This window comes from Luteolibacter sp. (assembly GCF_039920825.1).
Lineage (GTDB): Bacteria > Verrucomicrobiota > Verrucomicrobiia > Verrucomicrobiales > Akkermansiaceae > Luteolibacter.
In genome coordinates this window covers 56,389-114,059 of record NZ_JBDSCX010000028.1, presented here as the reverse complement: position 1 = coordinate 114,059, position 57,671 = coordinate 56,389, and the positions used below count along the sequence as shown (strand labels likewise).

Sequence of the window (57,671 nt, the reverse complement as noted above, 5' to 3'; positions counted from 1 at the left end):
AAAGCCGTCACGGTTGTCTCCGTGAACGGGAAACGTCCCGCCAACGATCCTCAATACAAAAAAGCGTCCTTCATCGACCTCACCATCACCTCCAAGCAGTTCAAGGCCCCAAAGGGTATTTCGATACCGGCCTTTTCAAAATCCGCGACGAGCGACGGGTATTTTGAATCGACCGGCGTGCTGTCAACCGCCACCGCCACGGTTCACAAGTCGCCCAAGACAAAGAAGGTCACCTCGGTGGACCTCACCTTCGTCGGTCCTGTCGTGATATTCGGCACCACCACCGCGCCGGCCCAGATCAGTTATACGCTGGTCCCCAAATAGAGCCAGCGCCGGGCGATGCCTGTGAACCATGAAAAGGAGAACCCCATGGTTCTCCTTTTTTATTTTTGATGACAGCGGGCAGGCCTTTACAGCGTGTCTGAAAATACGCATCGGCGAGGATCGAATTGCCTTCGGCCATGCAGCCTGCGCTTCGCGGATGACTTTGTGCCGCCACAAGCGGCCTCCGCATTCCGGGCGTCCTACCCGACTGGATAGAAATGGCTTCGCGGGAAATTAGTGCGCAATGTTTTCAAAAGCCGGCGGGTTACGGTAGCCGCGAAGCAGGCTGCGGTATCATCCGACGATTCCAGCCAGCCCGGCGGCGCAGCGGATGGACTATCCGCCAAGCCCCCTTTGCCAGATTTCCTCAGAAAACCATGAAAACAAAACCCAACTGGTTGTTATCCGTCCTTCCCGCGATCGGCCTATCGGCCGCATCCGTCACCGCAACGCCGGAAAAGTCCGCGACCCCTTGCATGGACGCGCTCCACTTGTTCACCGGGCCCGATGTTCCCGCCTTTGGTCCCCACGAGGTCGAGTCCCCGGTCAACTGGAAGATGACCGAGACTCCGCCCGATCTCCCTGGCAAGGGCCTCGCGCAGCATCCGATGCTCTATGTCGGTGAGAACTACGACAAGATGTTCCTGGTCAACGAAGGCAAGGTGATCTGGAGCTACTCCACCGGAACCAGCTACGAATACGACGACGTCTGGATGCTTTCAAACGGCAACATCCTTTATAGCCGGATGGAATACATCGAGATGATCACTCCGGACAAGAAGGTGGTGTGGCACTACGACTGCAAGAAGGCTTCGGGCACCCCGGATCATACGGAAATCCACACTTGCCAACCCATCGGCCTCGACAAGGTCATGTTCGTCGAGAACGGGTTGCCGCCGAAGCTGAAAATCGTCAACATCAAGACGGGAGTCACCGAGGTCGACCATGTGATTCCCAGCCAGGAAACCTCCAATCCCAACAGCATCCACGGCCAGTATCGGCGGGCCCGCGTGACCGCCCAGGGAACCTATCTGCTTTCCGTCTTCGGCATGGGCTACGTCGTGGAACTCGACAAGGACTTCAAGGAGATCTGGAGATACGACGTAAAAATGCCGTGGGCCGCCCTCCGCTTGAAGAATGGCAATACCCTCATCACGAACGAAGGCGATCACGTGACCCTTGAGTTGAATCCGAAGAAGGAAATCGTTTGGCAATTCGATACGGTCAAGGACCTCCCCGAAGCCTACCATTTCGCTTCCGCTCCCCAGACCGTCACCCGTCTTGCCAATGGCAATACGATCTTCACTTCACGCGGCGACAAGGGCAAAGGTCCCCAGCTCGTCGAGGTGACGAAGGATAAGAAAGTCGTATGGGTGCTTCAGGATTGGAAAAACCTGGCCGGTGCCACGGCGGTGCAGATCCTGGATGATCCGGGTGTGCCCGAGGTCCCGGGAGAATCGGAACACTGAGTCGATTCAGACAGGCAATGCCCCAAGGAGTGGCGGACTCCGATTCGCCAGAGCCATGCGGAGTCAATGTCCCGAGAGAATCGCTTTTCATGATCCTCTCATGGGAGGCGATTCGGAGATCGCCGCTCCTTGTTTCTGCCATTCCTGCCGGAATACAAAGGCGACATATTCCTGCTCTATCAACGAAATCGGTCTTAACCAAGTGCCATCCGGGACAGGCCTTTCATCAGGCTGTCACGGCATGAGCCAATCACCCTCGCGCGGACTTACTCAGTGAGTTCGTCTTCGACAAATTCGGCAACTAGATCAGGCAGTTCACTGAGAGCTTCGTAAAGATCTTCTTCGATGGTGGCGAGATAGTCGGATTCGGTCTCGGTGTATTGGTCGCGGTCTTCATGGCGCGTCTGGCACCACTGGCTGGCGTTGAGCACATCGACCATCGCACTCGACCCAACCAGGTCGAAGGAATTGATGATGCGTGTATGGTCGAGCGCGCTCTGCCAGAATTCATGCAAGCCATCGCCTTCGGGATCAAGCAACTGGACGGTCTCGACCACATCCATCAGCGCCCGTTCCTGGCGCGTCAGCCCGCCTTCTGCAGATTTCTCCTCAAGCCGGTCGATCAGCAGGGTGATCTCGTCATCCCATTCGATGGGTTCATGTTCAAAAGTCATTCCGCCGGAGAACTGAAGTTGGCCGATCGCCGGGTCAAGGCACAATCGCAGTTGGATGCCCTTTAATCGCTCAATGACAAAGGGTGGCTTTATTTCCTCACCGGCGCGTGGGCGGCTTCCGCAGCTCCTTGCCGTTACTTCGGCAGACCTTTCAGCGCTTCGTCGAGTTGCTTCTGCACGTCGGCTTCGATGTCCTCAGTGGCGTCCTCGGCGTCCTTTACTTCCTTGGCGGCTTTTTTGGGCGGAGAGGGCGCGGTGTCATCGCCGCCGCTCCAATCGAGGCCTTCGGTCATGAACTTCACCACGCTGCCAGCCCCCGCCGGTTGAATCATGATGGTTAGATTCGCAGCTCCCTGCTCACGCTTGAGGATCGAATTGGTCTTTCCCTCCAAACTCCCGGCACCGTCCTTCCAGCCCTGCTGTTTCAGACTCGCTGAAATTTCCTTCGTCACCGCAGCAACCGGTTGGGGGCTGGAAAACTGAATCATCTTCACGAGCTCCTTGAATTCCACATCGGTCGCATCCTTCGGGATGGGCAGCTTGTGCGCGGAGATCACCGGGCTCGCCGGTGCCTTGGGCTCCGCCGGTTCGTCGGCATCATCCTCGCCGGCATCCTTCGCGACCGCTTTTTTGGGAGGGGCGGCGGGCGCATTGCGCAGCTTCTCCGGCAATGGCGCGGCGAAGATAAGGTCCACCTCCCACTTTTCGCCAAACGTATCCAGCTCCCCGCCCGTGCTCACGTGACCGGTCACGTTCCCACCCGCGATCTTGAACTCGGTCATCTTGATCCGGCCGAGCGAGGTGAACTCCTTCTTCTCATGCGCGCTGTGCGCGACTTCACAGCCGAAAATTGCGCCCTCGTAGTTCATGCTGAGGTTCAGCGCGCTGCCGAGTTCCCCGAACATCGCGTCGAACGAAGGCTTCTTCGATTTCGACGGATCCTTCTCCGTGAAAAGCAGCCCGATGGCGTTCTCATCGCCAAAGGGATCCCGTTCCTCCACAATCACAAACTTGAGCACCGCGCTCTTCCCGTTGCCGATGAATTTGCCGGTCACCGCCGGCTTCACCGGCGGATCAAGTTTCGTTTGTGCGGTGCCAAGCCCCGCGAAGCACAGCGCGAACACCGCCGTGGAGATTTGCCCCAATCGAAAAGAAGGAATGGTGATCATGGTTTTTCCGTATGGTTGAACCGGACCCATTAAGGGATTCGCTGCAAATTTGCGAGCTATCATTTCCAGATGAATATCGAATATCGAACGCCAAACTTGACGCTGGATAAACGGCAGCGAGCCGCTTCCCAAGCGGATGCGGGAAAATGACGTCGCTTTCCTGATCTACTGCTGATCACCCGCAAGCCCCGCCCCTCATTCAGGGGAAGCAAAATCCACCCCTTGAGGTCGTGGACGAAAGCGGTGCGTTTATGATTGGCTGCTGAAACATTGGTCACCGGAAACTATTGTAGTCCGGCGGCAATGGAAAAACCCACCCATGAAAACCCGTGATGTATCCCGTGATAGGGAATGCAAAAGAAATGCGTCCACGCGAAACGGGATGTTGCGGCTCCTCACCGCAGGAAACTCGTTTTCCCCGGCCCTCCGGCCCGCCCTAACGGCCGGCAAGTGGAAACCCATCATGCCCCATCGTGAGAACTGAAACCGATTTATTGTGCTTTAGAAAAACCCACCACCACCAACCTATGAACATCATCTTTCGCAGAGTCATCCTTCTGTTTATTGTCGTGAGCACGGCGAGCGGTTTATACGCGCAAACTTTAACAAGCATCGGGGCGGTCGCGCCAAGTCCGGGGCCTAACGACATCTCCCAACTCGCGACCAGCAACACGACCTGGCCCGACGGACTGAACTATTTCACCGACAACAACCCGATCGCCGGTCAGACCTTTACCACGGGCTCGAACCCGATGAATCTCGTGTCGCTGTCTGTTAAAACGGCGGGGTTGAATTCCGGCGGTGGTTACGGCACACCTGCGACCACCCCCACGTATTACCTGCGCATCTACTCGATCAGCGGCAGCACGGCGACCCCGCTCATTACATTCAGTTCGCCAAATCCGGGCTTCACCGATGGCGACTGGTTAAAGTGGAGCGGGATGAAGGTCCCGCTGGAGGCTAACAAGACCTACGCGTTTTCCTTCGGCATCAAGCCGAGCACCGGCGGCTGGGCTGCGCTGGCCGTGGCCGCGAACGTCTACGCTGGCGGTGAAATCGCGATGATTCCCACTGCCGGCGGCACCATCACCACCGGCGCGAGCCACAGCTTCGACGCGGCTTTCGCGCTGGGCCTGCAAGCGTTCCCGCCCGCCCTGCCCGCGACCATGCCGCTGCCGACGCCAACCTACGGGTTCAACCTCGGAAATACCTTTGAAGCGACCTGGGGCTATCCGTCTCCCACCCAGGGAGTGTTAGTTTCCGCCGCCAACGCCGGGTTCAACGCTGTCCGCATTCCGTGCGCGTGGAATTTCAACGCCGACCCGAACACCTATCAGATCAACCCCGCGTATATGGCGGAGGTCAAGCAGGCGGTGGACTGGGCCATCGCCGCGGGAATGCATGTCATGATCAACGTCCACTGGGACGGCGGCTGGATGGAAAACAACATCGGCGACACTGTCGATCCGGTGATCAACGCGAAGCTGCAATCCTACTGGACCCAGATCGCGACCACCTTTGCCGGCTACGACAACCGCCTGCTCTTTGCTGCGGCGAACGAACCGAACGTGGGCAGTCCCGCAGCGATGAACACGCTGATGGCTTACTATCAGACTTTCATCAACACGGTTCGCGGTGTCGGCGGCAACAACACCAATCGCTGGCTGGTGCTGCAAGGCGGCGGGGACACCGCGTGGTTCACCACCCTGCCACCCGACCCGACCCCCGGCCGCCTGATGGTAGAGTATCATTGCTACTCGCCTTCCCAGTTCGCGATCTTGTCGGAAGACGCATCCTGGGGCATCGCGAAGTATTTCTGGGGCCCGGCTTACCATTACTCCGGCGACCCGACCCGCAACTGCGTCGCGCCTGAAGAAGGGGCCATTGATTCGGGATTCCAACAGTTGAAGGAGCAATATATCGACAAGGGCATTCCCGTATTGATCGGCGAGTTCGGGGTAGCAGGGAAGCCCACCACCGGCGAGGCGGCGGCCTACAGCACTGCCTCCTCGCTCTACTGGCTCAAGTATGTGGTCGATTCCGCCCACTCCCACGGCCTGAGTCCATTCAATTGGAGCACGCCGAGCAGTCTGTTCGACTATGCCACCGGCGCGATCACCAACCCGGACGCTGTCTCGGTGTTGACCGGTGGAATCGCACCGCCGCCTCCGAACGGCGCCCCCTACGCGGCGTCCGGTCTCACCGCGACGACAGCCGGCACCGGCCAGGTGAACTTGTCATGGACGGCCGGTAGCGGTGCCACCACCTATAATCTCTACCGGGCGGCGGAATCCGGCTACGGGAGTTCCATCGCACCGGTCATCACCGGCCTCACCGGCACGTCCTACTCCGATACCGGCCTCAACAGCGGCACCACCTACTACTATCAGGTGGTCGCCGTGAACAGCTCCGGGCCGTCCGGTTTTTCACCCGAGGCGCACGCGACAACGCCCGGCGTCAACCCGGACCCGACGCAGTACCATTTCGAAACCGACACGCAGCGCTGGTCGGCAAGCGGCGCTCAGATCGCAGGAATCGCGACTTCAACCGCGCAGCACTTTGCGGGGAATCAATCGCTGGCGGTGAGCTTCAACGGCACCACGGCGGGAACATCGTCCGTGAATGTGAGCGACGTGAATGTGGCTCCCGGCACGACGATTACCTTCCGTGTCTGGATCCCGGGCGGCAGCGCGGTCACGGTGATCGAGCCCTATTTGAGCGACTACAACTGGGCATGGGCCTCCAGTTGGTATGGAAACCTAACGGCCAACGCCTGGAACACGCTCACCCTGACGATCCCGTCCGGCCACACCGCACCCTTGAAGCAACTTGGCCTTCGGCTTTCGACAAACGGAGCCTGGACGGGCACCTGCTATATGGATTCCGTCGCCTGGACCGTTCCGCCGGCTACGCCTCCGCCCGCGCCCGCAAGTTTGGTGGCGTCGGCAGGTAATGCGCAGGTCGGCTTGACTTGGTCGGCCTCCTCCGGCGCGACGAGTTACAACGTAAAACGCGCGACGGTGAACGGCGGTCCCTACACCACCATCACCAACGTCACCGGCACCAGTTTCACTAACACCGGCTTGGCCAACGGCACGACTTACTACTACGTCGTCAGTGCCGTGAATGCCTCCGGCGAAAGCACGAATTCCGGCCAGGCCAGCGCCACACCTGTGGCTCCGCCCGTTGCGCCACCGACTCCGGGCGGGCTCGCCGCTACGGCTGGCAACGCGCAGGTCGGACTGACTTGGAACGCCTCCAGCGGCGCGACGAGCTACAACGTGAAGCGGGCAACGGTGAACGGTGGTCCCTACAGCACCGTGACCAGCGTCACCGGCACCGGTTTCACCGACACCGGCCTGGTCAACGGCACGACTTACTACTACGTCGTCTCCGCATTGAACTCCGGTGGCGAAAGCGGCAACTCGACTCAAGCCAGCGCCACACCGCAAGCGGCCGCTCCTCCCGCACCGACCGGCTTGGCCGCCGCGGGCGGCAACACGCAAGTCGCGCTGACGTGGAATACGGCAAGTGGAGCAACCAGCTACAACGTGAAGCGCGCCACCGTGAACGGTGGTCCCTACACCACGATCACCAATATCACCGGCACCAGTTTCACTAACACCGGCCTGGCCAACGGCACGACCTATTACTACGTCGTCTCCGCATTGAACGCCGGTAGCGAAAGCGGCAATTCGGCTCAAGCCAGCGCCACACCGCAAGTATCCGCACCGCCCGCTCCTGCCGGCTTGGCCGCGACAGGCGGCAACACGCAAGTCGCGCTGACGTGGAATACGGCGAGTGGAGCAACCAGCTACAACGTCAAGCGGGCAACGGTGAACGGCGGTCCCTACACCACGATCACCAACCTCACCGGCACCAGTTTCACTAACACCGGCTTGGCCAACGGCACGACTTACTACTACGTCGTCTCCGCATTGAACGCCGGGGGTGAAAGCTCGAACTCAGCCCAAGCCAGCGCCACTCCATCCGCTCCGTCGCTACCTTCGCCATGGGCGACGGTGGACATCGGCGCGGTCGCGGCGACCGGCAGCGCGAGTGCCAGCGGCGGGACATTCACCGTGACTGGTTCCGGCGCTGACATCTGGGACTCGGCGGACGAGTTTCGCTACGTGCATCAGCCCTCCAGCGGCAATTGTGAAATGAGCGCCCAGATCACCTCTGTTCAGAATACCGATCCGTGGGCCAAGGCAGGTGTGATGATCCGCGAAAGCACGGCGGCGGGAGCGCTCTATGCGGCGGTGTTCATTACCCCGGGCAACGGAGTGACCTTCCAGCGGCGGACCGCCACGGGCGGCACAACCGTCAATACCGTGGTAACGGGTGTGACAGCCCCACGTTATGTGCGGTTGCAACGCGCGGCAAACAACTCGTTCCGCGCGTATTATTCGTCCAACGGGACAAACTGGACGCAGATCGGGTCAAACCAGACCATCAGCATGGCGAGCAGCGCGACGATGGGGCTGGCTGTAACCAGCCACGCCGACGGCACGCTCTGCACGAGCACGATCAGCAACGTCACCGCCACACCTTGAAGCACGGTATGACGGCCCATCGCAATCAAGACAACGCCAGCCCGAGTTTCCCGCGCGGGCTGGCGCTCCTGTCGCTAACAGGCGTCCTGCTGATGGGTTACATGTGCCTGCCCAAGCGCGGCGAAAGCGACACGCCAAATTCGGCGGCGGATACAGGCGCGGTCGAAACGCATCCGCAGGCAGCGCGCCGGGAACGTTCCCGGCTGCGAGGGGAGCGTGCTTCCGCGTCGCGTGAAGACCGGTGGGCCGACACGTTTGCCGCCATTGAGGCGGATGTGAAATTGAAGGCACGTGAGAAACTCCGGACTAACTCGGCGGCGGTGATTTCTATCACCGACACAGCTACCATCCTCAATAAACTTCAGAAAGCCGGATTCGGCATGCACGAATCCACCCGGGGTTTGTTGCGTCGCTGGGCGGAAGCCGATGGTTGCGCCGCAGCCGCCTGGGCAGAACAATTGCCCGCAGGTCTGCTCCGGGAGAACGCGCTTTCGTCCGTGGCCATCGAGTGGGCTAACACGGACTTGAAATCCACCGTCGAGTGGGCGCGGCAACTGCCCGATGCCGCGGAGCAACAAACGCTCCTGCTCGCCGCCGCCAACGAAGCAGTTAGGACCGATCCTGTCGAAGCGCTGCGAATCGCGGTCGAATCGCCCGCAGGGGCTGAAGGCGATGAAATCATCCGCCGCGCCGCGATGGAGTGGGCCTCGAAGGACGCCGCCGGCGCCATGGACTGGGCGGGAACGATTTCCGATGAATCGCTGCGCCACAAGGTTCAGGCCGCCGAAATGGTCGCGTGGTCGGACACAGCACCGGAAAATGCCGCCGCACGCGCGGTTGACACACTGCCCGAGGGGCGCTTGTTAGACGACACGCTCGTGTCCATTGTCCAACGCTGGGCCCAAACGGCTCCCAAAGCCGCCGCGGCGTGGGTGGAGCGCTTTCCCGATGGTTTGCTGCGCACCGCAGCCATCGAAAACCTGATGAGCCAATGGCGGAAGATCGACCCTGTCACCGCCCAACAATGGCAACCCAAGAACTTGTGACCGGGAGCGGACCTGTAATGTCCATCAGGCCCAACAGCCTCAAACGGGGAAATCGCGACTAACAAGCATCGCCAGCCTGAATCGGTTTGATCGCACGCTTCCATGGTGAATCATTTCTCCATGCGTTGTGAGGCGGCTGGAGATGGAAACCCACATGAAAAAGGGAAGCGGTCCTGCATGACAAAGAGGCAGGCATTTGTTCATGCCAGCGACTTCAAGCGCGCCTGCGAACCATCGCCAGGGTTCCCAACGAAAACAAAACGAGGGCTGTGCCGGAAGGTTCCGGAACGGCACCCGTGATGTCCACCAGAGTACCCGGCAGCAGCGGAGCGGTCGCGCGCACGCTGTGGTTGTCCGTCTCGAAGGTGGCGGTGTTAGGTTCACTGAAGCGGATCTGGTCGAAGGTAGTGCCTGCCGTGCCCACGAAGTGGACGTAGGCATAAGGCTCGTTGTTGGTGGCTTCCTGATTCGGGCCCGGCTGGCCATAGTAATCCGCCGTGTTATAGAAACTGCCGTTGATCGCCTGGATCTGGGAACCCACGGTTTTCGGCAGCATGTTGATCAGGTCGCCCGTCCTGAAGGTGAGGACGAGATTCCCACCGCTGAACAGCTCGACGATATTGCCTGCGTCTCCCGCGGAGAAATAGAAGCCGAAATACGCCACCGGTGCGGTCAGCGTAAGCGTCGTGGATTCGCCCGTGTAGATGCCCAGATAGTTGCCTTCCTGATAGCCTCCGTAGATGTTCTCGGCGATCACGTGGCTGTCACCGGAGTAGGAGCCGATGGCGGTGCTGTAGCTGCCGAGATACCCCGGGGCGGCCCCGGTGAAGGTTTCGGTAGAAACGCCGGTGATGCCACTGGTTTCCGCCGACTCGATGCCGTTAGGCGACAGATAGATATTCACCGCCGCATGGGCGGAAAAAGCGGAAGCGATGCAAAGGATGGGAATGAGGCGGACGGGACGATGGAACGTTATGGATGGATGACAGGGATGGGGCTTCAGCTACGAGCGCCCTGAGGGTACTTCAACACTTATCTGTTGATATTACGCCTTCGCGTAGCATGCAGCCACCCTCGCCGGTCCACCGATGAAAGGACCCAAAGGCGAGGCCGGGGCTGCGATCTTCGATGTCACGCCGCGGCGTAGTCCGGAGGCCGGTTCAGTCCACACATCAGAGACAATGTGAAGAAGCTGAGGCCCCTTTCTGATGTCGCAGACGGCTGGGAAGTCAGGGGGCGGGCGTGACCACCACCCGATAGAAGTTGCGGGGGCCGACACGGGTCGAGCTGAACTGGAGGGCCGGAGGATTGATGGCGCTGCCGGTGCCAACGACGGGCGACCCCTCGGGCTGCCACGCGGCAAAGAGATCGGTTTTCGACTCAAGCTGGTAAAGGTGGCCCGCATAGCTGGGGACGCTGAACGTGAGATCTGTAGCGGTGGTGCCGGTGGAAAGCACGCGGATGGCCGAGCGGTCGAGGATGATGCCGGAATTGACGACGGTGGGCGGCAGGGTGCCGGACCAGTTGATGATGTCGATGACGCCGGTGTTGGTGAAGGTGCCCGCCACGTTCAGGACGGCATCGCCGGTGAGGCGGAGGATGCCGTGGTTGGTGGCGTTGCCGGTGATGTTGGTGGTTCCGGCATTGAAGGTCAGCGTGCCGTCATTCAGGAGGTTCTCGTAGGTGACGGTTTGGTTGGGCGCGACCAAGGTTTCGCTGCTGGCGACGATCAAGTCATTGCCGATGACCAGACTGCCGGAGGTGGAACCTTCATAGTCCGTATCGTCGATGGTGGCCACGACGGTGTAGGAACCCACTGCCGTCGGGGCGTTGAGTGAGCCGTCATAAGTGATCGAGACCGCCAGGTTGGCGGGAACGGTGGTGACAGTAGCAGCCTTCGGTGTGCCGTCGTAGCCGGCGGAAAGTCCACCCAGCGTGACGGAAGCCGTGGCCTTGGCGATGACCAGTAATCCGCTGGCGGAGCCGCTATGGTTAGAGTCGGTGATGGTGGCGACAACGGGGTAGCTACCCGCATGAAACGGCACGACGGCTGAACCGTCGTAAGTGATCGAGCAGGCAAGACCGACAGGCGAGGTGATGACCGATGCCGCTTTCGGCGATCCATCATAGACCGGGGAAAGGGATCCGAGGGTGACGCTGGCGGCGGCGGGCTGAATGATCAGCGTTTCCGAGCCCGTGCCTTGATAATTGCTGTCGCTGACGGTGGCGACAACCGTGTAGCTGCCCGCATTCGTCGGGGCTGTCGGGCTGCCATCGTAGGTGAAACCAACGGTCAGCCCTGCGGGTGAAGTGGTGGCAGTGGCGGATTTCGCGCTGCCGTCATAGGTGGCGGAAAGGTCGCCGAGCACGACGGTGGCAATGGCCTTGCCGATGATGAGCGAGCCGCTGGCGCTGCCCTGATAGTTGGTGTCGTTCACGGTCGCGGCGACCGCATAGGTGCCAGTGCTGGTCGGGGCGGTGGCGCTGCCGTTGTAGGTTAGGCCGACGGAGAGTCCAGCGGGCGAGGTAGTGGCGGTGGCGGGTTTCGCCGTGCCGTCGTAGGTCGTGGCCAGGCCGCCAAGGGTTACGCCTGCCGTTGCCTTTCCGATGGCAAGTGAACCGCTGGCGCTGCCTTGGTAGTTGGTGTCGCTAACCGTCGCGACGATCGAGTACGTGCCGGCGTTGGTTGGCGCGGTCGGTGAGCCGCCATAGGTGATGCCGACCGTGAGTCCTGCGGGAGTGGTGGTGGCGGTGGCGGATTTCAGCGAGCCGTCGTAAGTCTGAGAGAGCGCACCGAGGGTCACGGTGGCGGTGGCCTTGGCAACCACGAAGGTGCCGGAATTACTGCCGGTGTAGTTGGTCGAGTTGATGGTGCCGACGACGGTGTAGGAGCCTGCATTGGTCGGCGCGGTGGCGGAACCATTGTAGGTGAAATCGACCGTGAGGCTGGCAGGTGAAGTCGTGGCGGTGGCAATCCTGGCGCTGCCGGTGTAAGTCTGGGACAGACTGGCGAGGGTGACGGTAGCGGCGGCTTTTGCGATGACTAGCGTGCCCGTGGCGGAACCGGCGTAGTTGGTATCGCTAATGGTGCCGACGACGGTGTAGGAGCCGGCGTTGGTCGGCGCGGTGGCTGAGCCGTTGTAGGTGAAACCGGCAGTTAGTCCGGCGGGCGTAGTCGTAGCGGTGGCGGATTTCGTGCTGCCATTATAAGTTTGGGAAAGGTTGGCGAGCGTGACGATGGCCGTGGCTTTCGCGATGACCAGCGTGCCCGAGGCCGATCCGGCGTAGTTGGTATTGCTGATGGTGCCGACGACGGTGTAGGAGCCGGCGGTGGTCGGCGCGGTGGCGGAGCCGTTGTAAGTGAAGCCGACGGTGAGTCCGGCGGGTGAAGTCGTGGCGGTGGCGGACTTCGCGCTGCCGTTGTAGGTCTGGGAAAGGCTGGCAAGGGTGACAGTGGCGGTGGCCTTGGAGATCACCAGCGTGCCCGTGGCAGAACCGGTGTAGTTGGGGTCGCTGATGGTGCCGACCACGGTGTAGGAACCGGCGGTGGTTGGCGCGGTGGCGGAGCCGTTGTAGGTGAAGCTGACGGAGAGTCCTGCGGGCGAGGTGGTGGCGGTGGCGGATTTCGCGCTGCCGTTGTAGGTCTGGGACAAACTGCCGAGGGTGACGGTCGCGGGCTGCGGACTAGCCGTTAGGGAAATACTCCGGACCGTGTTGCCTGAGCCGTCAGTGGTGTTGGCGAACGTCACGGTGTCGTTGTAGGTGCCTGCGTTCAGCGAGTTGGCGGTGTTGTTGATGGAGGCAGTGACCGTGGTGTTAGCCCCCGCGTCCAGGGTGCCGCTGGTGGCGCTGAGAGTCACCCAACCCGCGGTTTTGGCCGCCGTCCAGTTCAGTGGCGTCGCACTGTTGTTCTGCAACGTGTATTGCTGCGAGGATGGCGTAAACGGCCCGGTGAACGAGCCCGAGGAACTCAAACCGCCCGCCGGAGTCACCGCCAGCGTACCGGGGGCGGACAAGGAGGAGTTCGATTCCAAGGACACCGAATCCACATACCAAAAAGCACTGGCCGTGGTGCTGTTCGTCGCGATGCTCCAGCGGATGCGCAGGGATTTCCCCGAGTATTTCGCGGCGTCCGTGAGGCTAACAACTGTCTCGCCAAACGTGGTTCCGCTGCTGGCGCTGGTGCCGGTCCAGGCCTGTTTGCCGTCAAAATCGCTCTTGTTACTGGGATTCCCCGTGGCGCTCATGGTCGCATTATAGCCGCCTGATAGGAAGGAGGCGCCGGAGCCGGAGTCGTCGATCCCAATCCACGACGCGCCGTCGTCGATGGAGAGATCCATGCGGCCGCCGTCCTTCAGACTTTCCAAATTGTAGCGATGCCAGAAGCGGATTTGCGTGATCGTCGCATCCGATGGAATGCTGATCGCGGAACTGACCAGAGTGGATGTCACCTTGGTCGTTGGAACAGGAGCGGAATAGGAATTGTTAGGAGAGTGGCTGGTCAACGCACCGGTGATGATCGCCCAAGTGGCGGTGCCCGTGGTGGACCAATCCGCAGGCAGGCTGGAGGATGCGTCGAAATTCTGGCTCAATAGAACGGAGAAGGCGGTGCCGGTGAGGTTGATATCAAAGGGGTTTTCATCCGCATCATTGCTGGCGATGTGAATGGCGGCGGTTCGCGAACCTGGGGCACTTGGGCTGAAGGTGACGGTGAAAGTGTTACTGGCACCGGCCGCGAGCGTGGTGGCGCCGAGACTGCCCACGGTGAAGTCAGCGCTGCTGGCACCATCCTTGGAGACGGAAAGACCGGTGAGATTGGCCGATCCAACATTCTTCACGGTGAAGGTGAGCGGAGAAGATGAACTGCCAACGAGCACCGAGCCGCAACTCATGCTGGCGCTGCCATCGGTCAGATTGGTGCCCACAGGTTGTTCGACAGCGATCTCAGGAGTATTGTCGGGCAGGAAACTTCCCGTGATCGTGTATTGGCCGAGCGAGCCATAAACGGTGTAGCCGGACGGAGGATTGACCAATGGGGTTCCAGCGGCGGCGGGCTTTACCACGAGGTAATACGTGCCTGCCGCCACCGATGTCGAAATGGAAGCTGTCGCCAGGGTGGCAGGGTTGCTGGATGCGACGAGCGTCTGGGTGCTGTCATAGAGTTCCATCAGGACATCAAGATCCCCGCCCCAAGTGTCGGCATCGCTGCGAAAGGGACTTGCGGAGAAGGAAATCGGTCCCGCCGCTGCGGTAAATTTGAAGTAATCGGGATCGCTGGTGGTTTCCACGATCCCCGCCTGATTGACGGGACTGCTGACCCAGACGGTGGCGGTGGCGGCGGTATCACCATGGTCGTCGGCACGGTAGGGAACTTTGGCGGAGATGATGGCCAAGTCGTCTTGGAGCTGGGTTGCATCGTAATACTCCCCCTTTGACCATTGCGAGACGTCGCGATTGTATCCGGTGCCCATGATGGGGCCCCATGAGGGAGCGGATGCCGTCGCGAGATGTCCGCCGTAATAGGCCAGTGTTGACGTGGTATCATGGGAAAGCCCCATGTTGTGGCCCATTTCATGAGCGGCGGCTTCGGCGATGATGTCTTCTCTGCCGCCGCCATTCGTGCTGGTCACCCAGGCAGGCTGATAGGTCGGGGAGTAGTTCGAATTGCCGTAGACATTGACGTAGGCGACTCCGCCCGAGCCATTGTGGGGTAAGGCCAATCCGTTGTTATCCGTTGTATCACAGATCAGCAACCAACCCACGTTGTCCTTGTTCCCGGTGTAGGTGGCCGGATCGTAGGCGACATCCGTGGTCACATCGACGTCGAAGGCCGCGTAGTCTTCCGCCACGCGCTGCCAGACCTGTCGCATCCAAGTTTGCTCCGCATCGCTGAACGTCGTGATGTCCACATCTTGGGACCAAACCTTGACGTTCCAGCTCGCCACATTTCCATAACTGGCATTGTTGTTCCATGCTGTCCCGGTGACGATTCCACCGTTGAAATCCAGATAGATGTGGCGGGCCGCGCCGGGCTTGGAGCTGTAGGCGGGAGGAGAACTGATCGAAACAGCGGCTTTCTCGACCGGTGGATCGGTGATGTTGGCCGGGGCCTCATTGATGCTCCCGGTGGTGTTGGAGCCACCGTTTTTCCCTTCAGGCTTGGCTGGACCGTGGGAGTGACCTTCAGAATGCCCCTGATCGTCCGGACAGACGATGAAGATGCCGCCGTCGTCATCCACCCGAAGATATTCTGCGGCATCAAATCCCTCGAAAGTGATTTCGTGAAGCCACGTGATCGCTTTTCCTTTCGCCTGAGGGTTGAGCGATTGAAGCTTGGTTTTCAGTTTCCCCGCAGGCAGTTCCTCGGTTTGGAACGGATGTCCTTTTCCATACACCCGATGGGCCGGGTCTTGGGCATTCGCCATCAAAATGGAGAAACTGAAACAGGCCATCATGACGATGGCGGAGTTCAATGAGGATTTTTTCATGCGGACTCTGAATATTTACGAAAGTTGAGTCGCTTGAGCGATTTGTTTCCCGACAAGAAGAAGGAGAGCCGCAGCGAAAAGGGAGAGGCCGTTCATGGAAAAGGATTAAGCGACCCAAACCAACTCCGGAACCTACAATAAATCAAGCTTCAAGACATAACCGGACAGCAGTTATAGCACTAAAAATCAAACGCTGCACGACAAAGGAACATCGAAGGGGCTGTTCCGACTAACAAGAATTGAAGGCATGAAACGAGGACATCGGCAACAAACCGACCGGGAACTTTGGTCATCTTTCACGGGTGCATTGTGACGCGTGACGGCAGTTCACAATATCACGCGATTACGTAATATCGCTGGGTCCAGAATTCTGGCAGGGTCTGACCGTCAGCAAGCAATTTGCTTTCCCCTCCACACCCCCGTGGAGGGATTCCCCCCAAACATCCCCCCATGAAAATGAGCTTATCAAGCACCCCGAGTGCTTCGGTCAAGGCTGATGCCGGCCGTCTCGCAGACTTCGTCCTGTTCACCCAGCGCGGCTGCATTCTGAACCTCTCGAAAGAGTTGAACCGCGGCAGCCTGTCGTATCCCCAATTCTTCCTGCTGACCTATCTTTCCAGCGAGGAATATCTAACTATGACGGACATCGCGGGCAAGATGGGTCACTCGACCGCAGCGGCAACCGGCTTGGTGGATCGCATCGAGAAGTTGGGCTACGTGGAGCGCGTCCATGCTTCGGAAGACCGCCGGAAGATCATGGTGCGCATCACTGCGAAGGGTGTGGAATTTGTGTCCCACATGCGGAAAGAAATCGCGACCGATCTGGCGGGCATCCTGTCCTCGATGGACGAAGAAGCCGCGGAAACCGTGGAGCACACGAAACGCGCGATTGCTACACGCGTGCTCGCGTGATCTAGCCGATGGACGAACTTGTGGCCGGGGCCATCCCCGGCTAACACGCATCGGAAGACAGGGACAGCATTTAGCATTCCCTCAGCCTGCCGACATCACTATCAGCCGGATTCAGCTCTCCTCTTCAGCGATTCTTTCGCCTTCAGAGTCGTGAGCGGCTCGGTGAATCGTGGCAGCCCTCGCAGCCCTTCGAACGCGCGGCTTGGCGGCCGCGCGGCTTTTGCTAAGGTCCGTGGATCATGCCTGCAATCCTCCCGCGTTTGACCATCCCGGCACTGCTATTTTTCATGTCCGTGAAGATGGCTACGGCGGCGGAGTGGGGGCGACCGGTGGATGGAAATGTCCAACCGGTGTGGGGCTCGCGAGGCGGTTTGCAGTTCGCCATTTCTCCCGGTGGTTTCACGGGAGGCGACGGCGGACCGCGCGGTTTGATCCGCATCGGGTATCCCACTTTGCCGGAGGGGCGCTACGATCTCATCAACTTCATCGCTCTCGAGCCGATCGTAGGAAAAGCGCGCGGCTATAGCGAACTGGAGCGAAGTCATTTCGACGGACATCAGGGGAAATGCTTTTGGACCGGATCGCCACCGGACTCGAAGGGCGTGGTCTCCGCGCCACAACCGGGCGTGATTTCATCGCCCGCGCCAGGAATCGAGGAACTAACGGTGACGCTGCGGACCGAAAAATTCGACAACGGAGCCCACGTGCGGCTGGAGTTGAGCCTGCGCAGCAATGCTCCGGATGAACTGCGGCTGGTGGTGCGCGCGGAAGAGGACAGCGCTCCCCTCACCTCCTGCATCCTCACCGCGACGATGGGGAACAAGGCCCGCAACCGGCTGTTATGGCTGCGGGATGAAACGGCATCGAGTCTGCGGATTTTCAACGGCTACGATGGCCCGGACTTCGCGCCTCAGAACGTTTTCCCCCTCGCCAAGCTAGGGCGCAATGCCGCGAATGACGTGCTGGTGGCCATGACCACGGATGAGGAAAACCCGGCCACGACCGCCGGCCAGCCGTTAGGGTGGGAATACCGGGGATCGAAGGTGACCCAATATTGGCGAAAGCCCGCAGCCGGGGTGAATGATTCGCTGCGCTGCGCGATCAACGCGCGGTTCATGTACTGGATGTCCCGTAATCCCATTCCAGGCGGGCTGGCCTATGAGAATTTCGAACTCGTCGAGAACTTCAAGGACGGCGCGGAGTTCGTTTTCGGAGTGACGAAAACCCCGGTGGGAAAATTGATCAAGCAGCCGTGATGGCCAGGCAGGGCTTCGGCGTGAAGAACCGTCCCTTCCCATTCTCTTTTGGGCTCACTGCCTACCCGCCACAATCCCGGAAAACCAAAGGGCGGATTTCCCGGATGCCGCTTCCGCGATTGCCTTTCACAGTCCCGCGCGCTAACTCCCCACCCAGCCCATGATTCTCTCCGACGCCCACCGCAACCAGTTCGAACGTGACGGATTTTGTGTCCTTGAGCGGGTGATCCCGCCGGAGGATCTCGCGATGCTGGACGATTCCTGCCAGAGCTACCTGGACGAACACACCGAACTGATGGAGCGGGTCCAGGCAAAGGTGCTGGGACTTTCCCACCAAGGCCGCCGCTATTTCCTCCCCACACGGCACGATGCGGAGGCTGCGATGGAAAAATTCCTTTTCGGAGAGCCCATGGCGGAAATCGTCGGAGGTCTGCTGGGCGGCGATGCCTATCTGTTTCTCCAACTGTTCATCGTCAAGTCGAGCCGGACCGGAATGCCCTTCGGATGGCATCAGGATTCGGGCTATCTGATGGGCCAGCCGCACGAGCCTTACATCAGCCTGTGGTGCGCGCTGGACGATGCCACCGCGGACAACGGTGCACTGCACGTGCTGCCCTGGTCCCAAACGGGCACCCGCGAGATTGCCCCGCATCACAAGGACAAGGCGAGCGGTGACCTCGTCGGCTACGCGGGCGAGGATCCCGGGATCATCGTGCCGGTGCCGCGGGGCAGCATCGTTGCGCTTTCCAGCACGCTGTTTCATCGCAGCGGCCACAATGTCACCGAGCATCCCCGCCGGGCGTTCCTCGTCTCTTATTCCCCACATCCTGTCGCCAATTCCCAAGGTGGCCTCTGGAACCAAGCCGCCCCGTTTCTCAAGAACGGTGCGAGGGTCGATGAACCGTGAGTGGACTGGCAAAGGTGGATGGCAAAGCGGCCGGCGTCTTCCTGCTTTCCATCAATCCCGGGATCGGACAGGGTCACTTTTAAACCCTTTTTACCCTCATGCGTTATTCATGCTCCATCGCCTTGGTTTCCCTGATTTCATTCGCCCACGTCCATGCGGAGGACGCTTGGAAATCCCTTTGGAACGGACGTGATCTCAGCGAGTGGTCGACGTGGCTGGGTCGGCCGGATCCCGCGTCGGATGTGCCCGGCATGCCAAAGGGAGACAACGGCAAATATGTGGACGTGCTGGGCCCGGCCCGCGATCCGCTCCGGGTGTTTACCGTAGTCGAGGTGGACGGACAGAAGGCGATCCGTGTATCGGGCGAGGTGTTCGGCGAGCTTCGCAGCCACGAATCGCTCCAGAACTACCGCCTGCGCCTTCAGTTCAAGTGGGGTCAGTTGAAATGGCCACCCCGCAACAAGCCGGAGACGGCTCGCGACAGCGGGCTGCTCTATCACGTCCACTCCGCGCCGGGTGCGGAAGACCGGACTTGGGCGCGGTCGGTCGAATTGCAAATCCAGGAACATGATGTCGGGGATCTTTATGCGATCGGCTCGGAAATTTCCGTGCGATCCACGCCGCGAAAGGACGGTGAGCACACGTTGTTCGACTACGATCCCCAGGGCGAGTTCCACGTCTTTTCCCAAGTGCCGGGGCAGGACGGGCGATGCGTGAAACAACCGGACAACGAAAAACCGAATCCCGAGTGGAACACCGTCGAGATCGTCTGCTTTGGCGAGGACAGCCTCCACATCGTGAACGGGAAGGTCGTGATGCGGCTGCATGCGCCGCGTCGGATCGACCAACCGGAACACCCGCCCGTCACGGAGGGGCCGGTCATTCTGCAGTCGGAAGGAGCGGAGATCTTCTATCGAAACGTGGAATATCTGCCGATCACCGCTCTGCCGCCCGAGTTCATGACGGCTTCGGCGGCGACTCCCTCGGAGCAGGACGCCAGTCCACCGGCGTTGATGGGCTCGATGATTTTTGACTGGACGCAACTTCCGGTGAAAAAGTCGGCCAAAGGAGAATCCCGCCAAGTGTGTCGCGCTCCCACTGCGACGCTGGACGAGTTGGAATGTCATGTGACCACCTTGAATGTTGGCGAGGAGGCGCACCGGGCGCATCAGCACCCGGATGAGGAGCTGATCATCGTGAAGGAAGGAACGGTGGAAGCGTTGGTGAACGGTGAGCTCAAGATCGTGGGCCCGGGTTCGGTGATTTTTCAGGCGGCCAACCAATTGCATCACATCCGGAATGCGGGTGATACGCCGGCGACCTATCACGTCATCAAATGGAACTCACCCGGCATGCTTAAAAAGAAGCCGTAGCCGGGCCAAGGGTTCAGTCCTAGTCTTGCACCTTCGCGCGGAGGAAGCCGGTGGTGGCGGCGCTGGCGGAGAGGTAGAACGAGCGGTTCGTCCAGCCGCTTTCCGGTGCCGCGATGCCGTTCTGCACGGTGGCGAGATTTTCCGCGGGCACCTCGGCCACCACTCCGTTCCATGAGGAAAGATCGTTCCCTCCCTGGATGTGATAGACCATTCCGTCGATGGCGGTGGAGACCAGCTCGGTGGTGCCGCTGAAGGTGGCGCCATTCCGCACCGGCAGGGTGAGGGTGAGGACCTTTTGGCCACCGATGGCTAGAATTCTGGCAGCGATCCGCGAGGTGGAGGCAGCGGAAACGGGCGAACCGTCGAAGGCGAACTCGGCCAGGTTGATGGAGCCGTCGTTGTCGGGATCGGCGGAGGAGGCCATGTTCGCGGCGGTCAGATTGTTAGCAGCAGCCCAGGCGGAGTAGGCAGCGGAACTGCTGAGTACCGAGAGTTTTCCAGAGCCGGAAAAATGGACGTCATCGATGTGGGTGGCTCCGGAACCGGTTGCGCCGTAGGTGCCGGCCGTGACCTGGATGCCGTCGAGGAACAACTGGTTCACCGTGTCCGAGGCGGTGGTGATAGACAGTTTCGCCCCACTGGCGATACTAACCGTCGAGCTGTCCGCCAGCGTGGAGGCACCGAGGATCAGGTTGCCGGCGTTGACGGTGGTATTGCCGGTGTAGGTGTTCGCTCCGCCCAGCGTCAGATCGCCCGCGCCGCTCTTTACGAGAGAGAGGATGCCTGCGCCATTGATAATGGTGCCAGCATAGGTGCGGGCGGTGGCGTTGTTGATCGTCAGCACGGCCGGCGTGGCGGCGGTGTTAGTAATAATGGCGGCGTTCGTGCTCTTGGTGACGGTGTTCACCGTCTGGTTGAAACCGTTCAGATCGAGCGTGGTGGCGGCCGAGTTCCCCAGCACCACATCCGCGGTCTTCACCAGCGAGTCGTGACTGCCGATCTTCAAACTGCCGGAGATGTGGATGGACGCATAGCTGCTGGTGGAGGCGGAGGGGATGATGAAATTTCCCGCGCGGAAACCGACCGGCACCGTGCTGGTGATGGGGCCGGAAAGCGTGAGCGTGGAAGTGGCGTCGGTGTAGAAGTGGCTGCCGTTGGTGGGGCTCGCCGTGATGTTGATCGGGCCGGACCAAGTGGCGGAGGAAGCGGTGTTGCTGACCTCCAGATCGCCGCGGCCGGAAATGCCGAGATTGACGCCGAGGTTCAGCGTGTTAGAGATTGCCACGCCGTTGGTGAGCTGAATGCGGCCCACCACAGAACCGCTGGTATTGAGGGTCACCGCGCCGGTGCCGAAGGCGGCGTTGTTCGAGGCGATGAACAGGCCCTCGGTCACGGAGGTGCCGCCGGTATAGCTGTTAGCGCTGGCGAGCGTGACCGTGTTGGCATTGGGCTTGGTGAGCGTGCCGCTGCCAGTGAGGTTCAGATTGGTGAGCGTGCCGCCGTTGAGGGTGAGCTTGCTGACATCGATCAGCGAGCCGCCTCCATCGAAGGTTCCGGTGTTGGAAGTGAGAGTGGTGGTGCCGGTGTAGGTCTGGGGCGTGGTGAAGGTGACGTTGCCGTTGATCGACAGGTTGTTCGCTCCGGTGACGACGTTAGAGCCGCTTAATGTTAGCGTGCCACCGTTCGCATTGCCGAGACGGATGGTGCCATTGTTAGGCGTGAGGGTGCCGGTGTAGGTGAGATTGCCGCTCGCTCCCAGGTAGCCGGTGTATCCGGCGGCGCTGAAGTCGAGGTTTTCCGCCAGGTTGTTGTTCGCGGTCAGCACCAGTCCACCGGTGGAAGCGGCGGCGATGCGGGTGGTGAGCAGCGTCTGGAGCGAGGTGTTGTAATCGAAGGCGACCGCGCCATTGGTGGAGGTGCTGATATTGCGACCGGCGCCGGCCAACGCGCCGGCGTTGGCATACACGAGGACGCCTCCGTTAGAGTTGGTTGCGCCGGTGTAGCTGTTCGTTCCGGAAAGGGTCCAAGTGCCGTTGCCGGTCTTGGTTAGAGCGACGGTCCCGCTGCCGTTCACGATGGCTCCCGCGAACTCACCAACGCCGCCGCCTTGGAGCGTGAACGTCTTGGCCCCCGCGGTCGTGGAGGTGAGGTCGCTGGTGAATTTCAGCAGGCCGCTGCCGCCTTGGTCGATGGTGCCGCCTCCGGTGGTACCGGCGAGATTGATCACGCGGTCGGTCGTGTCCCCGGTGCCGGCGTAGGCCAGGGTGCCACCCGTGGTTGTCTCGCCGAGTGAGATCGTGCCGTTGGCAACCGTGGTAGGAGCCCCGAGGTTGCTGCTCACCGTGCCGCCGACGATGCGGTTCAACGAGTTTACCTTGATCGATCCGTTGGCAATGGTGACCGGGCCACTCCAGGCATTCGCTCCGGTTAGGACGATCTGAGCGGTTCCCTGTTTGGTGAAACCGAAGCCATTGCCCTCGTCTCCGATCGCACCGCTGATGGTGCCGTTGAAGCCGTTGCTGGCTCCCATCGTGGTGTTCGCCTTGAGTGTGACCGCGCCGGAAACCGTGGCGTTTTCCACGCGGAGCTGGCCGAGGGATTCACCGGTGGCGCCGCCGAAGAGCTGCACCGCAGCGCCGTAGGTGAGACCGGAGGAATAGTAGAGCGTGCCGCCATTGAGCACCTTGAGGGTCGCGGACGACGAAATCGTCGAACTCTGGGCTCCGGTCGTCATCTGCAACTTGCCACCCGTGGTGGCCGGGGCGATCTCGACCGTGCCGGTGAACCCGTTGAGCGCGCCGGAGAGAGTGGTCGAGTTCGAGCCGGTGCCGGTGGCCACGGTGATTTTCCCGCTGCCGGAAATGGTCTGGCCATAATTGCTCGTGCCCGAAACGGCCAGGGTACCCGCGCTGTTCACGGTGATGGTGCCTGAGGTGGGTAAGGCCGTGACTGCGGAAACGGACAATGTGCCGCCGTCGATGCGGGTGCCGCCGCTGTAAGTGTTAGTTCCGGCGAGCACCAGCGTGCCGGTGCCGAGTTTCGCCAAGCCGGTGGAGGTGGCCGTGCCGGCATTGATGAGGTTTCCGGAGTAGGTGAACGAGCCACCGGCATTGGTGGTGTCCAAGGCGAGGACGGCTCCCGTTTTCAGACCGCCGGTTGAGGAGCCAAGCGCATCGAAGTAGGCGATGTCCGCGGCGGCGAACTCGCCGCTGCCGCCGATATTCAGGCCGAGCGCGCCGCCGGAATTCACCACGATGTTGGAGGTGGTCCAGGCGGCGGAGTTTCCTTGATAGAGGGTGGAGGTTTTTGGGAAAACGAGGGTCCCACCGCCGATGGTGGTGACGCCGGTGTAGGTGTTATCACCTGATAGAGTCCACGTGCCGCTGCTGTTTTTCGCCACGCCGGTGAGGTTCACCACGCCGGAAACCGTCATGAGCTGGCCATTTGAGCCGGTGCCGGTCGCCGCCGGACTGATCGTGACCACGCGGCTGCCGGTATTGATCGCGGTGACGGTAGTGCCCGCCGCCAGGCCGGTGCCGGAAATGGTGCTGCCGACGGTGACGCCATCCACCGAAGACAGGGAGACGGTGGTATTTCCGCTGGAGAGGCCGCTGATCATCTGGGTGGCGCCGGAAATTCCGTTAGCAATGACTCCGCTGATTTCACCGGTGCCGGTGGTGGCGCCACCCAGAGTGAGCACCTTGCCACCCACCCCGCTAACAGTGACATCCGAGGTAAACTTGAGCAATCCGGTGCCCGACTGGTTCACCGCGGGCGTGCCGGTCGTGCCCGCCAGATCCAGCACGCGGTCGGTGATTTCACCGCTCCCGATGTAGTTGAGCGCACCGCCGGTGGTGCTGAATCCGAGGGTGATGGCGCCATTTGCCACGGAGGTGGGTGCTCCCAGCGCACTCGTCGCTAACAAAGGCGTGCCACCGTTCACGCTGTTGAGCGAGTTGGCAATCAGCGTGCCGCCGTTGATCCTGGTCTGGCCGGTGTAGGAGCTCGCGCCGGAGAGCGCCCAAGTACTGCCACTGCCGGTCTTCAGGATCGAGGTGACATTCACCACGCCGGAAACATTCATCGTCTGGCCATTGGTGCCCGCGCCGTTAGCCGCCGGGCTGATGGTCACCACGCGGGTGCTGGTGTTGATGGCGGTGACGGTGGTGCCCGCGCCGATGCCGGTGCCGGAAATCGTGCTGCCCACACTCACGCCATTGACGGAAGCCAGGGTCACGCTGGTCGCGGCGCTGGAGAACGCGGCCGTGGTAATCGTGCTGCCGGAACCGCCGTCGCCAATGGCACCCGCAAGCTCGCCGGTGGTGGAACCCTGCAAGGTGATGGTCTTGCTGCCGATGCCGGTGATGGAGGGCGCGCCCGTGAATTTCACTAGGCCGCTACCACCGGCGCTCAACGTGGGACCGACGTTGGTGCTCGCTATTTCCAACACGCGGTCGGTGGTTTCGCCGGTGCCGGTGTAGTTCAGCGAGGCCGCGCTGGTACCGCTGCCCAGAACGATGGTGCCATTGGCCACGGTCGAAGGCGCACCGAGATTGCTCGCGGCGAGCAGCGGTGTGCCGCCATTGACGCTGTTGAATGACGCCAGGTTCAGCGTGCCTGCGCCGACTTTCGTCTGGCCGGTGTAGGTGTTAGCGCCTGAGAGGGTCAACGAACCGGAGTCGGTCTTGAAGAGGGTGCCGCTGCCGCTGATCATGCCGCTGAGAGCCAGTGTGTTGCCGCTGAAGGGGCGCAGCACGCCGGTGCCGCTCAGGGTGATGCCATTCGTCAGGGTCTGGGTGCCAGAAACAGCATCCACGATCCCGCCGCCGCTCAGGGTGATAGGACCACCGCCCGCCGCCGCGGCGCTGCTGAAAGAAACCAGACCGGAAGTAATGGTCATGCCGTTGGTGAGACCGGTGTTAGAGCCATTCAGAGTGAGCCTCCCGCTGACGCCGCCGCCTGTAGCGGTGAGATCGCCATTCGCCGCGATGGTCACTGAGGGCGCACCTGAGCCGGCGAGATTGCTGTTGATCGTGTTGGTGACGCCCGTATTCTGGGAGACGCTGTTGATCGAGCCGGTGACGCCGCCGAAATCGAGCGTGCCATTGCCCGCGACGTTGCCGATCACATAGTTTCCGCTGTTAAAGATCAGCCCGCCTAGCGTGACCGTTCCGCCCGGAATTCCCGAGGAAACGAGCGTGACCGTGCCCGAGGCAGAGCCGTAGACCGCGGTATCCGAGGTGGTATTTCCCCAAGCAACGCTGGTGCCGCTGTTGAGGGCGTTATCCCAATTGAGAGAGGAGGTGTCCCAGATTCCGGCACCGCCATTGGAATTGGCTCCGGTATCGGTGCCGTCCCAGTAGAACGAAGCCGCTTGGGCAGGAGAAATGATCGCAAAGGTGAGGGCAATGAAAGCAGGGAATGCATGGGTGGTCATGCTCCTGATAATAAAGGTTTCTTCATTAAGGGTACGTGAATGGCCCCGCCTCCGGGTGAAAATCACGAAAAAACGGATACCAAAGTGCCGGGTCGTTAGATTGAGAGTCCTAACCAGTCTCCCCTGCCCCGGAAAATGGATACTCTCCGGCCCGGCCTTCAGCCGATCCTACTTCGCGGCCTCGCCATAAAGGCCACCCGTTTCCTCGACCGGCAACTTCGGCTTGGATGCCTGCGGCTGATCCTCGGCAAACCAACGGTTGCCCTCGAAGCGGAAGGTCTCAGGAGCAGTGCCCTCGCCGATGTTGAGTTCGGTCGTCACTTCTGCGCGGCGGAAGGTGATTTTATTGTTAGCGATCCTGACGTTGCGGCAGGGAGCAAAGCCTTCCTCGCGGGTTTCCTGGAGGATGCGGAAGATCCATTTCGTAGGCCGCAGGATCGTATTTCCAGAAAACTCCGCGCTATCGACGCCGGTGAAGGCACAGGCACAAGTCCCGCCTTCGATGGTGTTGTCGCGGACGATGATGTCCTTCGCCTCATACTTCGCGCCGGGTGGACGGAAGTAATCGATGCCGGTGGAGCCGCCGACTTGGATCGGACGCTCTCCGGCATCCTTGAAAATGCATTTTTCTATCACGATCTTGCTAGATCCCCCTTTGAACTGCGGTCCGGTGTGCTGGGAGAAACCTTCCTTACCGGTGATGCGGCACTCGCGGATGAGGGCGTCCGAGCAGCCGACGAAGTCGATGGCCTGACCGCCCCACCCGGAAATTTCGCAGCGCTCGATGCGCAGCTCCTGCAGGCCGGAGCACTTGATCGCGTCGAAGTTGCCTTGAGGTCCGACGTCCTCGATCCGCAGGTCTTCCAGAACCACTCCCCTCACCGGCTCATCGCGTTTGCCCCCATCGTCGATGTTGAAGCCGTTTCCGGTTTGGCCCTGGCAATGGAGGTAACGGAGCCTCAAACCCTGACAGCGGGAAAACTGCCAGGCATTGGTCCCGCCTTTGAACAGCGGCGGGGATTTCGGATCGAGCGCCTCGACGGTGAGATTTGCAATGCCGCTGATAGAGTTGCCGCCCGCATACTCGCCCGGGCCGATCTTGAGCGTGTCGCCAGACTTGAGCTTGCCGAGCGCGGTGCCCAGCTCGGACGGGGACTTGACCACCAGTGTTTCGGCGGATAGCGGGGCGACAAGGAGTAGCGGCAGGAGCGAACGCATCCAAGGAATACGGGGTGAGCGAGCCGCGTGTTGCGCCGATCGATAGATGACAGAAAGACAGGCAGCCGATGAAGCCCGCGGGAGGCCTGGACGGCACGAAGATTTCCTACTGGCTATCGGCGACGACCGTGTGAATGCTGGGAGACATGAACGGACAAAGCATTTTAGGTATCATCATGATCATCGCCGGAGGCGCACTTCTGGCTTACGGCGGCTTCACCACTACCAAGCGGGAGAACATCATCGAGGCAGGGCCGCTCAAGGTGCAGGCCGATGTAAAGGAGCGCCACAGCGTGCCGCCGGTGCTTTCATGGGCCTTGCTCGGCGGTGGCGTGCTCGTCCTCGTGCTGGGCTCGAAGAAAAAGTAGTCGGTCACGGGTCCGTCGAAGGGACATATGACAGGCCGGAAGCCACTTTCAGGAAGATGGATGGAGCCACGTGACTGGCTCGCTCCTATTTCCACAATCGCTCTTTCTTCTGTGGATTTGCGGGCTCTATTACGGCTGTAAGATGACGACTCAAACGCTTCTCCACCACCCTCTCCCACGGCTACGGACGTTTGTCCTCATCGCACTCGCGGTTTGCCCGTCATGCAGCGGCCAGCCCATGCGGCGGCCCGTCCCTCCCCGAAACGCCGTAGAGTCGACGGCCCGGCCACCGGGGATCACAGCGTCGCCGGCCCAACCGCTTCCGACGGGACGTACGGATCCTCGCTATCGGCCCACGGACGGGTTTTCCGAACTTCGGGCGATAGCGGGCAAAGTGGCGAAGGCTTCCGGTCGGAGGATCCACTGGAACCTTCAAGCCGGACCCAACCCCGGGGTCCTGGTCCGGATCACTGGTAACGTGGACGATTGCACCATTTATGTTCATCCCGTCGCCGCCACCAAAGTGCCGCCGAACACGTGGGCATTCCTCTTCGGGCACGAATTCGCCCATTTCACCGAAAGCTTGGGGAGCCACTCCGCCACCAATCCGTCTAACGAATTGAAGGCCGACATCGTCGGCGCCCGCTATGCGATGGCCGCCGGCTACCGGATCGAAGCGTTTCTCGGCTGGGTTCTTACCGAACCCGACCAGCAGACCGCCTCCCATGGTTCGCTGCATCAACGCGTCCAAGCCATCGCCGCCCATTTCGGCGTGCCTCAAGCCGTCATCCAAGAGGAGACCCGACGCGCTCTACGGTATCGAGCGACCCATTAGTTCGCAGTGGTGACGGAAAATAAAGTCGTGGCGCACATGGCACCGTGTCCAACATCGAGGTCGCAAGCGGCTGCGGATTTTGGCGATCCGCAAGCTGGCTTCGAACGGTCATAACCGCAGGACGCGATTTTCCGACCGCGCGGTATGTTCCACCGCAGAGAACCGCGTCGCATATCGGTTCAAGTGGCCGCCGGACTTAGGAAAATGAGCTTTTCGTCCCGTGGAATGCTCCAGCCCGCGCAGCCGATGAATGCCTTGGCGTGCTTGTCGGATGGATAAGCTTCCCGCACTGCGCTTGGTCAAACGGCCTTTTTGCCCATCACGAGGGCAAGGATCCAGATGACGAGGAAGACGAAGAAGCAGATCTTGGCGATCCCGGCAGCGGCACCGGCAATTCCGCCGAAGCCAAGGACTGCGGCGATGATCGCAACGACAAGGAAGACGAGTGAATAGTGTAACATGATCGTGGTAAGTTAGAGGTTGGTGTTTCCCGTTGGGAGGGGGATTTTACTATCGCATGCAGCGCGCCAATTCCACAGATCCCCATTCCACGGGGTTTTTTGCCATGTGCCGAATGATCACACGGGAAAGACATGCAAAATGCGTCGCCTGGATCGTGTGAATTGCACCCTTTCGAGCAAAGTGAAATGGCTTTCTCCCCGGGTCAGTCACAATCGGGCTGGAGATTTCCGAACTTTCGTGGTGGGATGCGTATGGATGAAGAAACGCTATCGAATCCTGCGTGCGGGGGCCGTGTTGGTCAGCGTGCTGATCGCCGTCCTCGCCGGAATCATCTGGTGGGTGCAGCCGCTGAAGGACATCGGCATTGCCGATGATTTTAGCGATGTGGATCTGGAGACCGTCAGCGCCTTCGCCGAACGCTCGAACGCGGCCTATCATGAGGAAAAGATTTTCCGCCACGAATATGGCGAGCAAGTGGAGGCTGGCGAGTTTCCGAATACCGGACTTCGGGTTTACATCGACTCGAATGCCTTGGGCAAAGGGCAATGGGTGATCATTCGCGGGACCGCTAACGAGGCGAATATCCTGGGCGATCTCGATTTCGTCGGCCGTGATGAACATGAGCTGGGCATCAACGTCCATGCGGGATTTGACCGGTCATTGCAGGATTGTCTGCCGTGGATTCTGGAACGGCTGGATCCCAAACGCCCGGTTTGGGTGACCGGACACAGCTTGGGAGGAGCCGTCGCAGTCTTGCTGGTGGCGACACTCGACCACCGGGGCTTTGCGGATGTTTCAGCCATCACCTTCGGCCAACCGAAATTCACCGACGCACACGGTGCCGCGAAACTTTCCCATTTGAAGATCTTGCGGATCGTTCACGATGAGGATCCGGTTCCGATGCTGCCACCGACGATGGTGGAGGGCAAAGTCATTTCCACTTATGCCCATCTGGGACCCGAGATCATCGTCAGGTCCAGCGGGCATTTCTCCTACCTTCACGCACACGACGCCGACCGCATGAATATCGGGAATATCTGGGCCGAGATCGAGAACATCCAGCCATTCTATCATGACATGGTGAAGGGCTACCTCCCGGCCCTGAAGCTGGCCATGAAAAGCGCCCCGAAAAAGGTGCTCGTTATTAAACCACCCGCCCCGTGATGAAGGTCTGCGGGAGCGATGTGGGACAGCGATATCAATGGAGGCCTTCCTGCCATTTTCCCTGATAGATGACTCACCACCAGGTTTCCATCTGCATACCCCAGCTCCAGCCGTCGGTGCTGTCGATGTAATCCGCGCCGCCGACCTTGCCCTCCAGCCCGTCGCTCCAGGCGGCGTAGGTGACGAACGCGCGCAACACCGGACGGCTTAAAAACTTGTCTCCCAACGATACCTGCGGAGCGAGTGTTAGTTTCGTCACGCTGCCGCCGCCGGTGAACGAGGTGCCGGAAATCCAGTCCATCCCGCCCTCGAAGGCGAGGCTGAAGACCTCGTTGAAATGCCAGATCGGCCGCAGCCCTCCAGACACCCATTGCTGCTCCGGCGCGTCTTCACCATAATCGGTGTACTGATAGACCAGCGCCGTGCCCAACGAAAATTGGTCGATCGGATTGATCACCACCTGGTCGGTGAAACGGACGCGCCATGAGTCATCCGGGTCCGGACGGATGTACGTTCCAGTGCTGTCGGTGAACGTCTCAAACCCGGAGGTGAAGGTCTTGGCCGGACCATTGCCAACCTGGATGCCCGTTGTATGCAGGCTGTCGGGATCGAGGAATCCTTTGTCCGTCCGCAGCAGACTGAACGAGAAGCCCTGCGAATCGTCCGCCTGCCGACCGCTGGAATCCACTCCGGAACCCGCCTTGGCATACACCAGTCCAGCCTCACCGGTTCCTCCCAGGAATTTCCAATCGTAATAGCGCAGATCGAAACTCGACTTGCTGAATCCAGCGAGGTTGTTCGGCGTCGGTTCGCCCAAGCTCGCGTAGATCGCGCTCTCGGCACCATCGCCAATCCACGCGAGCGCGAATTTGCCGGGGCCGAAGGTGACATCCTCGATTCCCCCGCCGCCGCCGCTCATGTCCCAGTAGTAGAAATCGTTGATGTTGATGTCATGTCGCCGGTAAAAGCGGCTGCCAGCCCAGAGGCTCGCTTCCGGCATGCCGGGAATCACGTTGCCTAACGAACCCCAGATCTCGGGCGAGGCGAATTCGGTCGCCGACGCGGCACCGTAATTTGCATAGGGATTGTAGATCGACATCCGATAGACCATTTGCGCCACCGGATCGTTCTGGTCCATCGCTTTCCCGCTGCCGAACACGCCGGCCGGATAGAAGGTTTTGGAAAACGCCAGTTCGCCGTAATTTTCCGCCTCATTGCCCAAGCGGTATTTCGCCACCCCGGGCGCGCCGAACGCTGCCATCGGTCCGTCGTTGTCGGACCGGCCGTAACCCGCCCGGAAGTAGCCGTTGATGTCCATGTAGCCGTCCAGCACGTTTTCGATGCGCTCGGAAACCATGTTGTCGTCATCCGCCCGCCGCCGGAAATCCCGGGTTTCCGTGTTCTGCTCGAACCTCGCGTCCACGGCCCGCTTGATCTGTTCCTGCTGCCTCTTCGCGATCGCCTCGCGCTCGCGCGCCGCCTCCATCTCCACATCCCGCACCGGGGCTGCCGGAGTCTTGGCGGGTGCCGCCTCCAGCTCGTGGATCTTCGATTCCAGCCGGTCGATGCGTCGCTCGTAATCGTTTCGCAACGCATCGAGCTCCTTCCGCAGTGCCGCCGTGTCTTCCTCCGCCGGCGCCGCCAGCGTCTGCCCTAACACGAGGCATCCCGAAAGTAAAAATGGGTATTTCACGATCCGATAGGAGCAATCCGGGTGAGGGCGGGTCAAGGGTATTCCGATATTTGTGCCGGTTCCCAGATTTTGCGTCATTCAAATCATCGATCCGCTGGATTGCCGGATCGGGGCCGCCCCCCTTTTCAACGGGTCAGCACGATGCACAGGATCCAGAGGCAATAGACCATCGGAAACGCAGCGATGCAGATCGAGTCCAGCCGATTGGCAGTGAGCCTCCCATTCTCGGAGCGTTCGTAGATTTTCAAAGCGATCGCCGATTGAATCAGGCTCAGGAAGATCATGACCATCGATGCGGTGTTGATGCGGTCGGCCATGGTCATCCTGTCACTATCAGGCAGCTCCGAGGAGATGATGAAGGTGCTTGCGACCACCGCGAACAGAGCACCGACACCGAGGCCGAAACGCGGATCCAGGTCAACGGGCTTCACCAAAAACGCAAGGAAGCCCACCATGGCCGAGATAAAGATGGTCGAGAACAGTTTCAGGAAATAGCTGTAGCCGGCACGGCTCGCTAGGACCGCATAACCATAGCGTGAATAGATGGATTCGTTTCCAACAGGAAGGCTGATGTCGCCGTAGTTGGTATTGTAGTGATTGTCCGTGATTGAGGGTTGGCTGCCGGTGACCTTGTAGCCGAGGACTTTCAGATCCTTGTCAAAACCCGTGTTCTGGGCATCCGCCACGTAGCGCAGTCGGGTGATGTCGTTGTCCTGATCTTCGATGAAAATCGTCAGGTCGTGGCTGTCGAGCGGGAAGCGTGAAACATCCCAGAACTTGTTGATGACGGCGGTGATGCGCGCCTGAGCATAGTGCTCGTCACCGATGTCCCGCGTGGGAACGAGTTTTTTCTCCTCAATCTTGCCGTTCATCAACTCGAAGGTCTCGATCGGGTTGACCGTGTTTCCTTTCCAACGGAACCAGATGTAGAAATCGACCGTGAAGACGTTTTCCTTCAGGTTCATGGCATAGATCTGGTTCACATACGTGCCAACCGTGACTTCAGTTGGTCCGGCAGCGGCAGATGGCGGTGCGGTGCCCTGCTGGGCAGCCACGTTGAGCGCCGCCATGAGAACCATGATTACCGGCAAAAGCGGTCGCGCCAAACGACTCAGCATTTCCACCGCAGCTCTCATTCGAAGCGTCCTCCGCCGCAAGTGCAGCACCCGGTGATTCTTGATAGAAAACCGCGTTCCACGTATTGCGAATAGTTGCCCTCCAGTTTCATTGCGTAGCAGTGGCCCGCGTTTCAGGGTTCAACTTTTTTGACTGATGCAAGAACGGGGGCAAGGGTGGCCCGGCTTCTGACCGAGCTGTCACCTTCGCCGTGAGCGCAGATCATGTAGACCTTGCCCTCAACCGTGAAGAGATAGACGTCGGCACTCGCAGGATCCCCGTCATCAGCTTCCTCACCGGTGCCGGTGATCTGCTTGCCGGGGGCGGCTGCCACATTGATTGGCTTGGTCTCCGTGACCTTGAAATTGCTCACCTGCCCCTTGATCAACTCCGCCACCTGCTTGGCAGCTTCATCCACCGAGGCTTGGCTGAGAGCCCAAATCTGGACGTTCACGCCGGATCTGGGCAGATCGATGGTAATGCCGGCATCCTTGGAGGGAGATGTTTTCCACGCTTCGGCAAGTTGCAAGGTGATGGACGACTTCTTGTCAGCGGAAGGCACGGTCAAGGGTTTCGTGAGATCGGCGGCGCTGGCGATGCAGCACATTGCGGCCAATAGCGGAACAACGATGGATTTGCGCATGATATGGATTGATTGGAATTTATCGGCGGGAATATTCCCCCGCCGTTCGTGGCAAAGCTGCATGAGTCGTCATGAAGGCGCAAGTGCCAGCGGACCGGAGCATCAAGAAATCTTCCCCAAGCGCGACCTCTCATCCTTGTTCCATGGATCCACATCCACGGTTAGATCGTCACTTACCCGCCGGCGAAAACCGGCTTGAAGCCCGCTTCCGCGAGGATGCGTTTCATCTCTTCGCGTTTGTCACCTTGGATTTCGATGCACCCGTCTTTCACCGTGCCTCCGACGCCGCAGGCCTTCTGCATCAGCTTTGCGAGTTCCTGTTTCTCCGGCAGTCCGATTCCCACGAAATTTCTAGCAACCGTCACTCCCTTCCCGCCGCGATGCGCTGTCTGGCGGACGATGTCCACGCGACCCCGGTTCGTGTTCTTCTGCCCGCGTTGGGAAGTCTTTGCTGAAACGACCGGGGCAGAATTTTGCGGGTGATCAGGTCCCGCGGGCAAATTGCCGAGCCCGGCCAATGCCTCAAACGGATTCCCGGCCGGAATGGCTGCTTTGCTTTCTTTCTTGTTGCTCATGCCAGCCATCCAACCACGGACACCGCGAAGTTCACGCATTTTCGATTAAACCTCCTCATCGGTATTCTCCTGATCGTCTTCCGGAGGCCGCGACGTAGACCTTGGTCGGCCCTCATGAAAAAATCCATCCTCCTCCGTTCCGCCATCACTCTCGCATTCGTCTCCCCGTGCCTGGCGGCTCCCCCGCTCACGTGGACCACCCGCCAGCTGACCTCCGAATTCCAAGCGGAAGGAGCCGCCGCGGGCGACTTCAACAAGGACGGCGTGAGGGATGTGGTTTACGGACCGTGGTGGTTCGAAGGGCCCGGCTTCACCGAAAAGCACACGATCTATCCGGACACCCCGCTCGATCCGCGAAACTACTCGAAGAATTTCTTTGCTTACACCCCGGACCTCAATGCCGACGGCTGGCAAGACGTGCTCGTGCTCGGGTTTCCCGGCGAGGAAAGCTATTGGTTTGAAAATCCGCACGGCGCGGCCGGCGACTGGAAGCGGCACGACGTCCTCAAGGTCACCGATGCCGAATCGCCGGTGTGGACTGACCTCACCGGTGACGGCAAGCCGGAGATCGTCTGCGCCCAGGACGGCTATTTCGGTTACGCCTCGCCCGGCACGGATCCCACCCAAGAATGGCCGTTCACCCGCATTTCCGCGGAAAAGGCCTCCAGCGGTCGCTTCACCCACGGCCTCGGCGTCGGCGATGTGAACGGCGATGGCAGGCTCGATCTGTTGGAAAAAAACGGCTGGTGGGAACACCCTGCCGACCCCGCCGCCCAGCCGGTGTGGGCCTTCCACCCGTTTCCTTTCAGCGAAGCCGGTGGCGCACAGATGTTCGCCTATGATTTCGATGGCGATGGCGACAACGACATCTTCACCAGCCTCGCCGCCCACGCCTACGGCCTCGCCTGGTATGAGCAGGTCAAGGACGAGTTAGATTCCATCAGTTTCATCAAACACGAACTGATGCCCACCGATCCAAAAGCGCCATCACAAGTGCCGCTCTTCAGTGCCATCCACGCTGTCGATCTGGCAGATATTAATGGCGATGGCGTGAAGGACATCGTGACCGGCCAGCGCTATTGGGCCCACGCCCCGCGGGCCGACGGGACCGGCGGTGATGATGGCGTGCACAATCCACCGGTGCTTTACTGGTTCGAAGTGAAACGCGGTGGGAAAAGCGGTGCCGCCGAATTCATCCCCCACCTGATCAGCAACCAGTCCGGTGTCGGCACGCAAGTGATGGTGGTGGACTTGGACGGCAAGGCACCACCGGAAATTGTGGTGGGCAACAAGAAGGGCGCGTTTGTTAGTTCCGCTACCGCCGCTCCCTGAATGCATCTCTTTTTGAAATCCGCCAATTGCTGTTATCCTTCCAGCGGATCTTCAAACGGGTCCGACTTCGCCTTCACATAGGGCTTTTTCAGCGGAGGCAGGGGCGTCTTCGGACGGCTCCCCGGAGGCGGCGGAGTCATCGGGACCGTGGCGGCTGGCGACAGTGATACCGGCGGAGCGGGCACTTTGATCGGCGCTGCCACCGGGACAGGTTCGGGCATGGAGAGTTTTCCGTCACCGTCCGTTTCTCCCAAGCCCGGAAGTTTCGGTTCATTGAGTGCTACGGGTTCGGGCTTTTTGATAGGCGGCAGCGACGGCTTCGGACGGCTTGGCGGAGGTGGCGTAATCATCGGAACCGTGGCTGCAGGCGAAAGCTCTGGCGATGGATCTGCAGGTTCAATTTTTGCGGTCGCTGCGGCGGTGAAATTCGGCTTGGCGAGCTCCTTGCGAACGGGGGCGCTTGCCGTGGCGGGCAGTTCCGGTTCGGTGGGTGCGCCGAGTTCCTCATCGAACAGCCGATATTTCGGATCGACGCGGTCGATCGGGATGGTCACTGCGGGAGGCGGGCTGATTTGCGCGCCCTTTTCGGCCTTTTGTTGATAGAGTTCGTTTCTGAGTTCCTCGCCCGCGGCTGGTTCGAGGCTGGGCAGCTTGATCGGAGTCGTGTGGAGGTTGATCTTGCTCGTCAGCTCCATCGCCTCTTTCGGATCGCGCTTCATCCAAGGGAGTTCGCCGAGTTTCGGACGCCGGTTCTTGAAGTCGCCCCAGAGCGATTCCTCGTCATCGGTCCAGAGGATGAAATGCTCAAGATCCGGATTGCCGAGCGAGGGATCCGCCTCCAGCGCCGCACCGTAGAAGCGCGCGGCCTGCAGCACCATGCCGTGGTGAAGCAGGGCGTTGGCGAGGCCGAGATTCTGCACCGCTTTTCCTTTATTATGCTCGAGCAGGGCGCTCAGCAGGCGAATCGCCTTTCTCGGACTGGCTTTGGCGAGCACCCGGGCGGCAAACGCCAGTTCTACATCGATGCTCGGGATTTCATCGACTTCCCAAACCACGTCCGCGGCCTCAGGAAAGGATCCCTGATCGTAAAGGAGGTGGGCGAGTTGCTTGCGGGTATCCCAGTCGCCGGGGTTGGCTTTCAGGGTTTCACGCAGTTTCTTCTCATCGGGCTGTTTGGGTCTGGCGCTCATGGGTTTTTCGGGATTTACCCGGAAAAATCGCGCGATAACCCGCTGCTGCAAGTCCTAATGTCATTCAAGCGAGCGATCTCTTTAGCCGTTTGCCGAAACAGATTTCCGTTATTCCGAGCAAATGGCGGTGCATTTGAATGCAATGCGCCTGGCAATTATTCGCATGCGACTTTGATGGGCGGATCGACTTGCGGTTGCTCGGCGCGGCCGTCGCCCAAGCGATACTGGACGAAATCCTGGGCAAAAAACTCGTTGAACACCCACTGAAACAGAATCCGCAGTTTCTTTTCCATGCGCGGTAGTTTCATCCAGTAGATGCCCCGCCACATCAGCCAGGCGAAGAGGCCGGAAAATTTGAAGCCCATGACCTGCGCGACCCCTGCCCGATGTCCGAGGGACGCCAGCAGTCCCAGCGTTTTGAAGCGGAAGGGTTCCGTTTTTTGACCGTCGATGGTGGCGAGGATGTTTCTAGCCGCGCGAACACCCTGGCGGCTGGCGTGCTGCGCGGTGGGAGGATGGAATCCGCCGGTGTCCGGATTCGGAACCGCCGCGCAATCGCCGATCGCCCAGATTCCAGGACAACCTGCAATTGCAAAGGTTTCATCCACCAGCACCCGACCCCGTTCCTTCGGCAGCGGGAGATCGCCTAACAAAGGATGCGCGGTGGTGCCCGCCGTCCACACCAGCGTGTGCGAGCGGATGCGAGTGCCGTCAGTTAGACAGATATCACCACCTTCGAACCCGGCGACCCGCGACTCGGAACGAATCTCCACACCGCGCTCGGAAAGTTTTTGCTGCGCATAGGTGCCGAGTTCCTCACCCAGTTCCGGGAGGATCGTCTTGCCGGGATGCACCAGCACCAGCCGGATCTGTTTCCAGGACAAACTGGGAAAATGAGGGAGCGCCGCATGGATGAAATCCCGCATGCCCGCCATCGTCTCCACGCCCGCGAATCCTCCCCCGGCGACAACGAATGTTAGAAGCGGTTCCTTATCCACGGTCGAGCACTCGCTTTCAGCTTCCTCCAGATTGGAGATCATCCGGTTCCGCAGGCGCACGGCATCCGCCAACGACTTCATGGTCAGCGCCTGGCTTTCCACCCCCGGAAGCCCGAAGAACGATGTGATCGAGCCCAGCCCGAGAAGCAGATGGTCGTAGCTCAGATCATGGCCGTGATAGTGATACCCGTGGCACACCACGGCTTGCCGCTTCTCAAGATCGATCCGTGTCGCATCGCAGGAATAAAATTTCACCCGCTTCAACATCTTCCGTATGGGATTCACGATTGAGGTCGGTTCCAACTCGCCCGCTGCGACCTCGTGAAGCATCGGGGTGAACAGGAAATGGTTCTCCTTGTCGATGAGCGTGACCTCGAGATCGGGGCGGGATGCCATTGCCTTGTCGAACTCGATGGCTGCCGCGAGCCCGCCGAATCCCGCGCCGAGGATTAATACTTTTGTGCTCATAGGGAGGACATCCAAGAGGCGGGAGGAGTCCGTTTTATTCCCGATGGAGCGCAAATTTATTTCACCGACAGACGCTGGGACGCGGATAAGGTCCCCATGAAAATGCCGGTCTCACCGGAAAGTTCCGGAGATCTAACGCCCTGAAGCCGGTACCGGTGCGGTCACATCGGCAGGAGCGACGGCTTGGCCCCGCGGAGACAGGAATGCATCGAGGGGATTGGACGGATCGTGTTTGAGACCGGCGACGACGCAACCGGCATTGATGACCGCGCCATCCCATCCGGTATGGAGATTTTCCTTGGGCGATGGCATGTAGAGGGCTTCGACCCTTTCCTTGCCGAGTTTTTCATAACTCCGCGCGATGAGCTCGTAGAGATCGACGAAGGGAGCATTCGTTTCTTTCGCGACTTGGGCGGCCCACGCGGCGTGGGAGCCGCTGTCCCGCTGAAAATGGCCGTCATCCGTCCATCGTTTCCGCGGTGTAAGTGAGCAGACGATCGGCGTGCCGCCTTGCTCCCGCGTTTCCTTGACGAACTGTTGGAGATACCAGCCGAAGCTGTGGACGACTTCTTCCTTGCCGTCGCGGGTCACGGTTTCCGTCTCGGGTCCCAAGCCTTTGAGCGCCCCTTTTCCCTTGGCTCCTCCATTGTCGTTCGCACCGAACTGCATGATCACGAAGTCTCCCTTCTTGATGAGCGGGCGGAGGTTTTGCCAAAAGAACCCATTGTAAAAAGTCCTGCTGCTCGTTCCACCGAACGCCCGATTGACGACGTTGACTTTGTTAGCATCGAAATACGCAACGATCGGCGCGCCCCAGCCCCACTGCCCGGTCGGCGGATTTTCTCCCATCGTGCCGTTGCGCACGGTGGAGTCGCCGATCAGCCACACAGTCGGCAACGATGCGCGAGCGGGCGTGGGCGGTGAGTATTTGCCGCCGCCGGGAGCCCCCGCAGGCGCGGGCGGCGCGCCAATCTGGGTGTTGCGCGGGACATCGCTGATCTGGATGGGAGCGAGGCTCGGATTCGCACCATAGGCGGACAACGAGCTAACAAAAAAGAGAACCGAGAACAGATGGTAGGTCAGTGTTTTCATGGGTTTGGCGGCTAGCCTTGTGCGTATATTAAATCCCAAGGGCTGTCCCCAATCAAGGACGGTCATAGGCAGCCGGATTCGGAAAAACGGTATTCCTTGCCCAGGACGGAGCCTGCTGGTTGATTCATCACCATGCATCCTGGTTTGGTAATTTCCGCCTTTTCTTGCGTGGCTCTAACTGCGATGGCGGAATCGGAGTGGCGGACTCTTTTTAATGGGAAAGATCTTTCCGGTTGGTCGGTCACCATCGACAAGCAGAAACCGGGTGAAGATCCGGACCACCTGGTACAGGTTCGCGACGGAGCGATTCACATGTATCCAGACACTGATCCCTCGGCCACCGTGCCGTTCGGCGTGGTCACGTATGATAAGATTTTTTCCCGTTTCCACCTCGCGCTGGAATACCGGTGGATGGAGAAAAAATTCAATCCGCGGAAAACGCAGATTCGCGACGCCGGGGTGATCTATCACGCGTCCGAAACAAACAAGGTCTGGCCGGACTCGATCGAATATCAAATCCAGGAAGGCGACAGCGGCGACATCGTTTTCATCGATGAAGACGGGCTGACGTGGGCGCAACCTCAGCCCGACCTCGCGCCCGAGGGACAGGGCGATCCCGGGCTCCTGCCGGAAAATGGCGGCACCCTCCGCGGTGGCGGAAAAAACTACGCGTATATCGGCCGATTTCCCGAGTATGACCATGCCGGTTGGAACCGCGCGGAAGTCATCGTTCAGGCGGGTGAGTCGGCGGAGCATTGGCTGAATGGCCACCTCCGCGCCCGGCTCGGCGGATTTCATCATCTCAACCGCGAGGGCACGCTCACCAAGGGAAAAATCTGCCTCCAACTCGAGGGCGCGGAAATCCAGTACCGCAACGTGGAGATCCTTGAACTCGATGAGCCGTTGAGCACTAACAAGACGCTGCTTTCCCTCAGCGCCGTAGAGGACAAGCCGGTCCGGCAAGGCACGATCACCGCAACCAATCCGCTAGACCATCCCCTTTCCACCAGCCTTTCGATCACAGGAAAAGATGCGGACGCCTTCAGCACGACCACTAACAGCATGTCGCTCGGCGGAGGAAAAAGCGCGGAAGTGACCGTCCATTTCAAGCCGGTCCGCGGGGCCGGTCGTTACAGCGCGGGCCTGCGCATCGGGACGCCGGATCAAGGGACTTTCGTGCTGTTGCAAGGGATCGGGCTGGAGGCGTTTGAAGGAAAAAATGAGCCGGCATTGCAAGAGATCGTCCACGCGCTGGGCATTCCGCTGAAGGTCGGCGGCACGAAGCTCGAACTCGACACCAAGGCGGATGTCATCGGCGATGGCGTCGCGGTGCCGTATTTCGCGAAGGCTGAAAACGGCAAATTGAAGATCACCGCGCTGGCTCGCTTTTCCCCGCCCGGCGCGACCCCGTTCGGCTATGTTGTGAAAGGGACGACGGAGCTGTCCGAACTGGGAAAACTGGCGGATTCGACCGATGTCGCGGATGCCCACCAATGCCTGCATCCACCACTGGAAGGCGGCTCCATGACGGTGGAATTCGAAGCTCCCGAGGTCGGCTTCGCACTCTATATGAAAGCCCGTCAATACACGTCCTTCACCGATCCGGCTCAGCCAAGTGAAGCAAAAATTCCACACACGGCACGGGTCTTTCCGGTGACGCATTTCGGTGGTCAGCCAATCGCGAATGCCTACCTCGTCGGCTTCGAGGAAGCCGCGAATGGCGACTATCAGGATGGCGTGTTCCTGATCGAGAACGTGAAACCAGCCCCATAAAAACGGGTCGTAATCGAGTGAAAAATGAAGCGGAAAAATGCGGGTTGACATGTAACTATTAGGTTACATATATTTCCCCCACATGGACGAAGTCTTCAAAGCTCTGGCGGACGAAAGCCGGCGGGCCTTGCTGGACCGGCTCCATGCCCGCAACGGACAGACGCTCGGCGAGCTGTGCGACGGGATCCACATGACGCGCCAGGCGGTGATGAAGCACCTCGGGATCCTCGAGGCCGCCAAACTCATCTCCACGGTGCGCCGTGGGAGAGAAAAGCTGCATTACCTCAATCCGGTGCCGATCCATGAGATCGGCGAGCGCTGGATCAGAAAATACGAGGTGCCGCATCTGGATGCTCTCGCGGAACTCAAACGCAACCTCGAACGCTAACAAAACAATCAGCCATGAACAATACCCCGAAACTCGTTTACGTCTCCACCATCCGCACCACACCCACCAAGCTGTGGGAGGCGCTGACAGACCCTGACTTCATCCAGCAATACTGGTTCGGCCGCCGGAACACCTCCTCCTGGCAGGTGGGCGAAGTCATCGAAAGCCGCTCGCCCGAGGGAGAACTCGAGTGGCAGGGCAAAATCCTGAAATGCATCCCGGAAAAGGAAGTTACTTTCAGCTTCGACACCCTAGCAGATGAATCGCCATCCACGGTCCGTTTCAACATCGAGGCTCTCGGCGAGGAAGTGCAGCTCACCATCACCCACGAGGATTTCCCCGAAGTCAGCGCCGTCCGCGACCGCGTCTCCGGTGGTTGGCCCGGCATCATCGCAGGCATCAAGTCGCTCCTGGAGACAGGATCGGCGGGCGATCTCCCATCGCCCTGCGCGGCCGGTTCGCACTAACACGTCGGCTTCATTTCAGACACGGAAAAGTCCGCGGGCGCATTTCGCACCCGCGGACTTGATGATTTCTGAGCCAATGCCCGCAGCCTGTTACTGCGCGTACTTGATCCGATAGAATGCCTTGCCGGCCGGTGGCGACGGGTCGCTGACATTCACCGTGGTGGTGGCGGCGGTGACCGTATCGACAGGCGTCCAGCTGAGCGGTTCCAAGGTGGTGGATCTTTCGAAGACATAGGTGGCACCCACGGTTCCCGTGAAGGTTCCGTTGACCGCTCCGCCACTCAACACCAGCGTGATCTGGCCGGGAGGCGTATTGGCGACGGCGTTCACCGTGATATTGACGAATCCCGCAATCGAGGTTCCGCCCCAGCCATCGTTTACGGTGTAGGTGAAGCCATCGGAACCGCTGAAATTGGCCGCCGGAGTGTAGGTGATGATGCCTGCGTTTTGAGTGACAGTGCCGCCGTTGAAGCTGGTGGCGGAGAAGCCGGCCAGTGTGAGTCCGTCGCCGTCCGCGTCGGTATCATTACCCAGCAGGTCGAAAAAGACGTTGATTGCGAGCGGCGTGTTCGCGTTGGTGATCAGGTTGTCATCGACGACCAATGGGACGGCATTGTTCACCGTCACGGTGACGACGTTGCTGTCAGCGAAGCCCGAGCCGTTGGTGGCGCGCACTTTGTAGCTGCCTGCCGCGGTCAAGTCGGTGATCTCGACGGTTAGATTTGGATCCGTGGCATCGACAATCGGAGTTACGCCCTTATACCATTGGTAGGTCAGCAAAGACGATCCACTGGCTCCCGAGGTCATGGTGAAGGTCCCGTTGTGCAAGCCGTTGCCACCCACCGGCTGGAGACCGATGTGGGGAGCGGTGCCTGGAGGGATGGCGCCAACGGCGCTGAACCCGTCCACCAACAGGCCGGTGGGGCCGTCCGGGGCCTCGTTATTCACTACGAAGTCGATCGTGTTGACTCCTTGGATCAATCCAGGGGCGTTCGCGATATCGATGATGAACGGTTTGAAAACGCCGAAGGTCACACCGGTATCATTCACCAGACCCGTGGCAACTCCGTTGACGCGAATCGCCAGACCTTTGTTATCCGATGCCCACTGTCCTTGAATTTTCACAGTGGACAAGGTGAAGCTCGTGAGATCGACCGTGGTCCGATAGATGTAGGTCCCCGCTCCCGCTCCGGCATCGACGGAGGAGGTAGTGGAGGTGTTCGCATTGGAGTGTGCTCCGATCCATCTTGAGGCACCGGTGTTAGGCAGCCACGATCCCGGGGTATTCGACTGAACCAATGCAACATCGGTGCTCACGTTGTCCGGATTCACCAGAAGCTTGAAATGCGGATCGGTGGCTCCGGCAGCAAGCGGCAGTCCGTCCAATCCGACGCCGGTACTGAAGACGCCGGGGACATTCTCAAGGACCGACAGGCTGGCCGGGTTGCTGGTCGCACTGCTGGTGCCATTGGTCGCAACGAGCGTGTAGGCACCGGAATCGGCGGCGGCCAAGTTAAACAACTGCAGTACAGGGTCGGTGGCTCCGGAGATCTCGGTGCCATTCAGCTTCCACTGATAGGTCAGCGTCGAGCTGCCGATCGCAGTGGAGCGCAGCGTGTAGTTGCTGCCGATGCCGACCGTGGCACCGATCGGATGCAGGGTGATCTGTGGGGCGACGCCCACCATCGCGGCGGCCTCGCGGTTGCTGATGCCGTAACAGTGTACAGACTTGTCGCTCTCGAAGGAGCCAATGGTGATCCTGGCGGTGCCGGAAGCGCTGGCGGTGTAGGCGTATTCGAAGCGGATGCCATTATGCAAACCGTATTGGCTCTGATCGAGGATGGTAGCTTGCTCGCCTGCGGAACCGATCAAGTAAGCCTTCCGGCTGATCCCGGTAGTATCCCATCCCGTGGAATAGAGAGTGAAAACGTAGGCCTTGCCGGGAGTGAGACCGGATAGATTGTGGACCGCGGGGTATCCGTCGAAGATGAAATTATGGGCCAAGGTGGCGCTATAACCGGCCACGGCGTTGTTTGCATCGCCTGTGTTGTTGAAGGCGACGGATGGGAGGTTTGCCGAGGTGTAATTCGTGGCAACCGGATTTCCCCCGGCCACACCGGCGAAGTTGATGCCGTTAATATTGACATTGGTCGCGGCACCGAACTTGACGGCGTGGGTGTAAACGTGGTCCGAGAGAATCCCCGAAGACGCATCGTCGGTCCACGGCTGGGTAGTCCACAAGGTCGGCTGCGTACTGGCGACCGCCTCGCGGTTGCTGAATCCGCTGGTGTGCCAAGTGCCCGAGCCGTGGGTGGGATAGGAAATCAACACTGGCGTACCGAGCGCGTCGGTGGTGTAGGTGTAGTTCACCCGGATCCCGTTGCCCTGGCCATACTGGTTGAGGTTCACGGAAAACTTGTTGCTGCCCGGAACATCGCTGGTGAAGGTCGCGGAGCGGTAGGTCGTGCCGGCATCGAAGGAGAGCCCATACGCGGTGAAGACGTATTGGGTGCTCGGTTTGAGATTCTCCAGCTTGATGCTGGTGTTCGCGCCGTTGTAGCGGAAGTCCTTGGCAAGGTTCGCACTGACACCGGTCACATTGTTCGGCGTCCGGTTACCAAAGACCTGATCCAGGTTCGTCAAAGTGAAGCGCCCGGTGGTCCCGGTCTCGCGTCCGACGAAATTCACCCCGTGGATGGTGACCGGCGTGTTGGTGCCAAAGTTGACGGCGTGGGTGTAAGGGTACTGCGAATCGGCCCCGGAATCGGCATCACCGGTCCAAGGTGCGAAGGACCAGGCCCCGGTTGACGGAGTAATGATCACGTCGTCGATGAGCACCGTGTGGTCCCCCGCGGCTCGGGTGTTAGAAAAGGTGATGGTGTTGGAGGTCCCGGTCGCGGTGAACTCGAAGGCGGCGTATTTGTAGGGGTTGGTCCCGGTAACGTTCGTCACTTCCAAGCTAACAGTCGGTCCGGTCCCGTCGGTGGAAAATTGCAAGGACGGCGTTTGACCGGTACGGGCATTGATCCGGACCGAGACGTTGTATTTCGTCCCGTTGGTCAGGCCGGTGATCACCTGCGAGATGCTGGCGACTCCCGTAGTACCGGCTTGGAGGAAGGCGACTTTCGTGCCTTGGGGAATGGCACCGTTGTTGGCGAAGGGCCCGGCACTGGTGTTGATTCCTATCCGGGTGTTCGGGCTCAAGGTCCAGCCGGTGATGATGCCGCCGTTAGCCGAAGCGTATCCCGGAGAGGTCGCAAACGTATCGGTTTCAAAGCCGGGGTTGGTAATGGTCTGCCCGTTGAGGGGAAGCCAAGGGAGGAGGAGCGTGGCGAGAAGGTATCTCGGGTTGGCTCGGTGGGAGCGAGGGGTTAATTTCATGGGTTTTGGGTTTTGGGGGACGGTCTTGCGGAATGCCCTAATGACAAATGCCTGGCCGGACCTCTGGAATATGATTCAAGCTTCCCTGTTTAGCGTTTTACGAGTGCCTTTGGTAACTGCACGTTTCTGGAGTATGTGGTCCCAGAATGGCGCACCCCCGCTTCCCGCAAAACGCTGCCGACCAGCTTGCCGATCACGCAATTGCTTGATTTTTTAAACGCTTGCCCGGGTGCGGCATGGCGAAGGGCCGGATGTTGGCTCATCAAACGTTTTCACCAGCCTGAGACAGGCAACGCCCCATCCCGGCGCGCAATTGAATAATGCTCGCCGTGGTCATCGAGTTGTGGTGCTCTCGAATTACTGGCTTTCCGCGGAAGATCTCCAAATTGCCCGCGGCCGTTGCCCAGTCCAATCAACCCGTCCGAAAACCCATGAAGCGACTGCTATTATTGACCTTCCTGTTCTGTCCTCTATTGGCCTGTCCTTTACAGGCCGCCGCCAAGGAAAAAGCACCGAAGCGCGTTTGCCGCATCCTGTTTCTCAACCCTCCCGCAGATGCGCCGGAAAAGCTTTTCCTCTTCGACGGAGCCAAATCCCGCGAGGTCCAGCTTTCCGGAATGAACTTATCGGAAACCCAGGAAATTCCTGCCGGCGATGCGGATCTCTATCTGACGCCGGCTCTGGTGGCGAAGCCAGGTGAAATCCCCTCCGGCGCGCCAACCGCGAAACTGCCAGCCTCGTTCGGGGACTTCTATCTGGTCGTCACGTCCGATCCCGCCAACACGGTCGCGCCGGTCAAAATCCAGATCCTCGACTCCGGAAAACAGAAGTTCAAAAAGGGTCAAATTCTTTGGTATAACCTCACCTCCAGCAAAATCATCGGGGATCTCGGGACCAAAAAACTGGACCTCGGCGGAAACGCACAGGCCGTCGTCGAGGAACCGGCGAAGGAGAACGAGTCGTTCGATGTGAACCTGTCCTACCTCGCTCCCGACGATCCTACTCCCCATCCGCTGACCCAAACCCAGTGGGTTCACGACCCGCGCTCGCGCATGGTGATGCTTGTTTATGCCGATGGTGAGAACGCCGTTCCCCAACTCACCGGGGTCAAGGATTTCCGGGAAACCAAGTGATCGGTGGACGCTTGGAAAAGTCGCTCAATCAAGCGGAGTGAGTCGCACATGGCGCAGCTCGAAGGGCACGCCCTCAAGCTGGAAGCCTACTCGCCCTGAAGCAGGGTTTACACGGGTCACGGCGTTTTGCCGCACTCCGTTGATCATGATTTCGATCGTGTCGCCCCGGCAGGTGATGTCGCAGGTGTTCCATTCCCCAGGAGACTTTTCGCTATCAAGTGCGATGTGCCCCTTGAGCGCGGGCGCGGCATTCGGGGCACTGGTGAGTGGCTCAGCAAAGGTGGCCCCGGCCATCGGGAGCAGGTCTCCGGTGTTGCCGTTTTTCGTCTGGATCTGGAAACTCAGCGGCCAGGCCCGGTCTTTCGGCCCCGAGCTGATGTGCACGAGCAAGCCGCCGTTGCCCGGCTTGTCCCGCCAGCGCCACTCGGCGTGCAACATGTAATTGGTATGACTCACGGTGGTGGCGATAAAACCCACGGGTTTACCCGCGACCGCGATCACGCCGCCGGGCTTGAAAGTGCAGACTTCCTTGATGTCCAAGGCAGGCACGGTGACGAACTCCCAGCCCGCAAAGTCGTGGCCGTTGAACAGTTCCACCTCCGGAGAGGCATGACTGGTGGACGCGAACAGGCTGAGAACGAAAAGCAAGGCGGCGGGATGACGCATATCGGCCACGCTAGCGGATTTGTTCCGCAGAGAAGAACTATTTTACGGAAAACCTGAATCCATGTGGGCCGTATGAATTTGCCCATGAACGGCAGATCTCTCTTTCCCACCGCATTTCAAGGACTGCTTGCCATCTGGTGTTGGGCGGCCCCGGCTTTTGACGCTGTGGCGGGAGAGTTTGGCAACCGCCACGTCCTGCTTTTTGGGATCGATGGCTGCCGCTCGGACGCCTTGAAGATCGCCGTTGAAAAAGGCTCGGCACCGAACATCGCCGGACTCATTCACACTGGCACGGTGACTTGGACCGCTTTTGCCGGCGGCGAGTTGGATCAACCTACCCAACAGAACACCGTCAGCGGACCAGGCTGGAGCAGCATCTTCACGGGCGTCTGGGCGAACAAACATGGCGTCACCGACAACAGCTTCCACGGCGAGAATTTCTCCCGCTATCCGAATCTGTTCGATCACCTCCACCAGAGCCATCCCGCCGCCCGATTCGTCTCCCTCGTCAGTTGGCCGCCGATTCACGAAAACCTCATCGGCCCGTCACCCGAAGACGGCAGGACCGCCATCGTCCGCCACACCTGGCCGCATGAGAATCCCGTTGAGCAGGAAAAACCGCTCATTGCCGAAACCATCCAAACCATTTCTAACGGCGATCCCGACATCGTGTTCTGTTATCAAGGCCAGGTCGATACCGCGGGGCATCAACACGGGTTCAGTCCGGATGTGCCGGAATACATGGACGCCATCCACCTGACCGACGCGCGCATCGGCGAAGTCCTAACCGCCGTCCGCCAGCGCCAGTCGTTTGCCTCAGAAAACTGGCTGCTCATCGTCGCCACCGATCACGGCGGCAGCGGCACCAAACACGGCGGCCAATCCCCCGAAGAACGCACCATCCCGCTCATCGTCTCCGGCGGCGACGTGGCAAAAGGCGTCGTTTCCAAGGAAATCATCGGACAAACCTGTATCCCCGCCACCGTTTTCCACCATCTCCAAGTGGACGTCCCCGCATCATGGACGTGGGAGGCGAAGGCGTTTCCGGAAACCGCTCATTGACGAACTTCTAACGAATTCTCAGGAATGAAAGCGCCGATAGAACGTGATCGCCGAAATCCCGAATCCAACGCCGAGCACGATCCGCCTCACCCAGAGTTGGGGAATTTTTTGCGAATAGTGGGACCCGAGGAAATAGCCGATCACGGCCCCCACGGTCATCACACCCGCTTTCGGCCAGTCGATCAGCCCACCCGCGATGAACATAATGGCCGCCACGACGTTGATCAGCGAGCCGAGGATGTTCTTCAGCGCGTTCATCTGATGGATGTCCTTCAAACCGATGAACCCCAGAGTCGCCAACATCAGGATGCCGATCCCCGCGCCGAAGTAACCGCCGTAAATCGAAACTAAGAATTGGAAAAACACCGCCGGCCAGATCAAGGGCTCGCGCTTGGGTGCGGTGGAGGAACGTTTCAACAGACGCGAAACGAGTCCCTGGGCCATGAACAGCAGGGTGGCGAAAAGAATCAGGAACGGCACCAGACGCGAGAAGGTTTCGTTGCTCGAGCGCGTAAGCAGCCAACTACCGATCAGCCCCCCTAACAAACTCACCGGCACGAAGCGCCACAGCCACACACGGATCTCCGCGATGTATCGCCGGAAGCCATAGACCGAGCCTCCCGTCCCGATTACCAAGGCAAGGGTGCTTGTCGCATTCGCCACCACGGCCGGCGTTCCGATCGCCAGCAGGGTTGGAAATGTGAGAATCGTTCCACCTCCCGCCACCGCATTGATCGCACCCGCAGCCGTTGCCGCACCCAGCAGGGAAAGGATTTCCGTTATCGTCATCACGCGGCGGCACCGTAACCGGACGCACGGCGGGAACAATCGCGAAGATCGACCATCATCACGAATGGGATCAATCCTCGGAAATTAACGTTCTCGTGATGGACTTACGGGCCACGAGCGATGAAAATGGTTTCGGGAGCGACACATCCGCCCAAAGCTTCAGAATTCAACGAAAACCTCTCCCTCCGAGAAGCGTAATGGATTCCAGCGGCTTACAAAAACAGACCGAATAATCTCCCACCCCTTCGTCGATGATGGCTGACTTGCTAGAACCAATCCTCCATTTCATCAAATCGGTGGCGAACACCTCGATTTCGATCGCCATGCGATACGGCCTTCTCGCCGGTGTCGCATGGCTGCTGGCCTACGTGATTTTCTACCGGCGGTGGCGGCATCGGAAGGTGGTGCAGAAACTTCCACCGGGCTCGGAAATCCGGCGGGAAATTTTCTACTCCGCCGTCTCGGTGGTGGTTTTCGCAGCGGTGGGAGCCCTCACGATCCTGGCTGCCAAACAGGGGTGGACCCGAATTTATACCCAACGTGAAAAATATCCGTCGTGGTGGTTCTGGTGCAGCATCGTCTGCGCGATCATGCTGCATGACACATGGTTCTATTGGACCCACCGGCTGATGCACCATCGCAAGCTGTTCCGCTATTTCCACCGGATCCATCATCTCTCCCACAACCCAAGCCCGTGGGCGGCCTATGCGTTCGATCCCGCCGAGGCCGTGGTCCAAGGCGCCATTTTTCCGCTGGTCGTATTCGTCATGCCGATCCATCCCGCCGCCTTCGGCATCTTCATGATCTGGCAGATCGCCCACAACATCGTCGGCCACACCGGTTTCGAAATCCATCCCCGCTGGCTCATCGATTCACCGCTCGGCAAGATTCTCAACACCACGACCAACCACGCGATGCATCATGAAAAATTGCGCGGGAACTACGGACTTTATTTCAACGTTTGGGACCGCCTGATGAAAACGAACCATGCCGATTACGAGCAACGGTTCCGCGAGGTGACGACACGGCCGAAAGAACAGGGTTCATCGGCCCCGCTGCAGGATACGGAAGTTTAATGGAGACTGTTGATTTTCAACGGAATCCTTGGCACGGCGGATAGATGTGCTATACAGGTGAACGAGGGATTCCCCCGAACCCATACAAAACCCATGTTCACCCCAAAGATGATTTCAAAACCCCTGGTTGTCCTCGCCGCGCTTCTGATTGAGCCGCGTTGTTTCGCAGTCACCACCCTGATTGACTCGATGGCCTTCGAATCCGGCATCGCCGAAAAAGTCGAAATGGCACGCGTCAGCGTTCAGTCGGACTGGAACTGTAGCTGGTTTGAACAAACGAACACCCATCTCTCAGGCTACTGGGATGCCAACCTCGCCTTGTTGCGTGGTGACGCCTATCAGGACCAGCCGGACAAGCACCAGAATATCGCAGTGCTCAATCTGACCCCGGTCTTTCGTTACGAACGGATGGACAAGAAAGGCTGGTATTGCGAGGCCGGCGTCGGCGCGAGTTTTTTCTTCGACCTGTATGACAACAACGGCGACCAACTTTCGACCCACTTCGAATTCGCCGACCATTTTGGCATTGGCTACGTCTTCGACAACCGGTGGGAGCTCGGCGCAAAGGTCCAACATTACTCGAACGGCGGTTTCAAAAAACCAAACGACGGCATCACCTGGCTGGTGCTGAAAGTGGGTTATCATTTCTAAAAAACGCGTGCCGCCGCAGATGGTGCGGTATGTAGCGATTACGAATTCGATCAGACCAGAGCGACTGCGGGGTTGACGAATGGGGGCACGCCTTGGCACAGGAGGTCGCCAACACCGCCATGAACCTTTTCCTTTCCCATATCGCCCGACGGGCGTGGATCGCCATCCCGTTGCTCACGGGCAGTTGCACGATGATTCCCGAGCTCGGTGCCCTTACCGACCGGGGCGATACCCGCCACCGCCGGATCGTCGTCAGCCTCCGCGAGCAAAAAGCTTATCTTTATCATGAGCGCGAGCTGGTGGCGGAGTCCGCCATTTCCTCCGGCCGCGAGGGCAAGAACACACCCACCGGACACTTTTCGGTCGTCGAGAAGGATTCCGACCACCGCTCCTCGCTCTACGGGAACTACGTCCAAAATGGCAGGGTGGTGAAGCAAAACGTAGACGTCCGAAAAGGCGGACGCCCGTCCGGCACGAAATTCGAAGGAGTGCCGATGCCTTATTTCCTGCGCTTCAGCGGAGCTTGCGGACTGCATGCCGGAAAAATCCCCGGCTACCCGGCGTCCAGCGGCTGCATCCGTCTGCCCAAGCGCCAGGCCAAACGCTTTTACGACGCCGTCCGCGTGGGAACACCGGTCATCGTCGAGTGACGGGAGCACATCGATCTCGAGCGGAAAGGCAGAGGTCTGTTTTCCGCAACCTTTGCGATGGACCAAACGGGTGCGAAGGGTGTAGGTTGCCTGTTGCTTTTTCAGGCATGGAGAACGCTATCCGACTCTGGCAATGAGTCCCGTTCCCGCGCCCACTCCGCATCTCCCCCCATCACCTCAAACCAAACCTAACAATGAATGCGACCCAAGATATCAATCAACTGGCTCAGCTGGCTGAAGCCAAAGGCTTCGATCGCCCTGACGAAGTCCGCGAGTTCCAGAATGGAAAAGTCGAACTCATCAAAATCGGAGGAGCCACCATCGGCCGTGCGACCTTGGAACCCGGCTGGAAATGGTCCACCTGTGTCCAGCCGATCGCGAAGACGCACAGCTGCCAGGCGGCCCATCTCCAATATCACATCTCCGGAGTGCTCGTGGTCCGGATGGACGACGGCACTGAAGTTCAATGCAATCCGGGCGACGTTTCATTCCTACCTCCCGGCCACGACGCCTGGGTAGTGGGCGACAAACCCGCCGTCATCGTGGATTTCCAAGGCATGATCGATTTTGCGAAAAACTCGGAACACTGCTAACCTTGTCCACGCTGTTTTTCATCTGCTAGACTGGTTATGGCGAACATTCACCGCCTCTGGCATGAAGCGGCACGTAGGAGCGCGTCCGCAAATGAACGGCGAAAGACTCTCGAGGCAGAGTTTCATACACTTCATGGCTCAGGCTGTTTCACAAATGCCTCGACGAATTCGGGAACAGGCATGGCTTCGAGAGCGCCACGGTCTGCAAAGAGTTCCGACAGAAATGCGGCATGTTCTCCTCCAAAATGCGCGGCGAATGCCGTTTGCGCTTTCTGCCGGAGGACCGGAATACCTTCACGCCGCCGACGCCGGTGGCCAATGGGATACTCCACGACAACCTTTCCCGTCGCCGAGCCATCCTGGAAAAAGATCTGCACGGCATTTGCGATGGAGCGCTTTTCCGGATCGAGGTAATCCATCGAATAGGATGGATCTTCCCTAACCGTCATTTTTTCACGAAGGACATCGATGCGGGGATCGGCGGCGACGTGGTCCTCGTAATGATCTGCTGTGAGTTCGCCGAAGATCAGACCGATGGCGATCATGTATTGCAGACAATGATCGCGGTCGGCCGGATTGTTGAGCGGGCCGCTCTTGTCGATGATCCGGATCGCGGATTCATGAGTGGTGAGTTCGATCCGTTCGATCTCGTCGAGCCGGCTTTTAACCAACGGATGAAGCGTCATCGCGCACTCGACCGCCGTTTGGGCGTGGAACTCGGCGGGGAAGGAAATTTTGAAAAGGATCTGCTCCATCACATAGCTGCCGAGCGGTCGGGCAAGTGTGACCGGGCGCCCTTTGAACGAGACGTCCTGGAATCCCCACGTCTTCGCAGTTAGAGCGGACGAATAACCCATTTCCCCGGTCATGGCGATGAGCGCGAGGCGGACAGCACGGCTGGTCGCATCGCCCGCGGCCCAGGATTTCCTGGATCCCGTATTCGGCGCATGGCGATAAGTGCGCAACGAGGAACCGTCGATCCAAGCGTGTGAGATGGCATTGATGATTTGCTCGCGGTTTCCGCCTAACATCCCAACCGTCACTGCCGTGGAGGCGATGCGCACCAGCAACACATGATCAAGGCCGACGCGGTTGAAGGAATTCTCAAGTGCCAGCACACCCTGGATTTCGTGAGCCTTGATCATGGCGATCAGGACATCATGCATTGTCAGCATCCGCGCCGGGAGTGGAGAGGAAAACGCGGCGGGCGAGTGCCCGGCATTTCGCGAAAGCCAATCCGCAGTGGCGAGGATGGCCCCAAGATTGTCGGAAGGATGACCCCACTCCGCCGCGAGCCAAGTGTCGTTGAAGTCCAACCAGCGAACGATCGTGCCGATGTTGAAAGCGGCCTGCACGGGATCAAGCTCGTAAGCGGTTCCCGGGACTCTCGCGCCGCGGGCGATGGTGGTGCCGGGAACAACCGGCCCTAGCAGCTTGGTGCATGCCGGATAAGCGAGAGCCATGATGCCGCAGGCGAGGGTGTCGGCGAGACACCAGCGGGCGGTGTCGAATGCCTCGTCGCTGGTGATCGTATAATCAAGGACGTAATCGGCGATTTCCGCTAACAACGGATCGGGATCAGGGCGGATGTTGCTGATGGGAGAGGACACGGCTGGAAAAAGTTATCGCTGGTCGAGCGGTGGAAAAGGGCGGGGTTCCGGGCCAGTGTAATTGGCCCCCGGGCGGATGAGTTTGCCATCGATGCGTTGCTCGATGATGTGCGCGGCCCAACCGGCGGTGCGGGCGATGACGAACAACGGGGTGAACATGGCGGTCGGCACACCCAGCTCATGATAGACCACCGCGCTGAACCAATCGAGATTCGGGAACATCCGTTTCTCGTTCCACATCACGCTTTCGATTCGCTCGGCGATCTCAAACAGATTCTGATCGCCGTTCTCCACGCAAAGTTCGCGGGCGATCTCCTTGACGGCCGCGTTCCGAGGGTCGCTGACAGTGTAGACGGGATGACCGAAACCGATGACTATCTCCTTGTTCGCCAAACGGGCATGCAGGTCGGCCTCGGCTTCGTCCGGTGTCTGATAGCGCTGCTGGATTTCGTAGGCAACCTCGTTCGCACCGCCGTGCTTGGGACCACGGAGGGCACCGATCGCGCCAACGACGGCGGAGTGAAAATCCGCGCCCGTTCCGGTAATCACCCGCGCGGTGAAGGTGGAAGCGTTGAACTCGTGCTCGGCATACAAGATCAGCGAACTGTCGAGGGAATGGATGTGGGAACCTGAAGCCGGACTCTGATACAGCAGATGGAGGAAATGACCGGCGATGGACGTGTCGTCGGTCTCGACGTCGATGCGTTTTCCTCCGGTGGAGTAATGATGCCAGTAAAGCAGCATCGAAGGGAGGCAAGCGAGAAGCCGGTCGGCGATTTCGCGGGCACCGGCGGCAGACGACGGACCCGCACCGGCCGATGGCAACCGCTCGGGCTCGAAATTTCCTAACATCGAACAGCCGGTTCGCAGGACATCCATCGGGTGGGTTCCAGCCGGGATGGCTTCGAGCGCGGCTTTCAAGCCCGCAGGAAGGCCGCGGAGTTTTTCCAACTTCGCGACATACGCGGCAAGTTCGGCGCGGGTCGGAAGGCGTTCGTGAATCAACAGGTGGGCCACCTCCTCGAAGGTGGCGAGTTCGGCGAGTTCGGCGATGTCGTAGCCGCGGTAGTATAGATCGCTGCCGGTGTGGCCGACGGTGCAGACGCTCGTATTGCCGGCCACCACCCCGGAGAGCGCGACGGATTTCTTGGCCTTGGGTTCATCGGACATGGCGTGCTATTTGGGAGGTTGATAACCTAACATCTCATAAAGCTCGGTCCGGGTCTGCATGCGATCGACCACATCGCTCTGCGTGCCGTTGCGGCGTATCGCATGATAAATCTCCAGCGAAGCGGAGGCCGCGGCCCGCGAGGCGGACAGCGGATAGAGCACCATGGCGACTCCCGCCTCGCGCATTTCCTCCATCGTGAAATAAGGAGTCATGCCGAACTCGGTGAGATTAATCAGGACCGGAACTTTCACCTCACGGGTGAACGCGCGGATGTCATCGAGCGAACGCAGGGCTTCGGCGAAAATCATGTCGGCTCCGGCGGCAACATACGCGCGGGCGCGGTCGATGGCGGCGGCCAGACCTTCGACGGCCACGGCGTCGGTGCGAGCCATGATGGTGAAATTCGAATGGGGTTTTCCGGAGACTGCGGCCCGGACCCTGGCGACCATTTCCTCCTTAGGAACCAAATATTTTCCCGGCAGGTGGCCACAAAGTTTTGCAGCGACCTGGTCCTCGATATGAACTGCGGCGGCACCCGCGGCTGCCACTTCACGGACGGCCTTCGCAGGATCGTCCCAGCCGGTGTCGATGTCCACTAACAGCGGCAATTTCACCCGGCCGCAAATTCGCCGGACGTCGATGAGCACATCCTCAAGTTCCGTTAGTCCCGTATCGGGGATGCCGTAGGAGTGATTGGCGACACCCGCGCCGGAGAGGTAGAGTGCCAGAAATCCGGCGGACTGGGCCTGCAACGCCGCATAGGCATTGATCGCCCCCGCGATCTGAAGCGGCGACTCCGCCTGGAGCGCTTCGCGAAACGTGGAAGTGGGAGGATACGGCGGATTCACGGGACTACAAGCGATCACCCTAGAGTTTCCGGAAGCGGTGTCGAGGAAATGAAAGTCAGCGTCCGGGGCCGCCATTTCCCGGCGGGTGAACGGCATCCTGGAGTGTGGAAAATTGGTCCGGGAAAACGGCATCCCCCTCCACCTTGCCGGGGCCGCGGCGGCCGGTTCCCTTGTTGCCGGTCAAGTCGTCTCCAAGGTCGGCACGGGCTTTGTCCGCCAAGGTCAAGAGCTGCTGGAGCACTTCGGGATTTTCCGCTGCGAGGTCGTGCTGCTGGCCAGGATCGGCGGTCAGGTCATGGAGTTCGGGGGAAGTGATCGCCTTTTGGTCATACTTCGCCTCCCGCCCATCGGTGCCGCCCGGACGACCGCTCAAAGTTCGATAGGTCCTCGGCAGCTCGAGCTTCCATTTGCCGCTGCGCAGGGCTTCGAGCGAGTTGACCTGATAGTAAAAGTAGAGGACCTCGTGCGGCGATTGATCGGTCTTCCCGAAAATCACCGGACCGATGTCGAGTCCGTCGATTTTTCTAGCAGGAAGGTCCGCACCGATCAGCTTGGCGACGGTGGGCAGCAGATCGATTGTCATGAGAGCAGCGTCGCACGAACGCCCGGCAGGAACATGGCCCGGCCAGCGCATGAGCGTGGGCACGCGCACGCCGCCGTCCCAACTCGTGCCTTTTCCCTCACGCAGGGGCGCGGCCGATCCGGCGTGATCGCCGAAGCTGAGCCACGGTCCGTTGTCCGAGGAAAAAACGACGAGCGTGTTGTCATCGAGCCCGTTTTTCCGGATCGCGCCAAGGATTTCCCCCACCGACCAATCGACCTCCATCATCACATCGCCGAAAAGCCCGTGCCCACTTTTCTCGCGGAATCGATCGGAAACATGCAGCGGCACATGGACCATCGAGTGCGGCACATAGAGCAGGAAAGGTTTCTCGCGATGGCGGTTGATGAAGTCCACCGCATGCTCGGTGTAGAGCGTGGTGAGCTGGTCCTGCACGGCATCGTCCACGGAAGCCACGGCGAGCGAGTTTTGGGAAATGAGCGGAAGTTTCTGATAGTTATTTCTCGCAAAAGGAACGCCATGAGGCGCACCGACAGGCGTCATGTCGTTTGAGTATGGCAGCCCGAAATATTCGTCGAAGCCCTGGTTGAGCGGGAGAAAACGTTTCTCATCCCCAAGATGCCATTTGCCATAAACCGCGGTGGCGTAGTCCTTCTGTTTGCAGATCTCGGCGATGGTGGTTTCCTCGGGCGAGAGACCGACCCGGTTATGCGGAGCCAGCGCGCCGGAGATGCCCACTCGGTTCGGATAGCAGCCTGTCATCAAAGCGGCACGGCTCGCGGAGCAGACCGCCTGTGCCGAATAAAAACTCGTGAATCGCGTCCCTTCCGCCGCCATGCGATCAAGGTTCGGTGTGGCTTAGCCCTTGGCACCGAACGGACCGATGTCCGCATAGCCCATGTCGTCCATGTAAATGATGACAATGTTGGGAGTGCTGGCGAAAGCCGCCGTGATGCAGCACATGATGAGGAAGGCAAGATGGGGCAGACGAATCATTCCGACCAGATACGATTCCCACGGGGATTTGTTGCAGCGGTGATTCCACTTTGAGAATTGTGTTTGGCATCGACGCTCCTTATTGAACATTTCCCTTCACCGCCATGCGATCTGTCCGAAATCAAAATCCCGGCAAGCTGACATTCCTGCTGTTGGTCTTCCTGCTGGGCAGTCCATTCGCCACCGCACGGGCTTGGAAAAACGATACCGGCCAGATCATCGATGCCGACCTCGTCGCCGTCCGTGGCGAGTCGGCAGTGCTAAGCAGGAACGGCAAGGAATTTGTTTTCCCTATCAGCAAACTCAGTGAGGAGGATCGCAAATTCATCAAGGAGTGGCAGGCACATCCACCCGTCATCCCGCCGAGAAAACTTACCTTCGCCGGACAACCGCTCGAAACCGGCGGCAAGGTCAACATGCTCGAGTTCGATTATAGCTCGTCCGTCTTGAAAGAGCTGAAAACGAAATACCGATCGGACGAGACGAAGTTCCGCATCGCCATCGTCGTCCCTGCGAATTTCGATCCCGCCAAACCGCAGCATGTCTACATCCCCTGCTCCGCCACGAACAACCCGGAAGAGGCGAAGGCGGGGAACGTCAAAGTCATCGGCGAATACACCAAGGCCTGTCTCGACAATGGCTGGATCTGCCTAACCACCGACAGCGATCTCGGCATCACCGCCAATTTCATCGCGCTCGAGAACGCCATCGAAAAGCTCGACAACGAATGGCCTAACTTCCGCCGCTGGGGCTTCGCAACCGGCGGCTTCTCGGGCGGAGGAAAAGGCTGCTACTACGTCGCCGCTCAGTTGATCCGGACCGACCACCGCGTCATCGGCACCTTCATGGGAGCGTGCAACGAGGACTGGAGCGCCAAATGCCGCGACTATCTTAAAGCCCCGATCGCCGGCTACCGCACCGTGAACACGTTTCTCAGTGTGGGAAAAAACGACACGCTCGCCACACCCGAGATCTGCGCGAAAAACGAACAAAGCCTGCACGCCGGCGGCATCACTTCGACGCGGTTGGAGCTGTTCGACGGCGGCCACGTCCTTCACAAGCCACACATTGATGTGGCGTTGAAATGGTT

Annotated in this window: 44 protein-coding genes and 1 pseudogene (2 of these 45 only partly in view); 22 read left to right on the top strand and 23 right to left on the bottom strand. The window is 59.8% G+C overall.

Annotation, left to right across the window (positions count from 1 at the left end; translation table 11 throughout):
- Together ABIQ96_RS07425 and ABIQ96_RS07420 are read left to right on the top strand one after the other, a co-directional pair.
- On the top strand, nt 1-324 hold the 3' portion of the coding sequence (locus tag ABIQ96_RS07425) for a hypothetical protein (protein WP_348213934.1). 87 nt of this gene lie to the left of the window's left edge; only the last 324 of its 411 coding nucleotides appear in the window; the start codon falls outside the window, past its left edge; its stop codon occupies nt 322-324.
- 377 nt (nt 325-701) lie between these two features.
- Nucleotides 702-1,793: a hypothetical protein gene (locus tag ABIQ96_RS07420; protein WP_348213933.1), complete on the top strand. Its 1,092-nt coding sequence runs from the start codon at nt 702-704 to the stop codon at nt 1,791-1,793.
- Nucleotides 1,794-2,059: 266 nt separating this feature from the next.
- Here the strand turns inward: ABIQ96_RS07420 and ABIQ96_RS07415 are convergent, their stop codons facing one another.
- Together ABIQ96_RS07415 and ABIQ96_RS07410 are read right to left on the bottom strand one after the other, a co-directional pair.
- Nucleotides 2,060-2,467, bottom strand: a complete 408-nt coding sequence (locus ABIQ96_RS07415) for a hypothetical protein (RefSeq protein WP_348213932.1) — start codon at nt 2,465-2,467, stop codon at nt 2,060-2,062.
- A gap of 134 nt (nt 2,468-2,601) precedes the next feature.
- Nucleotides 2,602-3,636: a hypothetical protein gene (locus ABIQ96_RS07410; RefSeq protein WP_348213931.1), complete on the bottom strand. Its 1,035-nt coding sequence runs from the start codon at nt 3,634-3,636 to the stop codon at nt 2,602-2,604.
- A gap of 527 nt (nt 3,637-4,163) precedes the next feature.
- On the opposite strand from ABIQ96_RS07410, the gene ABIQ96_RS07405 reads away from it, so the two are divergent.
- Both ABIQ96_RS07405 and ABIQ96_RS07400 read left to right on the top strand, forming a co-directional pair.
- Complete coding sequence (locus ABIQ96_RS07405; protein ID WP_348213930.1) at nt 4,164-8,192, top strand: cellulase family glycosylhydrolase; 4,029 nt, start codon at nt 4,164-4,166, stop codon at nt 8,190-8,192.
- An 8-nt stretch (nt 8,193-8,200) separates the two neighbouring features.
- Complete coding sequence (locus ABIQ96_RS07400; protein WP_348213929.1) at nt 8,201-9,238, top strand: hypothetical protein; 1,038 nt, start codon at nt 8,201-8,203, stop codon at nt 9,236-9,238.
- A gap of 214 nt (nt 9,239-9,452) precedes the next feature.
- On the opposite strand, the gene ABIQ96_RS07395 is transcribed toward ABIQ96_RS07400, so the two are convergent.
- Together ABIQ96_RS07395 and ABIQ96_RS07390 are read right to left on the bottom strand one after the other, a co-directional pair.
- Entirely contained in the window at nt 9,453-10,142 is a 690-nt protein-coding gene (locus ABIQ96_RS07395) for a PEP-CTERM sorting domain-containing protein (protein WP_348213928.1), read from the bottom strand.
- Nucleotides 10,143-10,467: 325 nt separating this feature from the next.
- A complete protein-coding gene (locus ABIQ96_RS07390) occupies nt 10,468-15,726 on the bottom strand; it encodes an MBG domain-containing protein (RefSeq protein ID WP_348213927.1) in 5,259 nt (1,752 codons plus the stop codon).
- A gap of 450 nt (nt 15,727-16,176) precedes the next feature.
- On the opposite strand from ABIQ96_RS07390, the gene ABIQ96_RS07385 reads away from it, so the two are divergent.
- From ABIQ96_RS07385 to ABIQ96_RS07370, 4 genes are all read left to right on the top strand, one after another.
- Nucleotides 16,177-16,638, top strand: coding sequence for a MarR family transcriptional regulator (locus tag ABIQ96_RS07385; protein WP_348213926.1), 462 nt, complete (start codon nt 16,177-16,179; stop codon nt 16,636-16,638).
- Between the two features lie 239 nt (nt 16,639-16,877).
- On the top strand, nt 16,878-17,894 hold the full coding sequence (locus tag ABIQ96_RS07380) for a hypothetical protein (protein ID WP_348213925.1): 1,017 nt from the start codon (nt 16,878-16,880) through the stop codon (nt 17,892-17,894).
- A 160-nt stretch (nt 17,895-18,054) separates the two neighbouring features.
- The gene (locus ABIQ96_RS07375; RefSeq protein ID WP_348213924.1) at nt 18,055-18,801 is read left to right on the top strand and encodes a phytanoyl-CoA dioxygenase family protein; all 747 of its coding nucleotides are present in this window, start codon (nt 18,055-18,057) and stop codon (nt 18,799-18,801) included.
- A 98-nt stretch (nt 18,802-18,899) separates the two neighbouring features.
- A complete protein-coding gene (locus tag ABIQ96_RS07370; RefSeq protein ID WP_348213923.1) occupies nt 18,900-20,174 on the top strand; it encodes a family 16 glycoside hydrolase in 1,275 nt (424 codons plus the stop codon).
- A 19-nt stretch (nt 20,175-20,193) separates the two neighbouring features.
- Here the strand turns inward: ABIQ96_RS07370 and ABIQ96_RS07365 are convergent, their stop codons facing one another.
- Together ABIQ96_RS07365 and ABIQ96_RS07360 are read right to left on the bottom strand one after the other, a co-directional pair.
- Nucleotides 20,194-25,611 (bottom strand): autotransporter-associated beta strand repeat-containing protein, encoded by a 5,418-nt coding sequence (locus ABIQ96_RS07365; RefSeq protein WP_348213922.1) that lies wholly within the window; start codon nt 25,609-25,611, stop codon nt 20,194-20,196.
- A gap of 168 nt (nt 25,612-25,779) precedes the next feature.
- Nucleotides 25,780-26,829: a right-handed parallel beta-helix repeat-containing protein gene (locus tag ABIQ96_RS07360; RefSeq protein WP_348213921.1), complete on the bottom strand. Its 1,050-nt coding sequence runs from the start codon at nt 26,827-26,829 to the stop codon at nt 25,780-25,782.
- Between the two features lie 176 nt (nt 26,830-27,005).
- Here ABIQ96_RS07360 and ABIQ96_RS07355 point away from each other — a divergent pair, with 176 nt between their 5' ends.
- Both ABIQ96_RS07355 and ABIQ96_RS07350 read left to right on the top strand, forming a co-directional pair.
- Nucleotides 27,006-27,197 (top strand): hypothetical protein, encoded by a 192-nt coding sequence (locus tag ABIQ96_RS07355; RefSeq protein WP_348213920.1) that lies wholly within the window; start codon nt 27,006-27,008, stop codon nt 27,195-27,197.
- A 478-nt stretch (nt 27,198-27,675) separates the two neighbouring features.
- Nucleotides 27,676-28,032 (top strand): hypothetical protein, encoded by a 357-nt coding sequence (locus tag ABIQ96_RS07350; RefSeq protein ID WP_348213919.1) that lies wholly within the window; start codon nt 27,676-27,678, stop codon nt 28,030-28,032.
- Between the two features lie 299 nt (nt 28,033-28,331).
- On the opposite strand, the gene ABIQ96_RS07345 is transcribed toward ABIQ96_RS07350, so the two are convergent.
- Complete coding sequence (locus tag ABIQ96_RS07345; RefSeq protein ID WP_348213918.1) at nt 28,332-28,493, bottom strand: DUF1328 family protein; 162 nt, start codon at nt 28,491-28,493, stop codon at nt 28,332-28,334.
- 256 nt (nt 28,494-28,749) lie between these two features.
- On the opposite strand from ABIQ96_RS07345, the gene ABIQ96_RS07340 reads away from it, so the two are divergent.
- A complete protein-coding gene (locus ABIQ96_RS07340; RefSeq protein WP_348213917.1) occupies nt 28,750-29,658 on the top strand; it encodes a lipase family protein in 909 nt (302 codons plus the stop codon).
- Nucleotides 29,659-29,731: 73 nt separating this feature from the next.
- On the opposite strand, the gene ABIQ96_RS07335 is transcribed toward ABIQ96_RS07340, so the two are convergent.
- From ABIQ96_RS07335 to ABIQ96_RS07320, 4 genes are all read right to left on the bottom strand, one after another.
- Entirely contained in the window at nt 29,732-31,351 is a 1,620-nt protein-coding gene (locus ABIQ96_RS07335) for a carbohydrate porin (RefSeq protein WP_348213916.1), read from the bottom strand.
- 125 nt (nt 31,352-31,476) lie between these two features.
- Nucleotides 31,477-32,421 carry a hypothetical protein gene (locus ABIQ96_RS07330; RefSeq protein WP_348213915.1) on the bottom strand — a complete coding sequence of 315 codons (945 nt, stop codon included), beginning with the start codon at nt 32,419-32,421 and terminating at the stop codon, nt 31,477-31,479.
- Nucleotides 32,422-32,600: 179 nt separating this feature from the next.
- The gene (locus ABIQ96_RS07325; protein ID WP_348213914.1) at nt 32,601-33,110 is read right to left on the bottom strand and encodes a hypothetical protein; all 510 of its coding nucleotides are present in this window, start codon (nt 33,108-33,110) and stop codon (nt 32,601-32,603) included.
- A 173-nt stretch (nt 33,111-33,283) separates the two neighbouring features.
- The gene (locus tag ABIQ96_RS07320; protein WP_348213913.1) at nt 33,284-33,724 is read right to left on the bottom strand and encodes a translation initiation factor; all 441 of its coding nucleotides are present in this window, start codon (nt 33,722-33,724) and stop codon (nt 33,284-33,286) included.
- 75 nt (nt 33,725-33,799) lie between these two features.
- Here ABIQ96_RS07320 and ABIQ96_RS07315 point away from each other — a divergent pair, with 75 nt between their 5' ends.
- Nucleotides 33,800-35,017 (top strand): VCBS repeat-containing protein, encoded by a 1,218-nt coding sequence (locus ABIQ96_RS07315; RefSeq protein ID WP_348213912.1) that lies wholly within the window; start codon nt 33,800-33,802, stop codon nt 35,015-35,017.
- Nucleotides 35,018-35,049: 32 nt separating this feature from the next.
- Here ABIQ96_RS07315 and ABIQ96_RS07310 read toward each other — a convergent pair whose 3' ends face one another.
- From ABIQ96_RS07310 to ABIQ96_RS07300, 3 genes are all read right to left on the bottom strand, one after another.
- On the bottom strand, nt 35,050-36,207 hold the full coding sequence (locus tag ABIQ96_RS07310; protein WP_348213911.1) for a hypothetical protein: 1,158 nt from the start codon (nt 36,205-36,207) through the stop codon (nt 35,050-35,052).
- Nucleotides 36,208-36,362: 155 nt separating this feature from the next.
- Nucleotides 36,363-37,673, bottom strand: coding sequence for an NAD(P)/FAD-dependent oxidoreductase (locus ABIQ96_RS07305; protein WP_348213910.1), 1,311 nt, complete (start codon nt 37,671-37,673; stop codon nt 36,363-36,365).
- 132 nt (nt 37,674-37,805) lie between these two features.
- On the bottom strand, nt 37,806-38,765 hold the full coding sequence (locus tag ABIQ96_RS07300) for a rhamnogalacturonan acetylesterase (RefSeq protein WP_348213909.1): 960 nt from the start codon (nt 38,763-38,765) through the stop codon (nt 37,806-37,808).
- Nucleotides 38,766-38,897: 132 nt separating this feature from the next.
- Between ABIQ96_RS07300 and ABIQ96_RS07295 the strand changes: the two genes are divergently transcribed.
- The 3 genes from ABIQ96_RS07295 to ABIQ96_RS07285 all read left to right on the top strand — a co-directional run bounded on the left by ABIQ96_RS07295 (nt 38,898) and on the right by ABIQ96_RS07285 (nt 41,393).
- A complete protein-coding gene (locus ABIQ96_RS07295) occupies nt 38,898-40,538 on the top strand; it encodes a DUF1080 domain-containing protein (RefSeq protein ID WP_348213908.1) in 1,641 nt (546 codons plus the stop codon).
- An 82-nt stretch (nt 40,539-40,620) separates the two neighbouring features.
- On the top strand, nt 40,621-40,926 hold the full coding sequence (locus ABIQ96_RS07290; protein ID WP_348213907.1) for a helix-turn-helix domain-containing protein: 306 nt from the start codon (nt 40,621-40,623) through the stop codon (nt 40,924-40,926).
- A gap of 14 nt (nt 40,927-40,940) precedes the next feature.
- Nucleotides 40,941-41,393, top strand: coding sequence for an SRPBCC family protein (locus ABIQ96_RS07285; RefSeq protein ID WP_348213906.1), 453 nt, complete (start codon nt 40,941-40,943; stop codon nt 41,391-41,393).
- 90 nt (nt 41,394-41,483) lie between these two features.
- Here the strand turns inward: ABIQ96_RS07285 and ABIQ96_RS07280 are convergent, their stop codons facing one another.
- Nucleotides 41,484-44,774, bottom strand: a complete 3,291-nt coding sequence (locus ABIQ96_RS07280) for an Ig-like domain-containing protein (protein WP_348213905.1) — start codon at nt 44,772-44,774, stop codon at nt 41,484-41,486.
- Nucleotides 44,775-45,205: 431 nt separating this feature from the next.
- Between ABIQ96_RS07280 and ABIQ96_RS07275 the strand changes: the two genes are divergently transcribed.
- Nucleotides 45,206-45,907 (top strand): hypothetical protein, encoded by a 702-nt coding sequence (locus ABIQ96_RS07275; RefSeq protein ID WP_348213904.1) that lies wholly within the window; start codon nt 45,206-45,208, stop codon nt 45,905-45,907.
- Nucleotides 45,908-45,931: 24 nt separating this feature from the next.
- Here the strand turns inward: ABIQ96_RS07275 and ABIQ96_RS07270 are convergent, their stop codons facing one another.
- Nucleotides 45,932-46,573: a DUF1080 domain-containing protein gene (locus ABIQ96_RS07270; protein WP_348213941.1), complete on the bottom strand. Its 642-nt coding sequence runs from the start codon at nt 46,571-46,573 to the stop codon at nt 45,932-45,934.
- An 84-nt stretch (nt 46,574-46,657) separates the two neighbouring features.
- Here ABIQ96_RS07270 and ABIQ96_RS07265 point away from each other — a divergent pair, with 84 nt between their 5' ends.
- Nucleotides 46,658-47,635, top strand: coding sequence for an alkaline phosphatase family protein (locus tag ABIQ96_RS07265; RefSeq protein ID WP_348213903.1), 978 nt, complete (start codon nt 46,658-46,660; stop codon nt 47,633-47,635).
- 18 nt (nt 47,636-47,653) lie between these two features.
- Here ABIQ96_RS07265 and ABIQ96_RS07260 read toward each other — a convergent pair whose 3' ends face one another.
- Together ABIQ96_RS07260 and ABIQ96_RS07255 are read right to left on the bottom strand one after the other, a co-directional pair.
- Nucleotides 47,654-48,424: a sulfite exporter TauE/SafE family protein gene (locus ABIQ96_RS07260; RefSeq protein ID WP_348213902.1), complete on the bottom strand. Its 771-nt coding sequence runs from the start codon at nt 48,422-48,424 to the stop codon at nt 47,654-47,656.
- 166 nt (nt 48,425-48,590) lie between these two features.
- Complete coding sequence (locus ABIQ96_RS07255) at nt 48,591-48,749, bottom strand: hypothetical protein (protein WP_348213901.1); 159 nt, start codon at nt 48,747-48,749, stop codon at nt 48,591-48,593.
- Between ABIQ96_RS07255 and ABIQ96_RS07250 the strand changes: the two genes are divergently transcribed.
- The 4 genes from ABIQ96_RS07250 to ABIQ96_RS07235 all read left to right on the top strand — a co-directional run bounded on the left by ABIQ96_RS07250 (nt 48,748) and on the right by ABIQ96_RS07235 (nt 51,394).
- A complete protein-coding gene (locus ABIQ96_RS07250) occupies nt 48,748-49,500 on the top strand; it encodes a sterol desaturase family protein (protein WP_348213900.1) in 753 nt (250 codons plus the stop codon). The two genes, ABIQ96_RS07255 and ABIQ96_RS07250, sit on opposite strands and share 2 nt — an antisense overlap.
- Before the next feature lie 93 nt (nt 49,501-49,593).
- Complete coding sequence (locus ABIQ96_RS07245) at nt 49,594-50,151, top strand: acyloxyacyl hydrolase (protein WP_348213899.1); 558 nt, start codon at nt 49,594-49,596, stop codon at nt 50,149-50,151.
- Between the two features lie 119 nt (nt 50,152-50,270).
- Entirely contained in the window at nt 50,271-50,801 is a 531-nt protein-coding gene (locus tag ABIQ96_RS07240; protein ID WP_348213898.1) for a L,D-transpeptidase family protein, read from the top strand.
- A 194-nt stretch (nt 50,802-50,995) separates the two neighbouring features.
- A complete protein-coding gene (locus ABIQ96_RS07235; RefSeq protein ID WP_348213897.1) occupies nt 50,996-51,394 on the top strand; it encodes a cupin domain-containing protein in 399 nt (132 codons plus the stop codon).
- 131 nt (nt 51,395-51,525) lie between these two features.
- Here ABIQ96_RS07235 and ABIQ96_RS07230 read toward each other — a convergent pair whose 3' ends face one another.
- From ABIQ96_RS07230 to ABIQ96_RS07210, 5 genes and pseudogenes are all read right to left on the bottom strand, one after another.
- Nucleotides 51,526-53,004 (bottom strand): bifunctional 2-methylcitrate dehydratase/aconitate hydratase, encoded by a 1,479-nt coding sequence (locus ABIQ96_RS07230; RefSeq protein ID WP_348213896.1) that lies wholly within the window; start codon nt 53,002-53,004, stop codon nt 51,526-51,528.
- Nucleotides 53,005-53,016: 12 nt separating this feature from the next.
- Nucleotides 53,017-54,174, bottom strand: coding sequence for a 2-methylcitrate synthase (gene prpC / locus ABIQ96_RS07225; protein WP_348213895.1), 1,158 nt, complete (start codon nt 54,172-54,174; stop codon nt 53,017-53,019).
- Nucleotides 54,175-54,180: 6 nt separating this feature from the next.
- Entirely contained in the window at nt 54,181-55,023 is an 843-nt protein-coding gene (prpB, locus tag ABIQ96_RS07220; RefSeq protein WP_348213894.1) for a methylisocitrate lyase, read from the bottom strand.
- Nucleotides 55,024-55,078: 55 nt separating this feature from the next.
- Nucleotides 55,079-56,428 (bottom strand): annotated as a pseudogene (locus ABIQ96_RS07215) (sulfatase); the annotation flags it as partial.
- Nucleotides 56,429-56,443: 15 nt separating this feature from the next.
- Complete coding sequence (locus ABIQ96_RS07210) at nt 56,444-56,581, bottom strand: hypothetical protein (RefSeq protein ID WP_348213893.1); 138 nt, start codon at nt 56,579-56,581, stop codon at nt 56,444-56,446.
- Nucleotides 56,582-56,685: 104 nt separating this feature from the next.
- On the opposite strand from ABIQ96_RS07210, the gene ABIQ96_RS07205 reads away from it, so the two are divergent.
- Nucleotides 56,686-57,671, top strand: partial view of a hypothetical protein gene (locus ABIQ96_RS07205; RefSeq protein WP_348213892.1) — the 5' portion only. Its footprint extends 22 nt past the window's final position; only the first 986 of its 1,008 coding nucleotides appear in the window; its start codon is at nt 56,686-56,688; the stop codon falls past the right edge of the window.

Bases quoted from the DNA above. Each gene is read 5' to 3' on its own strand.
- ABIQ96_RS07420 (WP_348213933.1), top strand. From the start codon at position 702: ATGAAAACAAAACCCAACTGGTTGTTATCCGTCCTTCCCGCGATCGGC.
- ABIQ96_RS07415 (WP_348213932.1), bottom strand. From the start codon at position 2,467: ATGACTTTTGAACATGAACCCATCGAATGGGATGACGAGATCACCCTG.
- ABIQ96_RS07410 (WP_348213931.1), bottom strand. From the start codon at position 3,636: ATGATCACCATTCCTTCTTTTCGATTGGGGCAAATCTCCACGGCGGTG.
- ABIQ96_RS07405 (WP_348213930.1), top strand. From the start codon at position 4,164: ATGAACATCATCTTTCGCAGAGTCATCCTTCTGTTTATTGTCGTGAGC.
- ABIQ96_RS07400 (WP_348213929.1), top strand. From the start codon at position 8,201: ATGACGGCCCATCGCAATCAAGACAACGCCAGCCCGAGTTTCCCGCGC.
- ABIQ96_RS07390 (WP_348213927.1), bottom strand. From the start codon at position 15,726: ATGAAAAAATCCTCATTGAACTCCGCCATCGTCATGATGGCCTGTTTC.
- ABIQ96_RS07385 (WP_348213926.1), top strand. From the start codon at position 16,177: ATGAAAATGAGCTTATCAAGCACCCCGAGTGCTTCGGTCAAGGCTGAT.
- ABIQ96_RS07380 (WP_348213925.1), top strand. From the start codon at position 16,878: ATGCCTGCAATCCTCCCGCGTTTGACCATCCCGGCACTGCTATTTTTC.
- ABIQ96_RS07375 (WP_348213924.1), top strand. From the start codon at position 18,055: ATGATTCTCTCCGACGCCCACCGCAACCAGTTCGAACGTGACGGATTT.
- ABIQ96_RS07370 (WP_348213923.1), top strand. From the start codon at position 18,900: ATGCGTTATTCATGCTCCATCGCCTTGGTTTCCCTGATTTCATTCGCC.
- ABIQ96_RS07365 (WP_348213922.1), bottom strand. From the start codon at position 25,611: ATGACCACCCATGCATTCCCTGCTTTCATTGCCCTCACCTTTGCGATC.
- ABIQ96_RS07360 (WP_348213921.1), bottom strand. From the start codon at position 26,829: ATGCGTTCGCTCCTGCCGCTACTCCTTGTCGCCCCGCTATCCGCCGAA.
- ABIQ96_RS07355 (WP_348213920.1), top strand. From the start codon at position 27,006: ATGATCATCGCCGGAGGCGCACTTCTGGCTTACGGCGGCTTCACCACT.
- ABIQ96_RS07345 (WP_348213918.1), bottom strand. From the start codon at position 28,493: ATGTTACACTATTCACTCGTCTTCCTTGTCGTTGCGATCATCGCCGCA.
- ABIQ96_RS07340 (WP_348213917.1), top strand. From the start codon at position 28,750: ATGAAGAAACGCTATCGAATCCTGCGTGCGGGGGCCGTGTTGGTCAGC.
- ABIQ96_RS07330 (WP_348213915.1), bottom strand. From the start codon at position 32,421: ATGGCGGCGCTCAACGTGGCTGCCCAGCAGGGCACCGCACCGCCATCT.
- ABIQ96_RS07325 (WP_348213914.1), bottom strand. From the start codon at position 33,110: ATGCGCAAATCCATCGTTGTTCCGCTATTGGCCGCAATGTGCTGCATC.
- ABIQ96_RS07320 (WP_348213913.1), bottom strand. From the start codon at position 33,724: ATGCGTGAACTTCGCGGTGTCCGTGGTTGGATGGCTGGCATGAGCAAC.
- ABIQ96_RS07315 (WP_348213912.1), top strand. From the start codon at position 33,800: ATGAAAAAATCCATCCTCCTCCGTTCCGCCATCACTCTCGCATTCGTC.
- ABIQ96_RS07310 (WP_348213911.1), bottom strand. From the start codon at position 36,207: ATGAGCGCCAGACCCAAACAGCCCGATGAGAAGAAACTGCGTGAAACC.
- ABIQ96_RS07305 (WP_348213910.1), bottom strand. From the start codon at position 37,673: ATGAGCACAAAAGTATTAATCCTCGGCGCGGGATTCGGCGGGCTCGCG.
- ABIQ96_RS07300 (WP_348213909.1), bottom strand. From the start codon at position 38,765: ATGAAAACACTGACCTACCATCTGTTCTCGGTTCTCTTTTTTGTTAGC.
- ABIQ96_RS07295 (WP_348213908.1), top strand. From the start codon at position 38,898: ATGCATCCTGGTTTGGTAATTTCCGCCTTTTCTTGCGTGGCTCTAACT.
- ABIQ96_RS07290 (WP_348213907.1), top strand. From the start codon at position 40,621: ATGGACGAAGTCTTCAAAGCTCTGGCGGACGAAAGCCGGCGGGCCTTG.
- ABIQ96_RS07285 (WP_348213906.1), top strand. From the start codon at position 40,941: ATGAACAATACCCCGAAACTCGTTTACGTCTCCACCATCCGCACCACA.
- ABIQ96_RS07280 (WP_348213905.1), bottom strand. From the start codon at position 44,774: ATGAAATTAACCCCTCGCTCCCACCGAGCCAACCCGAGATACCTTCTC.
- ABIQ96_RS07275 (WP_348213904.1), top strand. From the start codon at position 45,206: ATGAAGCGACTGCTATTATTGACCTTCCTGTTCTGTCCTCTATTGGCC.
- ABIQ96_RS07270 (WP_348213941.1), bottom strand. From the start codon at position 46,573: ATGCGTCATCCCGCCGCCTTGCTTTTCGTTCTCAGCCTGTTCGCGTCC.
- ABIQ96_RS07265 (WP_348213903.1), top strand. From the start codon at position 46,658: ATGAACGGCAGATCTCTCTTTCCCACCGCATTTCAAGGACTGCTTGCC.
- ABIQ96_RS07260 (WP_348213902.1), bottom strand. From the start codon at position 48,424: ATGACGATAACGGAAATCCTTTCCCTGCTGGGTGCGGCAACGGCTGCG.
- ABIQ96_RS07250 (WP_348213900.1), top strand. From the start codon at position 48,748: ATGCGATACGGCCTTCTCGCCGGTGTCGCATGGCTGCTGGCCTACGTG.
- ABIQ96_RS07255 (WP_348213901.1), bottom strand. From the start codon at position 48,749: ATGGCGATCGAAATCGAGGTGTTCGCCACCGATTTGATGAAATGGAGG.
- ABIQ96_RS07245 (WP_348213899.1), top strand. From the start codon at position 49,594: ATGTTCACCCCAAAGATGATTTCAAAACCCCTGGTTGTCCTCGCCGCG.
- ABIQ96_RS07240 (WP_348213898.1), top strand. From the start codon at position 50,271: ATGAACCTTTTCCTTTCCCATATCGCCCGACGGGCGTGGATCGCCATC.
- ABIQ96_RS07235 (WP_348213897.1), top strand. From the start codon at position 50,996: ATGAATGCGACCCAAGATATCAATCAACTGGCTCAGCTGGCTGAAGCC.
- prpC (WP_348213895.1), bottom strand. From the start codon at position 54,174: ATGTCCGATGAACCCAAGGCCAAGAAATCCGTCGCGCTCTCCGGGGTG.
- ABIQ96_RS07210 (WP_348213893.1), bottom strand. From the start codon at position 56,581: ATGATTCGTCTGCCCCATCTTGCCTTCCTCATCATGTGCTGCATCACG.